Here is a 54,733-nt window from a genome sequence, read left to right on the forward strand (position 1 = left end):
CGTTGGCGATGTCCACGCCAGTACCGTCGCTCTTGACGCGAACCTTGACGTTGTAGTCCACCACGCGTTTGACGGGGACGATGACCTTCATGGGGCAGTCCTCCGTGTTCAGGCCAGGGCCAGGTACAGCGCCACCAGCGCGGCGGTGGCGACCACGCCCCACAGCCAGGGGCGGCGGGCGGCGGGCGTTTCGGTGGGCGCGGCGGAGGCCACCGCGACTTCGCTGGCGGCGGGCACGGGCGTTTCTACGGCGGCTTCGAAAGCCTTGAAGAAGTCCTCGGCCATCTTGGCGGCGGTGGCGTCCACGAGGCGCGAGCCCACCTGGGCGATCTTGCCGCCGACCTTGGCGTTGGCGGTGTAGTTCAGGCGCGTCTGGGACGCGCCTTCGGCGGTGAGCGTCACAGCCGCCGTGCCCTTGCCGAAGCCGGCCATGCCGCCCTGGCCCTCGAAACTCAGCGTGTAGCTGTGCGGCGGGTTCAGGTCGCTCAGGCGCACCAGCCCTTTGAATTTGGCATTGACGGGGCCGATCTTCAGCGCCAGCGCGGCGGTGAAGGTGTCATCGGCCGTGCGTTCCAGCGATTCGCAGCCAGGGATGCATTGCTTGAGCACTGCGGGGTCATTCAGTGCTTTCCAGGTGGTGTCCACCGACGCCTGAATGGTGCGTTCGCCGTTGAGTTCCATGTGATTCTCGAAATGTGAAAGGGGTGTCGTGCAGGGTGGCGCTCAGCCCAGGACCACCTGGCGTTTGATCAGGTCGGCGATCTGCGCGTCGTCGTAGCCGGTTTCGCGCAGCACGTCCTGGCTGTGCTCGCCCAGCGTGGGCGCCAGCGAGCGCACCGATGCGGGTGTGGCCGAGAACTTGGTCGTCGGCCGCACCGTGACGATCTTGCCCTCCGTGGCATGTTCCGTGGGTTGAAACAGGCCGATGGCGGCGAGTTGCGGGTGCTGCGGCAGGTCGTCGAGCCGGTAGATTTTCGTCGCCGGGATGTCCAGCCGCGCGCACAGGTCGAGCCAGTATGCCGTGGTCTGGTGGCGGGTGAACCGGGACAGCTCGTCGTACATGCCCAGGGTGCCGTTGCTCTTGGCACCGTATTTCTCGGCCAGCTCGGGAACGCCGAGCGCCTCGAACAAGGCACGGCGATGCGACACGGTGTAGGCAAGGATGGCGATGTGGCCGTCCGAGGTGGCCACCGGGGTGCGCGAGCCGCTGCCCAGCAGGCGGGCGTAGCCGGCGGCACCGGCCGGCGGATCGAAGGCGAGGCCGCCCAGGTGCTCGGCGAGCATGAAGGACACCAGCGTTTCGAACATCGGCACCTCGACATACTGTCCCTGGCCCGTCCTGGCCTGGCAGTACAGCGCGGCCAGGACGGCGTTGGCCAGGGCCAGGCCGGCGGTCTTGTCGGCGATCAGGGTGCGCACATAGCTCGGCGTTTCGCCTTCGCCCGCCGTGAGGCCCACCAGGCCGCAGGCGGCCTGGATGGTGTCGTCGAACGCGGGCTTGTCGCGGTCGGGGCCGTCCTGGTCGAAACCGGTGGCCACGCAGTAGACCAGGCGCGGGTTGATCTTCGACAGCGCTTCGTAGCCGAGGCCCAGGCGCTCGATCGCCTTGACGCGCATGTTGTGCACCACGACGTCGACGTCCTTGACCAGGCGGCGCACCACCTCCACGCCCTCAGGGGTCTTGAGGTCGACCACCAGCGAGCGCTTGTTGCGGTTGATGTTCAGGAAGATCGAGCTCATGCCGCCGTTGCGCGTGCCGTTGCCGCGCATGACATCGCCTTCGCGGGATTCGATCTTGATCACGTCCGCGCCGTAGTCGCCCAGCACCTGCGTGCAGATCGGGCCGAGCACCACGGCGGTGAGGTCGAGGACGCGGACGCCTTGCAGGGGTCCGGAGGGAGCGGGAGTCTTCGGTGCGGTCATTCAGTCTGCCTTGATGTTTCCACGGCGCGCGGCTTCGGTGTATTTCGCCAGGTCGCGCTTGACCAGCGCGGCGGTCTGCTGTGCGGTGATGCCGGAAGGGCTGATGCCCATCTTTTCCATCTTCTGCTGGATCTCGTCGCTCGCCACGATGGCGGCGATCTCGCGCTGCAGGCGGTCCACGATCGGCTTGGGCGTGCCTTTGCGGGCGAACAGACCCACGAACACGTCCACATCGAAGCCGGGCAGGCCGGATTCGGCCAGGGTGGGCACGTCCGGCAGGTTCTTCGAGCGCTGGGCGGAGGTGATGGCGATCGGGCGGATGCGTCTGGATTCGATCAGCGGGAGCGTGGGTGCGATGTCGGCGATGAGCATGTCGATCTCGCCGCCCAGGATCGCGGTGACCGCCGGTGCGGTGCCCCGGTAGGCGACGTAGGTGGTGGAGATGCCGGCCTGCTGGTTGAGCAGCTCGCCGGTGAGCTGGAACAGCACGCCCGCGCCGCCGCTGTTGAGGCCGCCGGGTGTGGCCTTGGCCCGCTCGATCAGTTCCCGCGTGTTGGTCACGGGCAGGTCCGGCTTGGTGCTGAACACGATCGGGTAGGTGCCCAGCACCGTGATCGGGTCGTAGTCGTTGATCGGGTGGTAGGGCAGTTCCGATTGCACCGCGGGGTTGATCGTCATGGCGCCGCTGGCGCCGATGAGCAGCGTGTAGCCGTCGGCCGGGGCGTTCTTCACCGCCATGTTGGCGATCGTGCCGCTGGCGCCGGGCTTGTTGTCCACCGTCACGGGCTGGCCCAGGCGCTGCGACAGCGGCGCGGCGATCATGCGCGCCAGGATGTCGGTGCCGCCGCCGGGCGCGAAGCCCACGACGAACTTGATGGGCTGCTTCGGGTAGTCGGCCTGGGCTTGAGCGGGCGCAGCGGCAGCGAACATGGCGAGGCCGGCCAGGAGGAGGGGGCTGAACGTCTTCATGAGGAGGGCTTCGGAGTTGGGGTTACTGAGGGGAAGCGACACGCACGTCGGGATGGACCACGTCGCCGCGGTCGACGATCTGCACGCCGTCGAGCCACAGGCTGCACTGGCGCATCGGCAGGTCCATGTGGCAGGCGGTGTCGTTGGTGCCGCCGAGTTCGAGGTTGGGGCCGGTGGAGAACAGCACGTTGCCGTAGAAGGACAGGGCGTTCATCACGTGCTCGTCGGGCAGGTGGCGCGTGGTGGAGAACTGGTACCAGCGGGCGCGCTCGTTCAGGCCCCAGCCGATGTGCGAGATCGCGTAGGCGCGCGGGTCGTTGAAGCTCTCCATGTAGCTGCGGATGAGCTGCGCGTCCAGGCCGTCGCCCGCGATGTCGACGATCATGCCCTTCTCGACCTGGAGGACCACGCGCGACTGCACGTACTGCTTGAACGCGCAGAGGATGTCGCCGGGTTGCAGCACCACGGTGCCGTCGATCTCGCCGTCGTTGCCCTGCGTGAAGGCAAAGCCGGAGGGCAGGTGGTCCCAGCGGCCGGGCTCGTCGGTGTAGCCGTACTCGGACATCACGGGGTATTGCCCCAGCTTGTAGCGGATGTCGGTGCCGGCGTCGGAGGTGAAGCGCAGCTCCCTGGCCTGTTCCAGCATGGCCTTGGCGCGCTCGACGCGGCGGCGCAGGTCCTCGGTGGGGAACATGGCCTTGATGACATGCAGCGGCTCCATCACGCGCAGGATGCGAACGCCCGCCGCCTGGATCTCGTTCTGCTCCCTGGAGAACAGCAGGCCCAGCATGTCGATCACCATGTCGGCGGATTTGAGGGTGCGCATCGCCAGCTCGTTGCCGACGATGGGGTGGCGGCCCTGCACGCCCACGGCGTTGGCCTGGTCGCGGGCGACGTTGAGGTTGAAGGTGGTGGCACCCAGGCGCCTGGCCGCGACCATGAACGCGTGCGCGCACTCGGCGCGCTCGTCGCCGGCGCTCAGCACCACCATCGTCTGGCCCGGCCCCACCTTGCAGAGTTTGAGCTCCTCGGTGAGCACGTTCAGCATGTCGGCGTCGATCTTCATGGGTTCTTTCCTTGCTTGCTCTTACGGTTGTGCCGGCGGGTTCAATGCCCGTGCCAGGCATTCGCGAAAACCGGCGAAGTCATCCACCTGCAGCTGGTGGCCGGCCGACATCAGCCGATCCACCTGCAGGCCGGGCAGGCGCTTGCGCATGTCCTGCACGTCCTGCTTGGAGACCACATTGCCCTGGCCCGCGCAGATCAGGTGGGTGGGAACGGTCATGCAGGCCAGGTCGGCCAGCATGTCCTGCTGGTGAAAGTCGTCGTAGGTGACGTAGACCGCGCGCTCGTCGCAGGTGGCCAGCCACTGTGCGCGCAGCACCAGCAGTTCTTCGGGCCAGGCCGCCTGGCCCGGGCGGCGCAGCAGCGCTTCGGCCTCGCCCCGGTGTGCGGCGCGCACCATGGCCAGCGTGCGGTCCATCGGAATGGGGTAGGGGCGGCGGCCCGGGCCGCTGGTGGGCGGGTCCAGCAGCACGGCGCGCTGCGCCGCATGGCCGGGCGCGCGCAGCGCGCGCAGTGCAATGCGCGCGCCCATCGAATGACCGACCAGCGTGTAAGGACCGAGGCCGAGGGCCTGTGCGAAGGCCAGCACGTCCTGCGCGCAGGCGTCGACGCCGTAGTCCAGGTGGGCGCCCGATTCGGACAGGCCGCGGCCGCGCACGTCCAGGATGTGGCAGTCGTGCGTCTCGCCGAGCCAGCGGCCGACGTGGTCCCACAAGGCCGCAGGGCTGACGATGCCCGGCACGATCACCACCACCGGCCCCCGTCCCCCGTAGCGCAGGTAGTGCTGGCGGATGCCGTTGGCCCGGACGTGCTGGCCGTGCAGGTAGGTCACGCCGACGCTCCCTCGGCGTTGCGCGCTTCGCGCATCGTGGCGGCCAGGCGGTCGAGCGACATCGGCAGTCGCGTGACCGAGACCGACAGGCCCGAGAGCGCGTTGCTGACCGCGTTGGACAGCGCGGCGCCGGTGCCGATGATGCCGCCTTCGCCCGCGCCTTTGACCCCCAGCGGGTTGGAGGGCGAGGGGCTCAGTTCCAGCGTGAGCGCGTCGACATGCTCGAAGTCGGTGGCCACGGGCAGCAGGTAGTCGGCGAAGGTGCCCGTGATCAGCTGGCCGTCTTCGTCGTAGATGAACTCGTCCAGGAAGGTGCCGCCCAGGCCTTGCACGGCGGCGCCCACGGTCTGGCCATGCACGATCAGCGGGTTGAGCATGCGGCCGACGTCCTCGACGCAGAGGAACTTTTCGACCTTCACCTGGGCGGTCTTGGGGTCCACGCTCACGTGCGCCAGCTGCAGGCCGAACGTGAAGGTGAGCTTGTCGTTCTCGAACGAGGTTTCCACGCTGACCGGGCCGCGCTCGTGCGGGCCGCACACCGGCAGGCCGGCGGCCAGGGCCACCGGCGTGGCGATCACGGCGCCGTCGATCTCCCGCACCACCCGGCCTTCGCGCCAGGCCAGGCCTTGCGGACCCGCCAGGCCGTTGAGCGAAGCGGCGCGCTCCAGCAGCACCCGTTGCATCGCCTGGCCGACCTTGAGCACCGCGCTGCCGCCCATCACCGCCGAACGCGAGTGGTAGGCGCCGAAGCCCTGCTTGAGGTAGGTGGTGCTGCCGTGGTGCACGCGGATGCTGTCGTAGGGCACGCCCAGCGCGTCGGCCAGCACCTGCGCCATCACGGTTTCATGACCCTGCCCTGCGCTGGAGGAGCCGACGAAGAGGTCGAAGCTGCCGTCCGCACGCAGTTCCAGGCGGGCGTGTTCGCCCGGGCCGCCGCCGGTGGATTCGGTGAAACACGCCAGGCCCACGCCGTGCAGTCGGCCGTCGATGAGCTGGCCGTTGCGGGCCTGGAGGGCGTCATAGCCGAAGTGCGCCAGACCGCGCTCGAACACCGTCGGGTAGTCGCCGCTGTCGTAGACCGTGGTGGGCTGGCCGGGCACGAGCGGGCCGGCGTCGTAAGGCATCTGCGCGGCGGTGATGAGGTTCCTGCGCCGGAACTCCACCGGGTCGATGCCCATCTCCTTGGCCGCGATGTCGATCAGGCGCTCGCGGAAGAAGCAGGATTCGTAGCGACCCGGCCCCCGGTAGGTGCCGGCGGGTGTCTTGTTGGTGATGACCGCGCGCACGTCGAAACCCAGGTTCGGGATCGCGTAGGCGCCTTGCAGGAACTGGGTGCCCTTGCCGGCCATCACGCCCGAGTTGGTGCGCACGTAGGCGCCGAGGTCGCTCAGCACCTGGCCGCGCAGGCCCTGGATGAGACCGTCGCGGTCCACCGCGATCTCCAGCTCGCAATGCATTTCGCGCGAGTGGTTCATGGCCATCAGGTTCTCGCGCCGGTCCTCGATCCACTTCACCGGCCGGCACAGCAGCCTGGCGGCGAACGGCACCAGGAAGTCTTCGGGGTAGAAGTCGCCGCGCACGCCGAAGCTGCCGCCGACATCGACCTCGATCATGTCGATCGCGGACGGCGGCAGGTCCAGCATGCCGGCCAGGATGCCGCGGTTGGCGAAGGGCACCTTGCCGGCGCCCCACACGTTCAGGTGCCCGGCGGCGGCGTCCCATTCGGCCACCAGCCCGCGCGTCTCCAGCGGCACGGCGCTGTGGCGGTGCACGTAGAAGCGCTCCTTGCGGGTGTAGTGCGCGCCGCGGAAGGCGGCGTCCACATCGCCGCGGCCCACGTGGTAGGCGCTGGCGATGTTGCTGCCCTGCGCGGCGTGGATCAGCACCGCGTTCTGCGCGGCGGCGTGGGCATCGACCGCCGCTTCCAGGCCGTCGTAGTCCACATGGATCAGCTCGGCCGCGTCTTCGGCGATGTAGCGGCTTTCCGCGATCACCATCGCCACCGGCTCGCCGACATAGCGCACGATGTCCTCGGCCAGGGGGCGCTGCAGGAAGTTCTCCATGCCGGGCAGCGGGCAGGTGCGCTGCGGAATGGGCCTGGCCCACGGCGCGATGTCGGCGAAGGTGATCACTTCTACGACGCCGGGCAGTTCCAGCGCGGCGCTGGCGTCGATGCCGAGCACCCGGGCATGGCCCATCGGGCTGCGCACCACCACGGCGTGCAGCATGCCCGGGCGCTTGATGTCGTCGACAAAGCGGCCCTGCCCGGTCAGCAGGCGCAGGTCTTCGTTGCGCTCCTGGGCGCGTCCGATCATGGCGTCGCTCACGGCCGGCCTCCGGCTTTCTGCGCCTGGCGCGCTTCGGCGGTGGCGACGATGGCGTCGACGATGGGGATGTAGCCGGTGCAGCGGCAGATGTTGCCGGAGATCGCCTCGCACGCCTCCTCGCGCGTGGGGCAGGGTGTGCGCTCCAGGAAGGCGTGCGCGGTGGTCAGCATGCCCGGGGTGCAGAAGCCGCACTGCAGCGCGTGGTGGCGCCGGAAGCTGGCTTGCAGATCGGTGAGTTCACCGGGCCGGGACAGGCCCTCGACGGTGCCGACGTCGCGGCCGTCGGCCTGCACGGCAAACATCAGGCAGGCGCGCACCGGTTCCTGGTCGAGCAGCACCGTGCAGGCGCCGCAGACCCCGTGCTCGCAGCCCAGGTGGGTGCCGGTGAGGTCGAGTTCGTCGCGCAGAAAGTCGGCCAGCGTCAGGCGGGGCTCGACGTCGCGTTCGACCGCCTGGCCGTTGACGCGCAATTGGATTCGGATGGCTTCGGTCATGGGGATGTTCTCCGTGTCGGCGTTCAGGACGCCAGCGCCTGGCGCAGGACGCGCGCCATGAGCGTCTGCACCAGTTCGAGCCGGTACTCGGCCGACGCGTGGTGATCGCTCATGGGGTCCACCGCGGCGCGCGCGGCATCGGCCACCGCCTCGATGGCGGCGTCGGTGACGACGCGGCCTGCGAGCAAGCCGGGCGCGGCTTCGATGACCAGGGGTCGGGATGTGGCGGCGAACACCACGCATCGCGCCTGGGTACAGCGGCTGCCCGCGTCGAGATCGAGTGTGCAGAGCGCGCCGGTGATCGCGAAGTCGCCCCGGCGGCGCGAGACTTCTTCAAAGCCCCAGCGGCGTTGCGAGGGCCAGGCGGGAAACTCCACCGCTTCGATCAGTTCGCCCGGTTGCAGGTCGGTGGTGTAGACGTCCTGCGTGAAGTCCACCGCCTTGACGCGGCGGCACCCCTGCGTGCTGGCGATGACGATGGTGGCGTCCAGCGCGATGCAGACCGCCTGCCATTCGGCCGCCGGGTCGGCGTGCGCGAGGCTGCCGCCGATGGTGCCCCGATTGCGGATCTGCGCGTGCGCGACAAAGCGCATCACCTCGGGAATGAGCGGCATGCGGCGCTGGAGCAGTTCGCTGCGCTCGAACGCCGCGTGCGGCGTCATGGCGCCGGCCTGGATGCCGCCGCCCGGCAGCTCGCGGATCCCGCGCAGGCTCTCGATGCGGCCCAGGTCGATCAGCACCTCGGGCGTGGCCAGGCGCATGTTCATGGCCGGCACCAGGCTCTGACCACCGGCGATGACCTTGGCACCGTCCCCCAGATCGGCCAGTCGGCGCAGGGCCTCGTCCAGTGTCGAGGGGGCTTCGTATTGGAATCTTGGGGGCTTCATGGATCTCTCGGACGTGGGAGGGTCGTCGGCCTAGAGCGGCACGTTGACGGCGTCGTAGGTGAACAACCACTCGTAGCGCTCGCGGATGCGGGCGGGGTCCCATTCGATGGAGGTGTAGTTGTCCGCCTGCACGGGGTCCAGCAACTGTTCGTTGTGGAAGCGCTTGAGGTTTTCGGACGACTTGTTGACGATTTGCGTGGTGCGTTCGATGCGGGCGTGATCGTAGCGCAGCAGGGCTGCCGCAGGATCGTCGGCGCCGGCCTGCAGGGCGCGGGCCAGCACCATGCCGTCTTCGATCGCCATGTTGGCGCCTTGCGCCAGGTAGGGCAGGGTCGAGTGGCAGGCATCGCCCAGCAGCGTGACGCGGCCGTGGCTCCAGCGCGTCAGGGTGGGGTGCAGGAACAGCGCCCATTTGAAATGGTGCTCGATGTTCTCGACCATCAGTTGCACGTCCGGGTGCCAGCCGACGTAGTCGGCCTTGCATTCTTCGAGCGTGCCGGCTTCGGTCCAGGACTCGACCTGCCAGCCGTCGCGTTCGACGTGGCCGACGAAGTTCAGCAACTGGCCGCCGCGCACCGGGTAGGTGATGGTGTGGCCGTGGGGGCCGATCCAGTTGACGCCGACCGGGCGGCGCAGGTGTTCGGGCAGGCGATCCATCGGGATCAGGCCGCGCCAGGCCATGCCGCCGGTGAACTGGGGCTTGTGCTCGCCCACGAGCTGGCGGCGCACGCGCGAGTGCAGGCCGTCGGCACCCACCAGCACGTCGCCGCGCACGGTCTGTCCGTTCTTGAGCTGGAGTTCCACTTCGTCACCCACTTCGCGGAAGCCCACGCCTTGCGAGTCCACGTGCACGGCGTCGGGCTTGAGGGCTCGCACGGCATCCAGCAGCATCTGGTGCAGGTCGGCGCGGTGCATCAGGTAGTAGGGCGCGCCGTAGCGTTCGATCGATTCGGCCCCCAGGTTCAGCAGCGGGATCGTCTTGCCGCTGGACCAGATGCGCACTTCCTTGGACGAGGACTCCACGCCCCACTTCACCAGTGCTTCGTTCAGGCCCAGCGCCTGGAGCACGCGCACGCCGTTCGGGCCGAGCTGCACGCCCGCGCCGATCTCCATGAGTTCCTGCGCCTGCTCGAACACCTCGACGTCCATGCCCCGCTGCAGCAGGGCCAGGGCCGCCGTCAGGCCGCCGATGCCGCCGCCGGACACCACCACTTTCAATTTCTTGCTCACGTTCAAGTTCCTTGGGAAGCCTTGGGATCGGCGTCGGCCTGGCGAAGCAGCTCAAGGGCTTCGCTCACGGGCATGACGTCGGCGTATTTGCTGTTCATGTCGAACAGGTTGACGGCGTGGGAGGTCTGGGAGCGGTCGAACACCGCTTCCATCGGGACCACCACGCGGAAACCCAGCGACGTGGCGTCCACCACCGTGGCGCGCACGCAGCCGCTGGTGGTGGTGCCGGTGACGAACACCGTGGAGATGCCGTTGTCCACCAGGTAGCTCACCAGCGGCGTGCCGAAAAACGCGCTCGGGTGCTGCTTGGGCAAGAGGATGTCGCCTTCGACCGGCGCCACTTCTTCCACGAAGTCGTAGCCGCGCAGTGGAATGGTCATGACCGCCGGGGCCTTGTCGGCCCAGCGGCCGCCGTCGTAGGCCTTCTTGGGAGCGACGTGCGGAAACATCACCGGCAGACCGGCGGCGCGAAACGCCTCGATCAGGGCGCGGATGTGCGGCACCGCGTTCCAGCCGTGTTCTCCGCAGCTGGTCGGGTACTCCTTGATGGCTTCCTGGATCGGCAGCGGCTGGCTGCTGACCGAGCGGTACTGCACGTCGATCACCAGCAGGGCGGCCTTGCCCGGCTTCTGCGACTGGCTCCCGAACCCGATCGAGTTGTAGAGCGCCAGCTCGTCGGCGGGGATCACGCTGTGCCAGGGAGGCGTGGGTGCCTCAGGCGCTTTGGAAAAGGTCATGGAAAGATCGGCATTGTTTCTGTTTGAAGGAATATAGTTCTATCAAACAGAATTTACAAGTCAAAAAAGCCTTTTATGTTGCTTTATAGATACATATATTGACTTTAAAGTTCTGTTTGTTAGCATCAAGTTCTGTTCAACGAAATCCGTCGAAAGTTGGCAACGTTCCCGGACCTTGCGACTTTGGCGTTTTGCAATGCCTGAATTCAGTTTTGAGCCCGTGGAGTTGCCGCCAACGGCGCCGGCCTTGAGGGAGCGTGTCAGGCGGTTCCTCGCGTTGGAGCGCTCGCGCAACACCTTTGATCCCGTCCGCAACACCTGGACCTCGTTCAATGCGGCATTCAGCCGCCGTTGCGGTGAAGAGGGTTTGATCGGGCTGGTGTTTCCCCGTGAGTACGGCGGCCAGGGCATGTCGAACCTGGAGCGCTATGTCGTGATGGAGGAGCTGATCGCGGGCGGGGCGCCGGTGGGGGCCCACTGGATCGCGGACCGCCAGAGCGGGATGCAAATTCTGCGCCACGGCACCGAGCACGCGCGCCGCACGATCATCCCGCGCATCGTGACCGGGCAGTGCTACTTCGCCATCGGCATGAGCGAGCCCGATTCCGGTTCCGATCTGGCGGCGGTGCGGACCCGCGCCGTGCGGGTGGAGGGTGGCTGGCGCATCACCGGCACCAAGGTCTGGACGAGCAACGCCCACCGCGCGCACTACCTGATCGCACTGGTGCGCACCGCGCCCAAGACGGAAGCGCGCCATGAGGGCATGACGCAGTTCATCGTGGACATGTCCCAGCCGGGCGTGACCACGCGGCCGATCTACAACCTGTACGGCGGACACGACTTCAACGAGGTGGTGTTCGACGATCACTTCGTGCCCGACGAAATGGTGCTCGGCGAACCGGGCCAGGGCTGGCAGCTGGTCACCGGTGAGCTGGCCTACGAGCGCTCCGCGCCGGACCGTTTCATGAGCGTGTATGCGGTGCTGCTGGAGACCATGCGCAAGCTGGGGCCGCAGCCCGAGGCGCACGCCGCCGTCGAAATGGGCCGTTTCGTGGCGCACCTGGCGGCGCTGCGCTTCATGTCCAACTCGATCGCGGGCAAGTTGCAGCGCGGCGAGCAGCCCATCGTGGAAGCCGCGCTGGTCAAGGACATCGGAACGACCTTCGAGCGCGAGATCCCCGAGGTGGCGCGCCGGCTGATCCCCGTCGAGTCCTCCATGGGGCGCGGCAACAGCTTCGAGGACATGCTGGGCGGCGCGATCCTGCGCGCGCCGGCCGCGACGATCCGCGGCGGCACACGAGAAATTCTGCGCGGGATGATCGCCCGCGGACTGGGTCTGCGATGAACGAGTTGCGTCAGGAACTGGGCAAGGGCCTCGCCCGTTTGAGCGAAGAGGCCTGCACGAACGAGGTGCTGGAAGCGGCCGAGCAGGGCGTGTGGCCCGAGGCGGTCTGGAGCGGTCTGGAAAACATCGGCCTGGTGGTGGCGGCGTTGCCCGAGGAGGCCGGCGGTGTCGGCCTGGAGCTCGCGGACCTGCTCTACATCGTCGCGCGCAGCGCATACCACGCCATGCCGGTGCCCCTGGTCGAGACCTTTCTCGCCGGGCGCGGCCTGGTGAGCGCCGGCATCGAGGTGCCGGAAGGCGCGCTGACGGTGGCGCCCGTGATGGACGACCGCCTCTCGCTGAGCCTGCAGGACGGCACCTGGACCGTGCGGGGCACCGCGCGCCGCGTGCCCTGGGGCCAGGTGTGCGGCCATGCCATGGTGGTGGCCGAACACGACGGCGCCGACCATGTGGCGCTGGTGTGCCTCACCCCGGACATGGTGACGGCCGACGACCGCAACGTCGCCGGCGAGCCCCGCGCGACGCTGACCTTCGACGGCGCCACCGTGGTGGACGCGCGGGCGGTCGCCGGGGCGCGCGAGCAACTGGAACTCGACGGGGCGCTGTTCCGTTCGGTGCAGATGACCGGGGCGTTGGAGCGTGCACTGGAACTGTCTCTCCAGTACGCCGGCGAGCGCGTGCAGTTCGGGCGTCCGATCGGCAAGTTCCAGGCGGTGCAGCAGATGCTCGCGGTCATGGCCGGGCATGTGGCGGCGGCGAAGGCCGCGGCGGACTTCGCGGTGTTCGGCTGTGCCCAGGGGCTGAGCCTGTTCCCCGTGGCCATCGCCAAGGCCCGCACCGGTGAAGCGGCCGGCCTGAGCGCCGAGGTGGCGCACCAGGTGCACGGCGCCATGGGCATCACGCGCGAACACCGCCTGCACTTCTCGACCCGCCGGCTCTGGGCCTGGCGCGATGAATTCGGTGCGGAAGTGCTGTGGCAGCGCCGCCTGGGATCGCTGGTTGCGCAACAGGGACCCGATGCGCTGTGGCCCATGTTGACCGCCTTCGGCGAGTGACGATTTCTTTCAACCCCCTCCAACCACTTTGAGGACATTTCCATGAAAAACTGGTTCGCGCTCGCCTGCACGGCGGCCATGGTGATGGCGGCTCCGCACGCCGCCGCTCAGGCCACCGACTACCCCGGCACCAAGCCGGTCCGCATCGTCGTCCCCTCGGCCCCCGGCAGCGGTGGCGACAGCGCGGCCCGCTTCTTCGGCGAGCAGCTCGGCAAGCAGCTGGGCGGCAGTTTCGTGGTCGAGAACCGCTCCGGCGCGGGCGGCGTGATCGCCGCGAACACCACCAAGTCCGCACCCGCGGATGGCTACACCATCTTCATCGGCAGCAACACGCCGCTGGTGGTGACCCCGCTGGTGATGAAGAACGTGAGCTTCGACCCGATCAAGGACTTCACGCCCCTGTCGGGCACGACGCGCGGCGCGACCATGATCTCGGTGCAGCCGACCTCGTCCATCAAGACGCTGCAGGAACTCGTGGCCAAGGCGAAAGCCTCGCCCCAGCCGCTCAACGCCGGCGCGTTCACCTCCGGCTACCAGCTGGCGCTGGAGTGGTTCGCCCACATGGCCGGCATCAAGATCAACGTGGTGCCTTACCGCGACTCCGCGCAGATGTACACCGACGTCGCCGGCGGCCGCATCGATTTCGTGATCTCCGACGTGGTGGGCGGTTCCGCCGCCGTCCGCGGCAACCTGATCCGTCCGCTGGCGATGTCCGCCGAGAAGCGCCATCCCGACTACCCCAACGTGCCCACGGCGCGTGAGTCCGGCTACCCCGACTTCGTGAACTACGTGTGGTCGTCGTTCGTGGTGCGCGCCGAGACGCCCGCGCCGATCCGCAAGAAGCTGGCCGACGCGCTCGCCCGCATCATGGACACCGACCTGGCGCGCCAGTACGCGAAGAACAACAACACGGAACTGCTGGACCTCGGCCCGGAGGAGATGCGCAAGTTCCAGCTGGAAGAGTTCGAGCGCTTCAGCAAGGTGGCCAAGGCCGCGGGCATCACGCCGCAGTAAGGCGGCACCCCGGGAAGACCGTCTGCGAATGACCGCCACGTTCCCCGGCGCGCGCGCTCCCGACCGCACGCGCGCGCTCCAAGCCCAAGGCCTGCGCCTCCAGGTGTGCGAATGGGGGGCGCCCGACGCGCCACCCGTGCTGCTGGCGCATGGCATCGGTGACTTCGCGCGCAGCTTCGATCTGCTCGCGCCCGCCCTGGCCGACGCGGGCTGGCGCGCGGTGGCCTGGGACCAGCGCGGTCACGGCGACTCGGATCACGCCGACCTCTACAGCTGGCAGGCCGACGTGCGCGACCTGCTGGCCGTGGCCGACGATTGCGGCAGCGCGCCGTTGCCCGCCATCGGCCACAGCAAGGGGGGCTCCTTGCTGGCCTGGGCGGTGCAGGCGCTGCCGTGGCGCTTTTCCCAACTGGTGCTGCTCGACGGTCTGTCGTTCAACTCGCCCGGCGTGGCCGCGCAGGACCTGTGGCGCGGCCTGCTCACCGCCGAGGGTCTGCAACGCTGGATCGCGCGCCAGACCGAGCACCCGCCTCGCTATCAGGCCACGCGGGAGGCCCTTGTCGAGCAGCGCGCGAAGGCCAACCCCCGCCTGCCCGCGGCCTGGATCGACCGCCTGGTGGACCTCGGTGCCCGCCACACCCCAGAGGGCTGGCGCTGGAAGCACGACCCCCGCGCGGTCGCACCCCTGATCGGCCCGCATCCTTCCCAATGGATGCTGCGCCGCCTGGCCGGCATGTCGCCGGCGCTGCTGGCCATCGTCGGCGGCGTGCGCGAAAGCATGAGCTGGAAGGTCGATCTGTCCGAGATCGAACCCCATCTGCCACCCGGCGCGCAGGTGGAGAGATGGCCCGAGGCGGGCCATTTCGTGCACATCGAGGCGCCGCAGGCCACGGCGCAGCGCGTGCTTTCCTTTCTGAGGTCCGCATGATCCGTTGGCTCACCGTCGGCCGGTTGCGCCTGGCCCTGCACACCTTGCGCCTTGCTGCCGAGGCCGATGCGGCGGCACCGCTGCTGCTGTTGCACGGCCTGGGCGAACGCTCGCCCTCGCAGGTGCCGGCCGAGTACCGGGCCTGGCCGGGCGCGGTGCTGGCGCTGGACTTCACCGGGCACGGTGGCTCATCGATTCCCGTGGGTGGGGGCTACACCTGCGAGGCCCTGATGGTCGATGCGGTCACGGCGGTGAAGGCGGTGGGGCCCTGCACCCTGGTGGGCCGGGGCTTGGGCGCCTATGTCGCGCTCATGGCCACCGCCGTGTGCGCCGATCTCGTGCGAGGGACGGTGCTGCGCGACGGCCCGGGGCTCGCCGGGGGCGGCGACGGCAGCCTGAGCCCCTGGCTGCCCTCCGTGGCGGCGCCCTCGCGGTCCTCCCCGGACCCCCAGGCCCTGGCCGACCTCGCCACCGATGTGCGGCACCCCGCCGCCGCCGCGCGCTGGGCGCAGCTCGTGCGCGAAGCCTCGCCGCTGAATGCGCCGGTGCACTTCTGCCTGTCGGAGCGCCCGCTGTGGGCGCTCGTGGCGGCCGACGCGCTGGCACAGACCTTCACCCAGGTGCCGACCGCGCTCGCCGAGTGCGCGTCGGCCGCCGTTCCTGCCTGATGCACAAGGATCCTGACCGCCATGAGTTCGATGCCTTCACCCCTCCCCGCCGCGCCTGCAGCCGATGCCCGATCGGCGGCCTTGCAGCCCATTCTGGACATGGCGCGCCCGGTCGTGGCTCTGCTGCCCATCGACGCCGCTCCCGACGCGTTCCTTCTCGAACTCCAACGCCAGGCCGCCCCATGACGCTCACACAGATGTCCCTGGAAGAGGCCTGCGCCGCGCTGGCGGCGGGGCGCACCAGCTCCGTGGAGCTGCTCGACGCACTGCTGGCCGAGGCGCGCCGCCTGGACCCCGTGATCCATGCCGTCGCCGAATGGGACGAGGATGCGGCCCGCGCACAGGCCGCGCAGCGCGATCAGGAGCGCCAGCGCGGCCAGGTGCGCGGGCCGCTGCACGGCGTGCCGCTGGCGCACAAGGACCTGTTCTTCCGCCCCGGGCGCGCGCCGCTGTGCGGCTCGCGGGTGCCGGTGCCGGCCCAGGCCCGGCTCGCGGGCGTGCTGGCGCGCCTGGAGGGCGCGGGGGCCGTCGACCTGGGCAGCGTGCAGCTGTCCGAGTTCGCCTACAACCCCACGGGCCACAACTGGGCGCACGGGCATGTGCGCAACCCCTGGCATCTTGAGCACGTCACCGGTGGTTCTTCCAGCGGCTCGGCGGCGTCGGTGGCGGCCTGCTTCAACTTCGCTTCCATCGGCTCCGACACCGCCGCTTCGATCCGCGTGCCCGCCGCCTGCTGCGGTGTCACCGGACTCAAGCCCACCCATGGGCTGGTGGATGCGAGCGGCTGTGTTCCGCTGTCCTACTCGCTCGACACGCTGGGGCCGATCGCCCGCAGCGCCCGCGACTGCGGCCTGATGCTGGACGCCCTCGCCGGCACACAGACCCTGCGCGCCGCGAACGACCTGCCCGCCGGGCTTCGCGTGGGCGTGGCCACGCGCTACTTCGTCGACGACATCGACGCGGAGGTGGCCCGGGGGCTGGACGACGCGCTCGCGACCTTGCGCGAGCTGGGCGCGCGGGTCGTCCCGGTCGCACCGGCCGGCCTGCCGCAGGCCAACGCGAACGCCAGCGTGATCATCATGTCCGAGGCCACCTCCGCGCACCGGCCCCTGATGGCGCCGCACGCCGACCGCTACTCGCCCACCGTGCTGGAGCGCCTGGAGCAGGGTGCGCGGTTCAGCGCCGAGGACTACGTGGGCGCGCAGCGCTACCGCGCGCTCGCGCTGGCCGAGTTCAGCGACTCGGTGTTCGCGCAGGCCGATGTGCTGGTGGCCCCGGTCATGGCGATGCCGGTGCCGCGTCTGGACGACGTCGGCGCCGAGAGCGACCCGGCCATGAACCGCATCGCGCGCGACATGACGCGCCTGACGCGACCCATCAACTACCTCGGCCTGCCCGCCCTGTCCCTGCCGGTGGGGCGGGACCGCCGCGGCCTGCCCCTGGCCGTTCAGCTGATCGGCCGTCCCCACAGCGAAGCCTTGTTGATCCAGCTCGGTGCCGCCCTGCAGCGCATCACCGACTGGCACCTGCAACGCCCCCCCATCACCCTCAATGGCGCCACTCCTGGCGCAGGAAACCACCCCGCATGAACTTCGTCCGATACGAGCAGGTGCAGCAAGTCGCTGTGCTGAGCCTGAACAACCCGCCCGTCAATGCCCTGGCGCATGAACTGCGCCGCGACCTGGCCGCCGCTCTCGACCGCGCCCTGGTGGACGGCGCCGTGCAGGCCGTCGTGCTCACCGGCACCGACAAGGCCTTCTGCGCCGGCGCCGACCTTCCCGAGCTGGGCACGCCCAAGGCCGCGCAGGACCCCGACATCTTCACGCTCATCCGCGAGATCGAAGCCGCCCGCAAGCCGGTGGTGGCCGCCATCGCCGGCATCTGCATGGGGGGTGGCCTGGAAATCGCGCTCGCCTGCCACTACCGCGTGGCGCTGAGCGATGCGCAGATCTCGTTCCCCGAAATCAAGCTCGGCCTCATGCCGGGCGCGGGCGGCACGCAGCGGCTGCCGCGCCTGACCGGGCTGACCTGGGCGCTCAACCTCATGCTGTCCGGTGAGACCGTGCGCGCCGAGCGGCTCATGGAGACCGCGCTGTTCGACCGCGTGGTCGCCCGCGACCTGATCCGGCAAGCCTGCGAAGTCGCCATGGAAATCGTGGACGCGGGCGAAGCGCCCCGCCGCACCGCCGATCTGAGCGTGGACGAGCCCTACGCACAAAGCCTGCTGCAATTCGCGCGCAACACCGTGCGCCCGCGCCTCAAGGGCGGCAACGCGGCACCGCTGCGCGTGATCGACGCCCTGGCCGCGTCGGTGGACAAACCCTTGCAGGAGGGGTTGCGCCTGGAGCGCGAGGCCTTCGCCGCGCTGGAGCAGGCGCCGTACTCGCGCGCCATGCGCCACATCTTCCGCGCCGAGCGCCTGGCCGCCAAGGTGGCCGGCATCCCGGGCGACACGCGGGCGCGGGCGATCGAGCGCGTGGCCGTCATCGGTGCCGGCACCATGGGCGGCGGTATTGCCATGGCCTTCCTCAATGCGGACATTCCCGTGGTCCTGCTGGACCGCAGCGACGAGGACGTGGAGCGCGGCCTGGCCAACGTGCGCCGCAACTACGAAACCACCGTCCAGCGCGGTCGCCTGAGCGAAGACGCGATGGCGCAGCGCATGGCCCGGCTCAGCGGGGCAACGGCGTACGGCGCCATCGCCGACGCCGACCTGGTGATCGAAGCCGTGTTCGAGAACATGGCGGTAAAGGAAGACGTGTTCCGCAAGCTCGACGCGGTGATGAAGCCCGGTGCGATCCTGGCCACCAACACCTCGCGCCTGGACGTGGACCGCATCGCCGCCTTCACCCAGCGACCGGCCGACGTGCTGGGCATGCATTTCTTCAGCCCGGCCAACGTGATGAAGCTGCTGGAAGTGGTGCGCGGTGCCGCCACCGCCCCGGACGTGCTGCACACCGTGATGCAGCTGGCGCGGCGCATCGGCAAGGTGGCCGTGGTGTCGGGCGTGTGCGACGGCTTCATCGGCAACCGCATGATCACCTTCTACCTGGAGCAGAGCATGGTGCTGCTGGAGGAGGGCGCCTCGCCGCAGCAGATCGACCGGGCGCTGGAGACCTGGGGCATGGCCATGGGGCCGTTCCGCATGAGCGATCTCGCCGGGCTCGACATCGGCTACACCATCCGCCAGCGGCAGTACGCCGAAGACCCGGGCGCGCGCCGCAGCCCGATCGCGGACAAGGTGTTCGAGGCTGGCCGCCTGGGCCAGAAGAACGGCAAGGGTTGGTACAAGTACGTGCCGGGTCAGCGCTCCGCGCAGCCCGATCCTGAGGTCCAGGCGCTGATTGCGGCGCACTTCGCCGCCACGAACCGCACGCCGCGCGCGTTCAGCGACGAGGAGATCGTCGAGCGCTGCATCTATGCGCTGGTCAACGAAGGGGCTTACATCCTGCAGGAAGGCATTGCCGCGCGCGCCTCCGACATCGATCTGGTCTACCTGCACGGCTACGGATTCCCGCGCTGGCGCGGCGGCCCGATGATGGCCGCGCAGACGGTGGGCCTGCCCAGTGTGGTGCGCGCCATCCGGCGCATCCGCAGCCGGCCGGACTCGGCGTTCAAGGCGCCTGCGCCCCTGCTGCTGCAGCTGGCCGAACAGAACAAAGGCTTCGAGTGACGCGCTGCACGCACTCCCGGTCGACCCATTGATGCAAACGCGAAGGAATGAAGATGAATGAAGCGGTGATTGTTTCCACTGCACGCACCGGGCTGGCGAAGTCCTGGAAGGGGGCGTTCAACATGACCCACGGCGCCACCCTGGGAGGCCACGTGGTGCAGGCGGCGGTGCAGCGGGCGGGCATCGACCCCGGCGAGGTCGAGGACGTGTACTTCGGCTGCTCGCTGGGCGAAGGCACCACGGGCAGCAACGTGGCGCGCCAGATCGCGCTGCGCGCCGGCCTGCCGGTGACCGCCGCCGGCACCACCGTGACGCGATTCTGCGCCTCGGGCCTGGAAGCCGTGGCCAACGCGGCTCGGCGCGTGATCGTCGACCGCGTGCCGGTGATGGTGGCCGGCGGCATCGAGTCGATCTCCTGCGTGCAGAACGAACTCAACCAGCACATGCGCCTGGACCCCTGGCTGCTCAAGCACCGGCCCGATACGTACGTGAACATGCTGCAGACCGCCGAGAACGTGGCCAGGCGCTACAAGATCGACCGCGAGGTGCAGGACGCCTACGGCGCGCGCAGCCAGCAGCGCGCCGCCGCCGCCCAGGCCGCCGGGCTGTTCCGCGACGAGATCGTGCCGATGTCCGTGACCATGGGCGTGGAGAACAAGGCCAGCGGCCACATCGAGCGCCGGGACGTGACCATCGACCGCGACGAAGGCATTCGCGGCGACACCACGGCCGACAGCATCGCCAGGCTGCGCTCGGTGTTGCCCAACGGGGTGATCACCGCCGGCAACGCCAGCCAGTACTCCGACGGTGCGGCCGCCTGCGTCGTGATGGATGCCCGCCTTGCCGAGCAGCGCGGCATTCGCCCGCTGGGCATCTTCCGGGGCTACGCCGTGGCCGGTTGCGAGCCCGATGAAATGGGCATCGGTCCGGTGTTCGCGGTGCCTCGCCTGCTGGAGCGCACGGGTGTTCGCATGGAAGACATCGGCCTGTGGGAACTCAACGAGGCCTTTGCCGTCCAGGTGCTGTACTGCCGCGACAAGCTGGGCATTCCTGACGACCGCCTCAATGTCAATGGGGGCGCGATCGCCGTCGGGCATCCCTACGGCGTCACCGGCGTGCGCCTGGTCGGCCACGCGCTGATCGAAGGCCGCCGCCGCGGCGTGAAGTACGTCGTGGTGACGATGTGTGTGGGCGGCGGCCAGGGCGCCGCCGCGTTGTTCGAGGTGTGCTGACCATGGTGACCTCCACAGAAGACCTGGGCATCGAACGCGACGGCGCGGTGGCCGTGATCGAAATGCGGCGCCCTCCGCACAACTTTTTCGACCTCGACCTCATCACCCGCATGGCCGACGCCTTCGAAGCCTTCGATGCCGACCCCGAGGTGCGCGCCGTGGTGCTGCGGGCGCAAGGCAAGTCCTTCAGTGCTGGCGCCAACCTGGGTGGCCAGAGCGCTCCCGGCGCGGCACCGGTGCATCCGTCGCGCCACACCTACCGCGAGGCGCTGCGCATTTTCAGGACCGGCAAACCCATCGTCGCGGCCGTGCACGGCGCGGCGATCGGCGGCGGGCTCGGCCTGGCGCTGGTGGCGGATTTCCGCATCGCCTGCGTGGAGACGCGCCTCAGCGCCAACTTCACGCGGCTGGGCTTTCACCCGGGCTTCGGCCTGACGGCCACCTTGCCCTGGCTGATCGGCCGGCAGAACGCCGCGCTGATGTTCTATACCAGCCGCACGCTGAACGGCCCGGCTGCGCTCGGCATGGGGCTGGTCGACCAGATCGTGCCTCAGGCCGAGGTGCACGAGGCCGCGATGAAGCTGGCGCAGGAGCTGGCCGGCGTGGGGCCGCTGGCCTTGCGTGCCACGCGCGCCACCCACCGCAGAGACCTGATCCAGGCCGTGGAGCTGGCGCTGGAGCGCGAGATGACCGAGCAGGCCTGGCTTGGCAAGACCGCCGACTTCCAGGAAGGCCTGGCCGCCGTGCGCGATCGAAGGGAACCGCGCTTCACCGGGCACTGAAGGGCGGGCCGGCGCGCTGCGCCCGCCCCCCCTAGAATGGCTCCCGCCGAGACATCCTGGCGGACGGCCGCCGTGCGCCAACTACACCCACCTACCAACATGACTGAGAACAAGGACGGCGTGGCCGCCGTGGAGCGGGCTCTGACGATCATGAATGCGTTTCGCATCGAGGATCAGGCCCTGACCCTGCACGAGCTGGCCGCCCGGACCGGCTTCTACAAGAGCACCATCCTTCGCCTGCTCGCGTCCCTGATCCGGTTCGGTTGTGTGCAGCAACTGCCCGATGCCAGCTACAAGCTGGGCTACGCGGTGATGAAGTGGGGGAGCGTCTATCGCCAGTCCTTGCGCATGGAAGACCACGTCGCGCCGGTGCTCAACCGCCTGGTCGACCTCACGGGCGAGGGGGCTTCCTATTTCCGGCGCGAGGGCGACGTGCGCCTGTGCCTGTTCCGGGTCGATCCGCGCCACTCGGTGCGCGACCACATCTACGCCGGGCAGGTGTTGCCGCTCGGCCAGGGCGCGGCGGGGCGCGCGCTGGTGGAGTTCGACGGTCCGCCCGCCAGCTGGCCTGCCACCCGCGTGATCTTCACCGTGGGCGAGCGCGAGCCCGACATCGCGGCGCTGGCCGCGCCCGTGTTCGGGCCGGGTGACCAGGTCGTGGGCTCGGTCGCCATCTCCGGCCCGTCCCACCGCTTCGCCGAGGCGGTGCTGCCCTCGCACACGGCGGCGGTGCGCGAGGCCGCCATCAAGCTGACGCAGCACGCCGGCGGCGATGCCGACTGGCTGCTGGGCGTGCGCAAGGTGTGACGGGCCTGTGGCGGGCCCGCAATGACGAATTCACGTTTTTGAGGGCTTTCTGCGCGCCCCGATCCCGCCGGCCCGTCCGGCGGGAGAAGGTTCTGCAGAATCGAGGCAGTTGAACTCCGTTTCCGGCCCATGCCCGTCATTCCGTTTCCGTTGACCCACTCGCGGCACAGCACCGCCCCCACCGCCGACCCCGTGGTGGCCCGCCTGGCCATCGACGAGCTGGAGGCCCTGACCCAGATCGACTTCTATGCCTGCACCGGCATCCATGCGGAGAACGGCACCTTGCTCATCGAGCCCGATGACGAAGCCCGCCTGGTGCAGTACCTGGAGTTCCACGGCCTGCGCCTGCCGCGCGCCGTCGATGCCCGGCAGGTGCTGGAGCTGTGCAACGACCTGCGCTGGTCGTACGGCGAGGCTGTGCGCTGCGCGGCGCGCAGCGACGCCGACATCGCCGTGCGGTTCCCGCGCCTGAACGCCGGGAAGCTCGACTACGTGCGCGCGGTGGCCGGCCAGGAACGCGAGGCGGCGAGGGACTGCGCGAGAAAACTCTTCGTCAGCCGGGGTGGCGAGGTGTTCCTGTACTGAGGCAGGTCATTCGCTGGCCTTGATCTTCAGCGTCTTGATGACGTGACCCCAATGGTCTTGCTGCTGCTTCATCTCCTGCGCGAAAGCCTCGGGCGGTAGCGGCCGGGGCTCGGCACCGATGGCGCGCAGCTGCTGCACCACCTCCGGCAGGGCCAGCACCTTCTGCAGCGCCGCCGCCGTCCTGTTCACCACCTCTTTGGAGGTCTGCGCCGGCGCGAACAGGCCCCACCAGCCGCGCATCTCCATTTCCGCAAAGCCCGCCTCGCGCGCGGTGGGCACGTCGGGCAGCAGGGGGTTGCGCTCCGCGCCGGTGGTGATCAGCGGGCGCAGCTTGCCGGCCTTGATCAGCGCCAGGTAGGACGAGGTGTCGGCGATCGACATGTCGATGTGGCGCGCCAGCGTGTCCTGCATCACCTGGGCACCGCCCTTGTACGGCACGCGCGTCATCTGGAGCTGCCGCGTGTGCACCAGCTGTTCGCCAGCGATCTGCACCATCAGGATGGCCGTGCCGTACGACACCTGGCCCGGCCGCTCCTTCACGTAGGCCACGAACTCGCCCAGCGTCCTGGCCGGCACGGCGGGGTGCACCACCACCACGGCGGTGCTCTCGCTGATCTTGCCGATGGGGCTGAAGTCCTTCACCGGGTCGTAGCTGATGTTGCTGTAGGCGAAGGGGTTCATCACCATGGTCGACATGTGCGCCATCAGCAAGGTGTTGCCGTCGGCCGGCGCCTTGGCCGCCTGGCTGGCGCCGATCATCATGTCGCCGCCCGGGCGGTTCTCCACCACGATGGGGTGGCCCAGCAGATCGCGCAAGGGCGTGGCGAGGATGCGCGCGATGTTGTCGCCGCCCGAGCCCGGCGGCAGCGGCACCAGCAGCCGGATGGGGCGGCCCGCGTCCTGCGCGAACGCCAGGCCAGTGCTGGTGGTGAGTGAGGTCGCGGCCATCGCCGCGACAAGGCTTCTTCTGCTCAGGCGCATGGGTCTGTCTCCTGTGTTTGTGTTGGGCTGTCCGCATGCTAGGCCGGCTGCTCGCGCGCTTCAAACGAAGATTGGTGATGCGGCCCATCCGTTTTGAAAATGTCCGGCCGACATTTCGCAAACGCATGCGCCGCATCACGAGCTTTCATTGGTTTTCCGGAAGTCGAATACCTAGCATCCCGCTGCCCGTATTCAACAACCAGGAGACCTCTTTTGAACATCCCGAAAAGCGGCATCGCCGTCGCAGCGGCACTGGCCCTCACCGCCCTGCAGGCCACGGCACAGAGCAACACCGGCCCCACGCTGTACGGCACCGTCGATGGCGGCTTCTACGCCCGGCAGCTCGCGGGCGAGACCCGCGTCTCGCGCATGGACGGCGGCATGATGACCACCTCGCGCTGGGGCATCCGCGGCTCGGAAGACCTGGGCGGCGGGCTCACCGCGCTGTTCGACCTCGGTGGCCATTTCCGCCTGGACACCGGCGAGGTCGGCCGCCACCCGGGCGACAACGCCGCCGGCCGCTTCTTCTCGCGCTACAGCTTCGTCGGTGTGCGCGGCGCCTTCGGGCAGTTCCGCGCGGGCCGCATTCCCACCGGCAGCTTCGTCAACACGCTGAGCTTCACGCCCTTTGGCGACTCCACCACGCTGGGCCCGTTCATGCTGCACACCTTCGTCGGCTCGCAGCCCATGCTGGCCTCGCACGGCATCAGCGACGGCAGCTGGAACAACTCCCTGGTCTACAACACGCCCACGCTGGGCAACTTCTCGGGCTCGCTGCAGGTCGCACCGGGCGAAGCCGCGCCCGAAGGGCGCCGCTTCGATGGCACGGCGAACTACCGCTCGGGCCCCTTCGCGGCGGCGCTGAGCGTCAGCAGGATCCGGGCGGCGGCCTACAACGTGCCACGGTCGCGCACCGACCCGGCGGGCGCGCCCTACGTGATCGAAGCCGAGTCGAGCACGCTCGGCAGCGTGTCCTACGACTTCCAGGTGGTCAAGCTGTTCGGCCAGTGGGCCAAGGCCACGCTGCGCCCGCGCGGCCAGGCCGAGATCGACCTGGACACGGTCGGTGTGCACGCGGCCGTGCCTTTCGGCGCGGGGCGTTTCATCGCCTCGTGGGCGCGCACCGAACGTACGCAGGCCGGCACCGCCGAGCGCGATCGCACCACGCTGGCCGCGGGCTACCTGCACAGCTTGTCCAAGCGCACCGATGTGTATGCCGTGGTGATGAACGACCGGGCCACCGGCCTGCGTTCCGGCACCGGTTACGCCCTCGGCATGCGCCACCACTTCTGAGATCCCCATGAAACTCGTGACCATCGATTCGGTGCGCGGCGGCGAGCCCGGCGCCCTGTTGCCTTCGGGCGAGGTGCTGGCGCTGCGGCGCGCGGCCCAGGCCGACAGCCTGGAGGCCTGGCTGCCCGAGAGCCTGCGCGAGCTGCTGGCCGGCGGGCCTGCGGCGCTGGGCCTGGTGCGCGGCCTGGTGGACCGCGTGCAGGCCGACACCGGCCTGCAGGACCGCCTGCGCCAGCGCGGGGCGCTGATGCCACCGGGCACCCGCCTGCTCGCGCCCGTGCCCAACCCCGGCCTGGTGGTGGCCGCGGGCCTGGCCTACAAGTTGCACCTGGCCGAAATGGCCGGCACGCCCGCGCCCCGGCAGCCCACCGGCTTTCTCAAGGTGGCGGCCTCCGTCGTCGGACCGGAACACGCGGTGGCGCTGCCCGCCGACGCGCCCGCGCACGTGGACTACGAGGGCGAGCTCGCGGTCGTGTTCGGCCGGCGCTGCCACCGCGTGAGCGCGGAGCAGGCGATGGCCTGCGTCGCTGGCTACACCGTGGCCAACGACATCTCCGCGCGCGACTGGGTGCGCGACGTCTGGGGCGCGACGCAGCCCTGGGAGGCGCGCCAGACCTGGGAGGTCAACATCATGGGCAAGCAGTTCGAAGGCTTCACGCCGCTCGGGCCGGTGCTGCTCACGGCGGACGAAGTGCCCGACGTGGGGCGGCTGCACATCACCACCCACCTCAACAGCGCGCTCATGCAGTCCTCGCCCGTGAGTGACCTGATCTTCAGCCTGCCCGAAACCATCGCGCACTTCTCGCGCTGGTACTGCTTCAACGCCGGCGACGTGCTGCTGACGGGCACGCCGGCCGGTGTGGGGGCCGGGCGCACGCCGCCGGTGTTCATGAAGGCGGGCGACGTGATCGAGGTCGCCATCTCCGGCATCGGCACGCTGCGCAACACCCTGGTGGCGGCGCGCTAGCGAAGGTGCTTCAGCCGGTTTCGCCGGGCGAGGCCGCCGCCTGCGTGTCGTGCAGCGTGGCCAGCGTGAGTTCGCGCAGCCAGATGTTGCCGCCATCGGCGTGCGCGCGGTCGTGCCATTGCTGGCGCACCGAAAACGGCGGCACCTCGAACGGCAGTTGCGCCGAGCGCAGGTTGTCGCGCGAGGCCATCATGGCCTGGCCGAGCCGGCACGGCACCGTGAGCACCAGGCGCGATTCGCTCAGCAAGGCCGACAGGCCCAGGGAGTGCGCGGCCGTCAGCACCACCTTGCGCCGCGCCAGCAGGTCGGCCGCCATCAGCGTGGACTGCAGGGCCGCGTCGCTGGCGCCGCTGGGCCGGTAGGCCAGGTGCTCGGCGCCGAAGTACTCGTCCAAGCTCATGCGCTCGGCGCGGATGTGGTGGTCCGCGTGCATGAGCGCGAAGAAGGTCTCGTCGAACAGGTGCTGCGCATGGAAGCCCGCGCCCATGGGCGCCCAGCTGCCGATCGCGAGGTCCACACCGCCGTCCGCCATCCGGTGGCGCGTTTCCTCCGGCGAGGTGCCGATGATCTCGAACTGCACATGCGGCGCCTGCGCGCGCGCCGCCGACATCAGGCGCGGCAGCACCACCAGCTGGCCCACGTCGTTCATGGCGATGCGGAACAGGCGGTCGCTGGTGGCGGGGTCGAAACGCCGCACCTGGTCCAGCGCCTGGTTGAACTTGGCGAGGCCTTCCTCGACCAGGCCGATGAGCTGCTTGGCCATGGGCGTGGGCACCATGCCCTTGGGCGTGCGCACGAACAGCGGGTCGTCGAAGCGCTCGCGCAGGCGCTTGAGCGCGTTGCTCACGGCCGACTGCGTCATGCAGACCTTTTCACCGGCGACGGTCACGCTGCCGGTGACGTAGATGGCCTGAAAGACAAGGAACAGGTTCAGGTCGACGGTGTTGATGTTCATGGGTGGGGGCAGTGTAGGCAGGCTGGCGCTCGCGTCCATTGGGGAAAGCCACGAAGGTCATTTCGCAGCGACATGGCGCCCATCACGACTATTTGTTGGACGGCCTCGCGGTGCGCTGCCAAAGTCTCGCGCATGAGCTTCACCATCACGTTGCACCCGGCCGCCCAATCCTTTGCCTGTGGTCCCGGCACCGACATCCTGCGCGCCGGCCTGGCCAGTGGTGTGGCCATGCGCTACAGCTGCCGCTCGGGCGTGTGCCGCACCTGCCGGGGCCGCCTCGTGTCGGGACAGGTGGATTTCGGCGACGTGCACCCGCACTACCTGTCCGACGAAGAAAAGGCGCAGGGCCATGTGCACCTGTGCTGCGCGCGCCCGCTGACGGACTGCAGCTTCGAGGTCGAACCCTTCGACCCCCACCTGGTGCCGGCGCGCACGCTGCCGGTGCGGGTGCTGCGCATGGAGCGGCTCGCGCCCGACGTGATGCGCCTGCTGCTGGGCACGCCACCGAACGAGCCCCTGAACTGGCGCGCTGGCCAGTACCTCGAGATCGTGCTCGGCGACGGGCTGCGGCGCTGCTATTCCATGGCCGGCGCACCGCGCGCCGGTGGCCGGCGGCAGATCGAGCTGCACATCCGCCACATGCCCGGCGGCCGCTTCACCGACCACGTGTTCAGTCAGCTGCGCGAACGCGACCTGCTGCGCGTGGAGGCGCCCCAGGGCAGCTTCTTCCTCGATGCGGACAGCGACAAACCGGTGGTCATGCTCGCCTCGGGCACCGGCTTCGCGCCCATCCAGGCGATGGTGGAAGACAGCCTGGCCCAGGGCCTGCGCCGGCCCATCGACGTGTACTGGGGCGGCCGCCGGCGGATCGACCTCTACCTCGATGCGCAGGCGCGCCAATGGGCCGCCGAGCACCCCCACATCCGCTACGTGCCGGTGCTCAGCGAAGCGGGCGACGACCCCGCCTGGACCGGTCGCACCGGCTTCGTCCACCGCGCCGTGCTGCAGGACCACCCCGACCTGTCGGAGCACCAGGTGTATGCCTGCGGCGCACCGCCCATGGTGGACGCGGCCCGCCGCGACTTCGGCGAGGCCGGCCTGCCGGCCAACCAGTTCTTTGCCGACGCCTTCGTCTCCGAGGCCGACCGCCGGCCGGCCCCGCACTGACCTTCAACCGAGAGAGACCCATCGCCATGATCGCTGGATTCGTCCCCGACAACTGCCGCGTCGAACCGCCCGCGCGCCACTCCGTGCTCAAGCCTTTGTGCCTGAGCCATGGCACGCTGGAGTGCTTCAACCTCACGGCCTCGCGCCGCTTCTATGAAGAGTTCCTGGGGCTCGAATGCGCGCGCCACGCCAAGCCCGCGATGTCGATCCGCCTGGGCATGCGCTTCCATGTGGTGTGCGTGGAGGTGGGCGACCAGATCCACCCCTGCAACGTGCTCAACCACTGGGGACTGGATGTCGCCTCGCGCGACGAGGTGGACCACGCGCACGCGCTGGCGCTGCGGTTCAAGGACACCTACGGCATCCGCCAGGTGCTCCCCATCCAGGACATGCACGGCGTGTACTCGTTCTACTTCGAAGACCTCGACCACAACTGGTGGGAGATCCAGTACTACGAGAATGGCTTCGTGCACGACGACTACTTCGACTTCGGCGACCGCTTCGACATGACCCCCTCTGAGGAAACCCGCGCATGACCACCGTGAACGTCACCCCGTTCGAGATCCAGTTCCGCACCCGCGACGGCCTGCTGCTGCGCGCCGACGTGTACCTGCCGCCCGGTGGGCAGGGCGCGTTCCCCACGCTGCTGGCCGCCTCGCCCTACCAGAAGTCCCTGCGCCGCCTGCCCGCCATGGGCGTGTTCCCGTTCATCGAGTACGGCCCCATCCAGCTGTACCTGGACCACGGATACGCCTACGTCATCCTGGACCTGCCGGGCTCGGGCGTGTCCGAGGGCCTCTGGGACCCGTGGTCCAGGGCCGAAGGCGAGGCCACGCACGACGCGATCGAATACATCGCCACCCAGCCCTGGTCGAGCGGGCGCATCGGCATGATCGGCCAGTCCTACTACGCCATGAGCCAGTGGAACGCCGCGCGCACGCGCCCGCCGCACCTCACCACCATCGTGCCGTACGACGGCTCGTGCGACCCCTACCGCGATTTCATGTACCACGGGGGTGTGCCCATCCAGGGTTTCCTGGGCTCCTGGCTGATCGGCTCGGTGCTGCTGCAGCACACCGCCGAAGGCCACGACGTGCGCGGTGGCGCGCGCCACGAGGTGCTGCCCGACGTGCTGTCGCACACGCTGGACGACGAGTGGCACCGCCGCCGCGCCGCCTTCTGGGAACTCGGGAACATCGACATCCCGGTGTTCTCCATCGGCGTCTGGGGCAAGGCCTCGCTGCACCTGCGCGGCAACGTCAACGGCTTTGCCGGCGTGCGCGGCCCGCGCCGCCTGCTCATCACCGAGCCCGACACTTTCCACAAGGCCCAGCACTATTTCGCCGAAGAGGCCCTGCACCGCGAGGAACTGCTGCCCTGGTACGACCACCACCTCAAGGGCGTGGACAACGGTGTCATGGACCAGGCGGCGGTGCGTTACTTCGTCAATGGGCGGGGGCACTATGCCAGCACCGACGCCTGGCCACCGGCCGATGCGGCACCGCGCGCCTTCTACCTCTGCGGCGCGCGCAGCGGCGTGGTGAATTCGCTCAACGACGGCTCGCTCACCGACACCGCGCCCGCCGAGGCAGCGGCTTGCACCCCGTGGACCTATCCCGATGCGCAGTGGGTGGCCGGTGTGACCACCTTCATCAACGGCGTGCCCGACCACGTGGCCCGGGTCAACACCTTCACCACGGCGCCGTTCGAGAAAGACACCGAGTTCACCGGCCAGGGCACCCTGGTGCTGCACGCCTCGTCCGACCAGACCGACTTCGACGTGTTCGTCAAACTCAGCCTGCTGCCCGCACCGGGCCGCCCCGGGCCCGCGCGCAAGATGAGCCAGGGCTGGCTGCGCGCCTCGCACCGGCGCGAGGACCCGGCGCTGACGCAGGAGCTGCGCCCCTTCCACACCCACAACCGGGTCGAGCCCGTGGCGCCTGGGCAGGTGGTGGAGCTGCGCATCGAACTCATGCCCATGGGCTTCGTCGCGCAGCCCGGCGAGCGCCTGCGGCTGGAGATCACGAACAACGACTCCACGATGATCGACCAGCCGATGACGCACTGGTATGGGCAGAAGGTCGGCACCGACACCTATCACCACGACCGGCTGCACCCGTCTCGGCTGCTGCTGCCGCAACGCGCAGCCAGCAGCCCCTGATTCAGCCGCCGCGCGCCATCGCCAGCACCGCGCGCGCCTGCGCTGCATCCACCTCCGCCGGTGTGTCCGAGGTCCAGGCGACGAAGCTGTCGGGCCGCACCAGCACCAGGCGGGCCTCGTAGCGTGCGGCCTCGCCGGTCCGGGTGTCTTCCACCACGTTCAGCGGCAGCTTCAGGGCGGCCGCGGCATCGCGGAACGCCTGCGCCTCAGCGGCGCTGGCCCCCAGCGCGATCAGGGTGTAGCCCGGCCCGAAGGCCTCGTACACGTTGCGGCCGGAGGACAGCACCGCCGGCGCGATGTGGTGGCCGGCCCGCGCAACGAACTGGTGCGAACCCACCGAGCTCGGCCCTTGCCCGCTGCCGTTGGGCTGCACCACGGGCGAGCCTTCGTAGTTCGGCTCGAAGGCGTGCACCTCGCCCACCGCGCCTTTCGCGCGCGCCTGCCAGGCGGCGTCGAAACGCGCCTGGTCGACGGCCGGGTCGTGCGTCTCCAGGAACTCGCGGTCGGTGTCGATCGACTTGGCGATGAAGTCGCGGATCGTGGAGCCGAAGACGGGGCGGCGCTCCGCGTCGTAGGAGTCGAGCAGGTCCACGCCGCCCCAGCCCTGCAGCGTGGACGCCAGCTTCCAGCCCAGGTTGCGCGCGTCCTCCAGGCCGGAGTTCACGCCATACCCCCCGTAAGGCGGGTGGCTGTGGGCGGCGTCGCCCGCGATGAAGACGCGGCCCTGGCGGTAGGTGTCGGCCAGCATGAAGCGCAGGTCCCAGAAACCGATGTGCTCGAACTCGACCTCGAACGGCGCGCCCACGGCTTCGTGCAGGTAGGCCGCGAAGTCGAAGTTGTCCCTGGTGGTGCCCGGCGGCACCGGCGCGTGGAAGAACCAGGTGCTGCCCAGGTCCACGCGGCCGAAGAATTTCCAGTAGCCCTTCAGGCCCGGCTGCAGCACGTTGTAGTAGGACTTGCCTGGGTAGCGCTTGAGCAGCTCGTGCAGCCCTTCGGACTTGAACACCAGCAGCACCATCATGCGGTCGTGGTCGGTGCGGGTCTGGGTCATGCCGGCCTTGTCGCGGATCACCGAGCGCGCGCCGTCGCAGCCCACGGCATAGGCCGCGCGCAGCTGCCGGCGGCCGGCGCCACCGCGCTCCACCACGCTCACCGTCACGCCGTCGGCGTCCTGCTGCACGTCCTCGGCCTCCCAGCCGTACAGGGTGTGCACGCTGGGCAGCTCGGCCACGCGGCGGCGCAGCACGGCCTCCGTGGCGTACTGCGGCAGGCGCTCGTTGCCGGTGAAGTAGTAGGGCTTGACCAGGTCGCGCTGCAGCCAGTCGTAGTGCGGCCCCAGCAGCGTGCCATAAGCCGTCAGGCCGCCGATGCCGTACTCCGGCGGAATGGTGCGCGCGGCGCGCAGTTCCTTTTCGGCGCCCCAGGCGTGGAAGTGCTCCATGGTGCGCTGCGTCAGGTTCTGCCCCTTGGGGATCGGCTGTGGCTGCGGGTAGCGCTCCACCACCACGCAGCGCACGCCGCGCTGTCCCAGCTCGATCGCCAGGCCCATGCCCACCGGGCCGCCACCGACGATGACCACCTCGGTGTCGAACGTGCCGTCGGCCTTGTTGCTGTGTTGGCTCATGTGTCGCTCTTCTCTCTTACTCGGCGGTGATGCCCTGGGCCTTGATCAGGCTGGCCCAGCGCTGGGCGTCGGTGGCCATCAGCTGCTGGAACGCTTCCGGGGTGGAATGGGCGGGTGTCATGCCCTGGGTCTCGAACGCGGTCGCGATCGCGGGCTGCGCCAGGATGTCGCGCAGCTCCTTGTTCAGCTGGTCGATCAGCGCGCGCGGCGTGGCCGCGGGCGCCAGCACGCCGTACCACATGTCCACATTCAGGTTGCCGATGTTCAGGCTGCTGAGGGGTGGCACGTCGGGCAGCAGCGGGTTCGCCTGGCTCGAGCTGATGGCCAGCGCCTTGAGCTTGCCTGCCTTGATGTGCTGCAGCGCCACGTGGATCGGCAGGAACATCAGTTCGATCTGCCCGCCCAGCAGATCGGTCACGGCCGGCGCCGTGCCCCGGTAGCCGATGTGCGTGATGGAAATCTTGGCGCGGTTCTTCAGCAGCTCCATCGCCAGGTGATGCGGCGTGCCGGCACCGGGCGAGCCGTAGTTGAGCGCACCGGGCCGGGCGCGGGCGCGCTCCAGCAGGCCCTTGAGCGAATCGATCCTGGTGTTGGGGTGGGTCACCAGCAGCAGCTGGCCCCAGCTCGTGAGCGAGACGGCCGCGAGGTCCTTGACCGGGTTGAAGCCCGCGTTCGGGTACAGCGCGGCGTTCATCACCAGCGTGTTGACGCTCACCAGCAGCGTGCTGCCGTCCGGCGCGGCGCGCACGACCTCCTGGGTGCCGATGTTGCCGGAGGCGCCGGCCTTGTTCTCGACGAAGAAGGGCCGCTTCAGGCGCTCGGCCAGTTGCGGCGCGATCTGGCGCGCGATCAGGTCGATGCCAGTGCCCGGGGTGAACGGCACCACGAGCCGGACCGGCCGGCTGGCGGCGTCCTGGGCCATCACGAAAGGCGCGGCCACCGTGGCCAGGCCACCCAGCACGAGGCTTCGGCGCAGCGGGGAGGGGGGAAGAAAGGCGGATGGGGTGTTCATGGTGCTGTCTCCATTGATGAAGGACAATTACAGCAACACCTTTGACATTCATCAAACGGAAGATTTTGAACAACTCTTCAAGAAAATTGATCAATGTGGGCAGTCGGCAACTCCAGGCCTTTCTGGAGGTCGCGCGCCTGCGCAGCTTTGCCAAGGCGGCCGAGCAGGTGCACCTGTCGCCCTCGGGCATGAGCATGCTGGTCAAGGAACTCGAAGACCAGGTGGGTGCGCGCCTGTTCGACCGCACCACGCGCTCTGTCACGCTCACCGACGCCGGGCGCCGCCTGCAGCCGGTGGCCGAGCGCATCGTGGCCGAGCTGCGGGCCATCGACGACGTGATCGGTGGCACCGAGGCGGCCGTGCGCTCGCGCATCGACGTGGCGGCCACGCCCATGGTCTCGGCCAGCCTGTTGCCGGAGGTCATCAGCGCCTTCAACCAGAGCCACCCCCAGGTGCAGATCCACCTGGCCGACGTGGACGTGAGCGTGGTGCGCCAGCGCATCCTGGAAGGGGAGGCCGACATTGGCCTGGGCTTCTTCATCAAACCCGCCGTGGGCCTGCAGCGCCAGCCGCTGTGCAAGTTCCGGCTGATGCGCATCAGCCCGCCGGGCAAGGGTGCGGGCGGCCTGGGGCCCAGCCAGACCTGGAGCAGCCTGGCCGAGTTGCCACTCATCAGCCTGCCGGTCGACAACCCGATCCAGGCCGTGATCGAAAAACACCTCGCGCGCATCGGGCGCGCGCACGAGGAGCGCCCGCGCATGAACCTGATCGGCACCCTGATCGCGATGGTGCGCGCCGGCCGGGGCCACGCCATCGTGCCGTCCTTCGCGCTGGAGGACTGCCTGCGCCAGGGCCTCAAGGTGTCCATGCTCGGCAACCCCACGGTGCACATCGAGCTGCACGTGGTGTCGCTGCGCGGCACCCAGCCCAAGCTGGCGGCCACGGCCTTCGCGTCTGCCGTGAAGAAGGCGGCCTCGCGCCTGCCCGGTTAGGCCTTGCGAGGGCGCACGGTGCGCGCCGGCTGCCGCGCCACCTGGCGCAGCGCATCGAGCAGGCCGTCCACCGCTGCGAAGCCGCTCGCGTCCTTGCGCCAGTACATGGTCATGGCGCTGGCCGTCTCCAGCTTCAGCGGCAGGCGCTTGAGCATCTTCCAGCGCTCGGGCAGTTCGATGGCGCGCTCGGAGACCACGGCCACCATGTCGCTTTCGGCCACCAGCGCGATGGTGGCGAGCAGGGAGTTGGACTGCACGCTCGCGCCCGGGATCGCGCGGCCGGCGGCCGATAGCGCCGATTCGAGCAGGTCGCGCGCGGGGATGTCGCGCGTCCAGACCACCCAGCGCTGCGCCAGCAGGTGTGACCACTGCAGGGATTTTCGCCGGGCCAGCGGGTGGTCCGGGCGCACCGCGAAGTGCAGCCGCTCTTCGTACAGCACCTCCGAGGCGATGCCGGGGTCGTGGTACTTGGCCGCGGGGCGGCCCACCGCGATGTCGATCTCGCGCTGGGTGAGCTGCTGGAACAGCCGGTCCATTGGCGCCTCGACCAGTTCCACGCTCGCGTTGGGCATGGTGGCCAGCAGCGAGAGCACCGCCTGCGGCACCACGCCCGCGATGGTGGCGCCCGAGGCGCCGATCACGGCGCGGCCGCTGCCGCCGCTGCGCAGCGCGGCCATCTCTTCCCGCGCGCGGTCGAGCTCGTTGCCAATGTGCACCGCGAACTCGCGCAGGATCTGGCCGTGGGCGGTGGGGCGCAGCCCGCGCGCGTGGCGTTCGAACAGCGTGAGGCCGATGTCGGCTTCCAGCTCCTTGAGCCACTTCGAGAGCGCGGGCTGCGTCATGTGCAGCCGCTCGGCGGAGTGGCTGATGTTCTGCGTCTCGGCCAGGCTGACCAGGATCTGCAGGTGCCGCAGGCGCAGTCGATTCGTCCAGTCCATGGGCGGTCCTGCTATGTCCTGAAAGTTATGGATGAGAGCAATTTCTCATTTTACGTGGCATGGCATCGGGTCAATACTCGAAGCCTTCAAGAACAGGAGACAAGACCATGATCCGCCGACGCCTCGTGGCGGGCATCGCGCTTTGCGCCGTTGCCCTTGCCGCCCACGCCCAGGACAACTACCCGTCCAAGCCCATCAAGTTCGTCGTCGGCTATTCGCCCGGCGGGTCCAACGACATCCTGGCGCGCATCGTCGCCAAGCGGCTGGGCGACAGCCTGGGCCAGCCGGTGGTGGTGGAGAACCGCCCGAGCACCGGCGCCATCGTGGGCGCGGTGGTGACCAAGCAGGCCGCACCCGACGGCTACACGCTGATGATCGGCGCCAGCGGCCCGCTGGTGATCAACGCCGCCACCTATTCCAACCTGCCGTACTCGCCGCAGAAGGACTTCATCCCGATCTCCACGATCGCGACCTTCCCGCTGATCGTCTCGGTCAAGGCGGACTCGCCCTTCAAGAACATGCCCGACCTGGTGAAGTTCACCAAGGAGAACCCGCAGCTCTCCAACTACGCCTCCAGCGCCTCCACCTTCCAGCTCGCCACCGAGCTGCTGAAGGAGCGCACCGGCATCCAGTCGCAACACGTGCCCTACAAAGGCAGCGGCGACTCGATGAAGTCCGTGGCCGGTGGCGAGACCACCTTCAGCATGCTCGACCCCGGCCCGGCGGCCGGCGCCATCCACGGCAAGCTGGTGCGGGGCCTGGCCGTCTCGTCCGACGTGCGCAACCCGTCCTTCCCCGACATCCCCACGCTCAAGGAGCAGGGCATCGACCTGAGCATCCAGTTCTGGATCGGCCTGTTCGCGCCCGCCGGCACGCCCGCGCCCATCGTGAAGCTGCTGGAGCGCGAAGTGGCCAAGGCGGTGCAGCACCCGGAGACGCTCAAGAGCATGGCCCAGCTGGGCCTGACGCCGGCCTCCAGCACCTCGGAGGCTTTCACCCGCCAGATCGCGCAGGAGATCCCCGCGTGGACCGAGGTCGCCCGCAAGAACAACATCAAGGCGGACCAGTGAGCATGAGCGAGACGGTCTACCGCGCGCCGAGCCTCTTCATTGGTGGGCAATGGCGCGCCGGCAGCGCGGACACGCGCAGCCGCGTGATCAACCCGGCCACCGAGGCGGTGCTCGACGAGCTGACGCACGCCTCGGTGCGCGACCTCGACGACGCGCTGGCTGCCGCCGAGCAGGGCTTCCGCGTCTGGCGCGCCACGCCCGCAGCGACCCGCCAGCGGGTGCTGAGCCAAGGGGTACAGAACCTGCGCGCGCAGCGCGAGGCCATCGCGCGCCTGCTCACGCTGGAGCAGGGCAAGCCCCTGGCCCAGGCGCGCATGGAAGTCGATGTGGCGGCCGACATGGTGCAGTGGTACGCCGAGCAGGCCAAGCGCGTCTACGGCCGCATCCTGCCGGCGCCGCAGCCTGGCGCCGACTACGAGGTGCGCAAGGAGCCGGTGGGCCCCTGCCTGCTGATGTCGCCCTGGAACGTGCCCGTGATCCTCGCCGCGCGCAAGCTCGGCGGCGCGCTCGCGGCGGGCTGTTCCTGCATCCTCAAGCCGCCGGAGGAAACCCCGGCCTCGGTCGCGAAGATGGTCGAGTGCTTCATCGAAGCCGGCGCGCCCGATGGCGTCATCAACCTCGTCTTCGGCGTGCCGTCTTTCGTGTCTTCGCACCTGATCGCGTCGGACGTGATCCGCAAGGTGTCCTTCACCGGTTCGGTGGCGGTGGGGCAGGGCCTGGCTCGCCTGGCCGCGCCCGGCCTCAAGCGCCTCACGCTGGAGCTCGGCGGCCACTCGCCGGTGATCGTGTTCGACGACGCCGACGTGGACGCCGTGGCGCGCCAGCTGGTCGCGGCCAAGTTCCGCAACGCCGGCCAGCTCTGCCACGCGCCCACGCGCTTCTTCGTGCAAAAGGGCGCCTACGCACGCTTCGTCGACACCTTCGCGGCCACTGCCTCGCAGCTGCGCGTGGGCGACGGCCTGGCCGAAGGCACCGACATGGGGCCGCTGGCCAACGGCCGGCGCCTGGGCGCGATCCGCGAACTCGTGGCCCAGACCCGGTCCGAAGGCACGCTGGTGGCCGGCGGCGAGCGCGTGGGCGAGCAGGGCTACTTCCACCAGCCCACCGTGTTCGCCGACGTGAACCCCGATGCGAAAGCCATGCGCGAGGAGCCCTTCGGCCCGGTCGCGCTGATCCGCGCCTTCGACACGCCCGCGCAGGCCATCGAACTGGCCAACGCCACGCGCTACGGCCTGGGCTCCTACGTGTTCACCGACTCCGCGCGCCTGCAGCGCCAGATGATCGCCGAGCTGGAGGTGGGCAGCGTGGCCATCAACAGCACCGTCGTCACCGTGGCCGAAGCGCCGTTCGGCGGCGTGCGCGACAGCGGCTACGGCTACGAGAGCGGCGAAGAGGGCCTCGACAGCTACCTCCACACCAAGTTCGTCAACCGCAGCTATTCCGCATGAGCCCCGTTTCCCCGACCCCTTTCACCGTGCGCGACGGCGTGTACGACGTGCTGCGCCAGTTCGGCGTGGACACCATCTTCGGCAACCCGGGCTCCACCGAGCTGCCCATGTTCCGCGACTTCCCCAGCGACATCCAGTACGTGCTGGGCCTGCAGGAAGCCGTGTGCGTGGGCATGGCCGATGGGTACGCCCAGGCCACCGGCAAGGTCGGTCTCGTCAACCTGCACTCGGCCGCTGGCGTGGGGCACGGCATGGGCAACCTCTACACGGCGTTCAAGAACCGCACGCCGCTGGTGGTCATCGCGGGCCAGCAGTCGCGCTCCATCCAGCCGCTGGACGCCTACCTGGCCTCCGAGCGCGCCACCGAGCTGCCGCAGCCGTACGTGAAATGGAGCATCGAGCCCGCGCGCGCGCAGGACGTGCCCCAGGCCATCGCCACCGCCTGCCGCCGCGCGTTGCAGGCGCCCTGCGGCCCGGTGCTGGTCTCCGTGCCCTCGGACGACTGGGACCAGCCCGCCGAGCCGGTCGCGCACCGCGCCATGAGCCGGCGCACGGCGCCCGAGCCGCAGGCCATCGCCGCGCTGGCGCACGCGCTTTCGGCCTGCGAGCGGCCGGTGTTCGTGGCCGGCGCGGAAGTGGACCGTTCCGGCGCCTGGGACGGCATCGTCGCCCTGGCCGAGCGCCACGGTGCCAAGGTGTTCAACGCGCCCATGTCGGCGCGCGCGGGCTTCCCCGAAGACCATGCGCTGTTCCACGGCTTCCTGCCCGCGGTGAAGGCGCAGATCGTGCAGAAGCTCGCCGGCCACGACCTGATCCTGGTGATCGGCGCGCCGGTGTTCACCTACCACGTGGAAGGCGACGGCCCGCACCTGCCCGACGGCGCCACGCTGTGGCAGCTCACCGAGGACCCCGACGCCGCCGCGCGCACGCCGGTGGGCACCTCGGTGGTGGGCGACGTGGCCCTGGCGCTGCAGGCGCTGCAAGGCGCGCAGCCGCAGCGCCCGCGCACCGCGCCGCCGGCCTGGGTGCGCGAAGCGCGCGCCGAGCCGGGCGCGCCGATCCAGGTGGCCTACCTCCTGCAGACCATCGCCGAACTGCGCTCGCCCGACGACGTGATCGTGGAAGAGGCCCCCACCGCCCGCGTGGTGATGCACCAGCACCTGCCCATCCTGAAGCCGAGCAGCTTCTTCACCATGGCCAGCGGTGGCCTGGGCCACAGCATGCCGGCGGCCGCCGGCATCGCGCTGGCCTGGCGCGAGCGCCGCGTGATCGCCATCATCGGCGACGGCTCCAGCATGTACTCGATCCAGACGCTGTGGACCGCCGCGCAGCTCGGCCTGAACATCAGCTTCGTCGTGGTCAACAACCGCCGCTACGGCGCGATGAAGCGCTTCGGCGGCGTGCTCGGTTTCCCGGCCGGCGCCGTGCTGCCGGGCACCGACCTGCCCGGCATCGACTTCGTGGCGCTGGCGCAAGGGCATGGTGTGCCCGGCGAGCGCGTGGAGGACGCCGGCCAGTTGCACGCGGCCTTGAAAGCGTCCCTCGCCTCGAGAGGCCCCTCGCTCGTGGAAGTGCGGGTCGCCTGAACAACCACAACCAGGAGACAAGACGATGAACCCCAACCTCCGCCGACGAAGCTTCGTGGGCGCAGCCCTCGCCGCGGGCGCCGCGCCCCTGGCCTTCGCCCAGGCCGGCCCCTACCCCAACCGGCCGATCCGCATCTTCGTGGGCTACGCCGCCGGCGGCGCGGTGGACACCATGGCGCGCATCGTCGCGCAACGCCTCACCACCGCGCTGGGCCAGTCCGTCATCGTCGAAAACCGCGCCGGCTCGGCCGGGTTGCTGGCCGCCGACACCGTGGCCAAGTCACCCGCCGATGGCTACACGCTGCTGCACGGCGAAAGCGCGCTGCTGATCGCGCCGCAGCTGCAGAACCAGACCTCCTCGCTGGACCCGATCAAGGCGCTCGTGCCCGTCGCGGGCCTGTTCCAGTCGCGCCTGCTGCTGGTGGCGAACAACGACGTGAAGGCCAGCAACCCGGCCGAATTCCTTGCGCTGGTCAAGGCCAATCCGGGCCGCTTCACCTACGGCACCTCCGGCATCGGCACGGTGCACCACCTGGGCGTGGAGCTGTTCAAGTCGCGCACCAGGACGCACCTGCTGCACATTCCCTACCGGGGTGCGTCGCAGCTCGTCACCGACGTGATCAACGGCCAGCTGCAGTTCGGTGTGGTGAGCGCCGCGGCCGGCGTGCCGCAGGTGCGCAGCGGGCGCGTGAAGGCCGTCGCCATGTTCAGCTCGACCCGCCTGGCCGGCGCGGACGACATCGGCACCCTGGCCGAGGTGGTGCCGGGCTTTCACGTCGCCCCCCGCCAGATGCTGCTGGCACCGGCCGGCACGCCGCAGGCCATCATCGACCGCCTGAGCGCGGCCGTGGGCGAGCTGCTTGCCGCGCCCGAAGCGGTCAGCGCCGCCGCCGCGCAAGGCGTCACCACCGCCTACATGGCGCCGGGCCCGCTGGCGGCCGACGTGAAGCGCGAGTACGCGGAGTGGGGCCGGGTCATCAAGGCCCAGGGCATCTCGGCCGAATGAGCGCGCCGCGCCCCCGCATCGGCCTGATCGTGCCGCCGGCCCATGGGCGCGTGCCGCCCGATGCGCCCCTGCTGTACGGCGATCGCTTCGACTTCATCGCGCGCGGCCTCGGCATCGACGGCGTGTCGCCGCGCGGCTTCGCGCCGGTGGTGAACCAGATCGTGGACCACGCCCGCGCCCTGCACGCGGACGGCGCGCAGGCGATCTCGCTCATGGGCACCTCGCTCAGCTTCTACCAGGGCCCGGCCTTCACCGACCAGCTGCGCGACGCCATGCAGCAGGCCACGGGCGTGCCCTGCACCACCATGAGCCACGCCGTCGTCTCGGCCCTGCAGGCCCTGGGCGTGCAGCGCGTCGCGGTGGCCACCTCGTACATCGACGAACTCAATACGCGCCTGGTCGCTTACCTCGGCGCCCTGGGCTTCGAAGTCACCGCCATCGAAGGCCTGGGCATCGAGCCGGTCGGTGGTGCGGCCGAGGTCTCCACCGAACGCCTGGTTGCGCTGAGCCGGAAGGTGCATGCCCAGGCGCCTGGCGCGCAGGCCATCTTCATGTCCTGCGGCGGCCTGCTCACGCTCGACGCCATCGCCACGCTGGAAGAGCAGCTCGGCCTTCCCGCCATTGGCAGCTCGCCCAGCGGCTTCTGGGACGTGGTGCGCGCGGCGGGCCAAGACCCGCGCAGTCGCACCGCCGGCGGCCGCCTGTTCACCCTGGCCTGAACTCCACACTTCGACCATGAAAATCACCCGCATCACCGCCACCGCGCTCCACATCCCCTTCACGCTCGACGTGCCCGGCGGCGGCCAGCACAAGGAAGCGCTTGGCTGCTGCGTGGTCGAAGTAGAGACCGACGAAGGCCTGATCGGCCACGGCCTGACGGCGATCACGCAGGAGAAGGTGGCCGAGTCCATCATCACCCACGTGCTCGCGCCCGCCCTCATCGGCACCGACCCGCTGGCGCACGAAGCGCGCTGGGAGCAGATGTACTGGCTCACCGCCTCGCGCGGGCAGACCGGCTATGCGCAGCACGCCATCGCCGCCATCGACGTGGCGCTGTGGGACATCAAGGGCAAGGCGCTGAAGCAGCCGATCTGGCGGTTGCTCGGCGCGGCGCGCAAGGAGCTCGACATCTATGCCACCTTCGGTTTCGAGTTCCTCGACATCGACGGCCTGCGAAGCGCGGTCAAGTCGCTGTCCACCGAAGGCGTGGAGCACCTGAAGATGGTGGTGGGCTTTCGCGCGCTGCCGCGCCGCGAGAGCCGCAGCCTGATGTCCGTGATCCAGGAAGACGCCCGGCGCGTGCGCGCGGTGCGCGAGGCCGCGGGCGACGAGGTCTCGCTCTACATGGACGCCAACTGCGGCCTGGACGCGTACCACGCCGAGCGCCTGATCCGCCTGACCGCCGACTGCAACCTCGGCTTCTTCGAAGAGCCGATCACGCAGAACGACGTGCTCGCCATGGCCGACCTGCGCGCGCGCACCGGCATGCCGCTGACCTGCGGCCAGAACGAAGGCCTGGCCTACCGCTTCCGCGACTGGCTCATGGCGCGCAGCGTGGACTTCGTGCAACCCAACGTGGTCATCACCGGCGGCTTCACGCAGTGCGTGCGCATCGCCGCGCTGGCCAACGCCTTCAACGTCTCCATCACCAGCGGCGGCGCCTACCCGCTGCACAACATGCACCTGCAGGCCGGCGTGGGCAACGGCACCAAGGTCGAGTGGCACCTGCCGGTGGTGGCCATGATGAAGCACCTCTACCAGGGCTTCCCCGAGCCCGTGGGTGGGCGCATCACCATGTCGGAAGCGCCGGGCCTGGGCTTCGCCCTGATCCCCGGCGCCGTGCAGGCGCTGCGGGCCTGACGCCGTGATCCTGAACGTCGACGACTTCGAGGCCGCCGCGCGATCGCGCCTGCCGCGCGCGCTCTACGGCTTCGCGGCCAACGGCTCGGAGCGCGGCGCTTCGGTGCAGGCCAACGCGCGCGCGTTCGAGCGCTGGGCCTTCGTGCCGCGCACGCTGGTGGACGTGGCCTCCGTGAAGCAGGACACCACGCTGTTCGGCACCACTTACGCCTCGCCCTTCGGCATCGCGCCCATGGGCGGCTGCGCGCTGTTCGCGCACCGCGCGGACCTCGCGCTCGCGCTGGGCGCGCGCGCCGGCGGCGTGCCCTTCGTGCTCAGCGCCGCCTCCAGCGTGCCGCTGGAGCAGGTGATGGAAGCCGCGCCCGGCAGCTGGTACCAGGGCTACGTGCCCGGTGACGAGGCGCGCATCACCGCCTTGCTGACGCGGCTGCGCAGCGCCAAGGTGGACGTGCTCGTCGTTACGGTGGACGTGCCCATTGCCTCCAACCGCGACCGCGACCGGCGCCTGGGCTTCACCATCCCGCTCAAGCCGCGCCTCTCGCTCGCCGTGGACGGCGTGCTGCACCCGCGCTGGCTGTGCGGCACCTTCGCGCGCACCCTGCTGGCCGACGGCATTCCGCGCCTGCCCAACTTCGGCGGCGAGGCCACGGGCCGGCCCATCATCGCCACGCCCACGGCCGCCGCCCGCTCGGACCGCGACCGCTTCACCTGGGCCCACGTGGCCTTCATCCGCCGCCAGTGGGGCGGGGCGCTGCTCATCAAGGGCGTGCTCAGCGCCGACGACGCGCGGCTGGCGCGCGAAGCCGGCGTGGACGGCCTCATCGTCTCCAACCATGGCGGGCGCCAGCTCGATGGCGCGGCCGCGCCGCTGGACGTGCTGCCCGAGGTGCTGGACGCGGCGGGCGAGCTGCCGGTGTGCCTGGATGGCGGCATCCGGCGCGGCACCGATGCGCTCAAGGCCCTCGCGCTCGGCGCGCGCCTGGTCTTCGTGGGCCGCCCCATGCTGTACGCCGCCACCGTCGGCGGGCAGGCCGGGGTCGAGCAGGCGATCGGCATCCTGCAGAGCGAGATCAAGACCAGCCTGGCCCTGCTGGGCTGCACCCGCATCGACGAACTTCGGCCTTCCCACCTTCGCCTGTCATGAGCACCACCACCCATTCGGCCCAGGTCCTGATCGTGGGCGGCGGCCCGGTCGGCCTCACGCTCGCCATCGACCTCGCACAACGTGGCATCGACGTGCTGCTGGTCGAGCAGCGCCCGCGCGGCGAACGGCCCGAGGCCAAGTGCAACCACGTCTCGGCGCGCTCCATGGAGATCTTTCGCCGCCTCGGCGTGGCCAAGGCCTTGCGCGACACCGGTCTGCCGGCCGACCACCCCGCCGACGTGGCCTACCGCACCACCTTCACCGGCGACGAACTCTCGCGCATCCCCATCCCCTCGCGGCGCGACCGCTACACCGCCACGCAAGGCCCCGACACCGGCTGGCCCACGCCCGAGCCGCCGCACCGCATCAACCAGATCTACCTGGAGCCGGTGCTGTTCGACCACGCGCTGGCCACGCCCGGCCTGCGCATCCTCACGCACACCCGCATTGAAGACCTCGCGCAGGACGACACGGGCGTGAGCGCCCAGGCCGTGGACATCGCCAGCGGCGGCACGGTGATGCTGCGCGCCGACTACCTCATTGGCTGCGATGGCGGTCGTTCTCTCGTGCGCAAGAAGATCGGGGCCGCGCTGCACGGGGTGGAAGTGGTGCAGCGCGTGCAGTCCACCTTCCTGCGCGCGCCCGACCTGCTGCAACGCGCCAAGCACCCACCGGCCTGGGCCACCTTCTCGTACAACCCGCGCCGCAGCGGCAACGTGTACGCCATCGACGGCATCGAGACCTTCGTGGTGCACAACTACCTGCGCCCCGGCGAGACCGACTTCGAGTCGGTGGACCGCGACGCCTGCATCCGCACCATCCTCGGCGTGGGCGCCGACTTCCGCTACGACGTGATCTCGAAGGAAGACTGGATCGGCCGCCGCCTCGTGGCCGACAAGCTGCGCGAGCGGCGCATCTTTATCTGCGGCGACGCCGCGCACCTCTGGGTGCCCATGGCCGGCTACGGCATGAACGCCGGCATCGCCGACGCCATGAACCTCTCGTGGCTGCTCGCGGGCCACCTGCAGGGCTGGGCCGGACCGCGCGCCCTCGATGCCTACGAAGCCGAGCGCCTGCCCATCACCGAACAGGTGTCGCGCTTCGCCATGAACCATGCCATTGCGCTGCAGAAGGAGCGCGAGAGCGTGCCACCCGACCTGGAAGCCGAAGGCCCGACAGGTGTGGCTCTGCGCGCCGCCGCCGGCAAGACCCTGTACGACCTCAACGTGAAGCAGTACTGCTGCGCGGGCCTGAACTTCGGCTACTTCTACGACACCTCACCCTTGATCGCGCCCGACGGTGAAAGCCCGCCCGGCTACACCATGGACACGTTCACGCCCTCCACCGTGCCGGGCTGCCGCACGCCGCATGTGTGGCTGGATGATGGGCGCTCACTCTACGACGCGATGGGTGATGGGTTTGCGCTGCTGAGCACCGACCCCCAGGCGAATGCGGGCCCTTTGCTCGACGCCGCGAAGCAGCGCGGCCTGCCGCTGCGCGTGGTGGACCTGGCTTCGGCCGACGCCGCTGGCGTCTACCGCCACCGCTGGGTGCTGTCCCGGCCGGACCAGCATGTGGCCTGGCGCGGGGATGAACTGCCGGCCGATCCCCTGGCCTTGATTGATCGGGTGCGCGGCGCTTAGCGCTGTGGATATACTGATTTCGGTTTACATTTAAGTGGGCGTTGCAGGCTCACCATCAGTGGGGAGGCCGTTCGGCGCGTTGCACTGCCTTGTTTCATAGCTGGCCGTCCCTGAAACCGACCATCATGGAGGGGCTCGTGAAACTGCGACGTGTCATCAATGGCGAGAAAACCATCAAAGACGTGGGATCGTGGAAAACAGGCGAAAAGATGCCCAGGACCGCGTTCCCCGTGCGCGGAGCGGGGTTCAAGGTGCCGGGCAAGTACACATGGCGTATCGTTCGATTCCTGTGCGAAGGCGAGTCGTTTCGCCTTCTGATGGCGTATCGGCTGGACTTGCAGCGTGCGATGTTCTACCTGGGCAAGGAGGTCGTGTCTGAGATGCTGGTTCTCTGCCGATATGAGTTCCACGCAGACGAGCCGGGGTGGCACATGCACTGCATCTGTGATGACAAGGACAAAACCTCCGGGCGGTTGACCTGCGATGACAAGCGTCTGCCTCACTGGGCTTCGTTTCATCGGGAGTTGACACTGGGCATCACACGCGCCGAGGATGCTTACAAGCGTGCGGACCGGGTGTTCCGGCTGTCCAAAACCCCGCCCTACGAGTTGGAGGGTCAACCATGGCAAGCATGATCAAAGAAGAACTGTGCCAGGCGTTCTGCGGGATGCTGTCGGTCCATGAGATACCGGCCGGTTATGCCGTAGGCACCGGTCATGAGGGCATGAATGGAGATCACATCGGCTTCTACGTGATTGGACCTGACATCGCTGGTCGATACGTGGTTCAGGACGACGGCCTCACGATGGCCACGCTGGAAGCATCTGGCGTTGACCTCACCAACAAGTCGCGCAGTGCGATGCTTTCTGAATTGCGAGAGCAATACGCGGTCCTTTTCGATCAGGAGTCCGGGGAGTTGAAGACGGACCACATCGATCAGCAGGAAGTCGGGCGCGTCGCCATGCGTTTTATCGCCTTCATGTTGCGGGTGCAGGATCTGTTGCTGACGACGCAGGAACGCACGCTCAGCACATTTCGAGAGGACGCATCGGTTCTGATTCGCCAGATCGCAGGCGATCGAGCTGAGATCATCGAGAACTACGTCGTCAGTCCACTGATCTCGGATGTTTCCGCAGAGCTTGCGATCCTCGCTCCCAACCGACCACCGGTGGCGGTCTTTTTTGGTATCGACGATTCGCATGTGATGGAAGCGTTGCTCTTGCAGTCGTATGCCGAAAACAAGAAGGTCGATTGCAAGGTGATCGCACTTCTGGAGACGGAAGGCGCTGTCAAAGGCAAGACCCGCCAGCGTGCGAACAACCACCTCACTGCGGTTCCCAACTTCCGTGGTGACGAGGAAGCCGCTTGCAAGCGCATCGTGCGAGAGGCGTTGGGCATTGACCCGACCGTTCATTGACGTCTGTGTATACTTCTTTTGTTGTACAAAATATGTGCAACCGGGATTGGCGTCCCGAACCCTGAAAATTGACGAAGTGGCTGCAACAAGTGCGTTGCAGCCACTTCCTTCTTCTTGTCTGTGTCACTTTTATGGTGGCCCGGGCGGGGAGACGCAAGTCTCGCCGGAGTTGACTTTCAGGGCCGGTACGCCAACCTGCTTGGGCCACCGCCACCTCACAAGGGTGGCGGTGACATCACCAGTCAGCAACAGGAAGGCACATGCAACACGCTCCTTTCGTGGCCACACGGCGACCCCGCCTGGCCCTGCTCATCGACGCCGAGAACTTCAGCGCCCGCAAGGCCCTGCGGCTCATGTCCCACGTCGCCGACCGGGGCGACGCCATCATCCGCCGCGCCTACGCGGACTGGACCAGTCCCCGGCAACTGACCTGGCGCAAGATCCTGCACGTGCAGGGCATCCGCCCCATCCAGCAGTTCCACTACGCCCACCACAAGAACGCCTCGGACGCCGCGCTCATCATGGACGCCATGGAACTCAAGACCCAAAGCCCCCGGCTCGACGGCATCTGCATCGCCTCGTGCGACAGCGACTTCACCGGCATCGCCGGGCGCATCCGCGAAGCCGACATCGCGGTCTACGGCTTCGGCCGGCCCGATGCGTCACCCGCTTTCGTGTCGGCTTGCAACCACTTCATCTTTCTGTAGACCGACCTGGCCGCGGTCGACCGACGACGAACCCGGTCATCAGCAAAGCCGCGAACGCGAGCATCCCGAGCGCGGCCGACAGCCACAGGGCGCCCGCGCCCCACCGGTCCAGGCAGAGCCCGAACAGCATTGCGCCATACGGGCGGGCACCATCAGCAGCCCTTGCCGGGCCCCATAGCCCTGCGGACCGAACAGGACGAGGGGCAAGGTGCCCTTGGCGATCGTCAGGATGCCGTTGCCGGCGCCGTGCAGCACGGCGAAGAGGGCGGCCACCGGGGCGCCTGCCATCAGCAGTACCGCGGCGCCCACCGGGTGCAAGAGCGCTGCCAGTCGCGCAGACAACAGTGGATGGACTCGACGCAGGAATCCGAACTCCAGGAGGCGCCCGGCAACCTGGGCTGGGCCGACGAGTGCACCGATCGCGACGGCCGCACCCAGGCTGGCACCGCTGGCTTGGAGGAGGTGTGGCAGGTGCGCTGCCATGGCTGTGCTGATGCACCACGTCGCGGCGAACACGGAGGCCAGCAGCCAGCTGGCGAATCGCGCGTTCGAGGTTGCACCGCCGCCACTTGCAGCAACGTTGGTTGGCGCATCGGGTTCGATGGGTGGGATGCCGGGTCGGGCGACTTGCGGCACGCAGGCGTTGAGTGGCGCCCCGAGCACGAGATGCAACGCCGCCCACATTAAGCACGCACCGCGCCATCCGAACTGCGCTTCGAGGAGCGTCGACAGCGGCCAGCCGACCGTGCTGGCGAAGCCCGCCAGCAACGTGATCCCGGTGATGGCGCTGCGCGAGTCTCGACCGTAGAGCCGCACCAAGGCCGAGAACGCCGCCTCGTACAGTCAGCCCCCCATCCCGATGCCGATGAGCATCCAGGCGGCAAAGAGGCCGGCGGCACCTTTCGCCGCGCCGAGCACCACCAGACCAGTGGCGAACACGAGGTTGGTGCCCATCAAGACAGGCCGGCCGCCCCACCGGTCGATGGCCCGGCCGGCATAGGGCCCGAGCAACGCGGAAACCACGAGGGCGAAGGAGAAGGCGGCGAAGACCGTCGACACCGGCACATCGAGATCCCGCGCCATCGGACCTGCCAGCATGGCGGGCAGGTAGTAGGACGACGCCCAGGCCAGCGTCTGCGCCGCGCCCAGGGCGGTGACAACGCCGGCCTGCGCGCTGACCCTCATAGGGCCTTCTGGTTGACCCGCTTCGAGAGTTCGGCCGCGCTTTCCTTGCGTTCGCTGTATCGGTCGACAAGGTACGGTACGGCATCGCGCGTCAGCAGCGTGAACTTGAACAGCTCTTCCATGACGTCGACCACCCGGTCGTAGTACGCTGAAGGCTTCATCCGTCCGGCCTCGTCGAACTCGAGGAAAGCCTTGGCGACGGATGACTGGTTCGGGATGGTCAGCATCCGCATCCATCGGCCGAGCACACGCATCTGGTTGACGGCGTTGAACGACTGCGAGCCGCCAGACACCTCCATCACCGCCAGCGTCTTGCCTTGCGTGGGCCTCACGGCGCCCACGGCCAGGGGAATCCAGTCAATCTGCGCCTTCATGATGCCGGTCATGGCACCGTGCCGTTCGGGAGAGGTCCACACCATGCCTTCAGACCACTCGGCCAGCTGGCGCAGCTCCTGAACCTTCGGGTCGATGTCCGGTGCGCCGTCGGGAAGGGGAAGCCCGGCCGGATCGAACACTTTCACTTCGCCCCCCATGGCCTCGAGAAGCCGCGCGGCTTCGAGCGTCAGGAGCCGGCTGTAGGAGCGCTCGCGCAGCGAGCCATAGAGCATCAGGAAGCGTGGCCGGTGCGGGGATGGCTCACGCGCCACGAGCCGCTCGTGCGTCGGCACCTCGACCAGGTCGGCGTTGAGCGCCGGGAAGCTGGGCGGGTTCTCAAACACGGCGCACCCCATCGTCGACCACCCGTTCCCCATCTTCCTTGGTGAAAGGCGGGAGCTTCTGGGAGGGCAGGATCTCGAGGACTGCCTCCGAAGGGCGGCACAGCCGGGTTCCCAACGCCGTGACCACGATGGGTCGATTGATGAGGATGGGATGCGCCACCATGAAGTCGAGCAGCTCATCGTCCGACCACTTGAGGTCATCGAGTTTCAGCTCGGCATAGGGCGTTCCCTTCTGGCGGATGGCGTCGCGAACCGGCACGCCCATCGCGTCGATGAGGTGCTTCAGCTGCGCCTTCGAAGGGGGCGTCTTGAGGTACTCGATGACGCGCGGCTCCACGCCGCTGTGCCGGATCAATGCCAGGGTATTGCGAGAGGTTCCGCAGTCGGGGTTGTGGTAGATGGTGATGTCAGTCATGGTTAGAGGTGGCGCCTGGCGTCAGCGCGTCGTGAATGGCAGCGCCGATGCCTGCGCCGATGAGCTGCGCGGCCACGAAGCCCGGCACGCCGGACGGGGCAATGCCCGCGAAACTGTCGCTGAACATCCGGCCAAATGCCGCAGCGGGGTTGGCAAAGGACGTCGACGCCGTGAACCAGTAGGCCGCACCGATGTAGCAGGCCACCATGGCAGCCACCCTGCCCGGCGGGGCGCGCAGAATCACCAGCATCAAGCCCGCCGTCGCGACGGCCTCGGCCAGCCACTGGCCTGCGCCGCTGCGAAGCTTCGTGGAGAACTGAAAGAGGGTGGCATCGAACATCGCATGCGCGAGCCAGGCACCCAGCATGGCACCGCCCAACTGGGCGACGACGTAAGGCGCCGCCAGCGCGCGCGGCATGGTGCCGCGGGCTGCCATGACGAGCGACACGGCCGGGTTGAAATGCGCGCCGCTCACTGGTCCGAATACCTCGATGAGGATGTACAGACCGCCGACCGTGGCCAGGGTGTTGGCGAGCAAGGCGATGGCCATGTTGCCGCCGGCCAGTCGCTCGGCCATGATGCCGGAGCCGATGACCACGGTGAGCAGAAGCGCTGTGCCGAGCGCTTCCGCCAACAACTTCCTGGAGATGTCGTTCACGTTTCTCGCCGAGGGGTCAGCAGTTGCAAGCGTCGCCGGTGGCTTCCACCACGCAGGCGGCACCCTGACAGCAGTTGTCGGTGAGGTAGCCGACCAGTGCGTTCATGTTGTCGTAGGCCGCTCTGTAGATGAGGTGGCGGCTGGCGCGCTCCTGGGTCACCAGACCCGAGTTGGCCAGCTCTTTCAGATGGAAAGAGAGCGTGGCGGGGGGGACGCCCAAGGCGTCCTGAATGACACCGGGCGTGAGCCCGCTTTGTCCAGCCACCACCAAGGCCCGGAAAACTTCCAGGCGCAACGGGTGAGCCAGCGCCGCCAGTGCTTGAACGACTTCTTTTAATTCCATATTTCAACAATAGTCGAATTGAAGGGGGCAGTCAAGAGAGGACCTTGCGCCGGAATGTCACTAATCTTGTCGATTCCTGTGCTCCTGCTTCGTCGTACAGGCATCACCCACCCCAAGGAGCCACCCATGAAGTACCTCGGTCTTGCGTATTGGAACCCCGAGAAATTCGCCGCCATGGCGCCCGAGGACGTGCAGGCCCTGGTCAGCCAATGCCCGCCGCTGGACGAGAAGATGCAGGCCACCGGCAAGATGCTCGTGTCCGCATCGCTCGCCGAGCCGAAAGACTGGGTCTCGCTGCGCCCGCGCGGCGGCAAGCCGCAGATGACCGATGGCCCCTACACCGAGGCCAAGGAGATGGTGGGCGGGATGTTCATCATCGAGGCGGACAGCCGCGACGAGGCCCTGCGCCTGGCGAGCATGCACCCCGCCGCCACCCTGGGTGAGGCGGGCGGGTGGGGCGTCGAGCTGATTCCGCTGGATTTCTTCCTGGGTTGAGGGACGCCGCGCTGGCCGCGCCCACCTCGATCAGCGAGTCCTTCACGCTGGGCTGAGCCGCAGCGGCAGGCGGGCCCCATCAGCGGGTGCCGGGCCGGGGCGGGTTTGGAGCGAGAAGGGGATGGTGTCCACGAAGTCCTGCTGGACTTTGGGCGCGAGCTCGCTGTTGCTGAGCAACACCTGGATGTACTTGACGTAGGACTCGCGCACCGTTTCTGCGTACAGGCCCGACCAGCCGCGAAAGACGATGTCCTTTTCCAGCGGGGCGAGTTCGATCGCGTCCTGCAGCGCACCTTCGAGGCAATGGGCGTAGCGCACCGCGTCGAACGCGCTGGCGGCAAGGTCGAAGTCGAGGCGCTCCTGTTGCAGGATGCGCTCCAGGGCCGCCGACTCGTCGCGTGTGTTGGCGCCGATGCGCTTGGACAGGCGGTGCACGTTGTTGGAGCGCACGGGCGATGAGAGAGGGCCTTGCAGTTCGTTGCGAAACAGGGTCACGAAGCGGCCAGCGATCTGCCCGTGGCGCATGAGCAGTCGCAGCGCCAGTGAGCGTTCGATGGGCAGGTCCTTGGTGCGCGACTCGGTGTTCGCGTGGACGAACAGCAAGACCTTCCGCAGGTATTCGCTGACCAGCAGGGGCGCATCGTGGGTCGAGAATTCGGCCAGCAGGGTGCGCATGTCGGATCGGTACAGGGCCGCTGTCTGCTGCATGGTGCTCACTCCGGTGTGGGACGGTGCCATCTTCGTACCGTGGGGGGTATGCCGATCACCACATGCTTCAAGTGCTCCGCAGGTGGCACGAAGCGGGGCGGCGGCGGAATGAGCGGTCGCAGTCGGAGTGACAATCGGCGGTGCGTCCACCCGACCGGCCGCTCCACCCCTGTTTCACCATGCCCGCTTCGTCCCGCACCCCTCGCACCCTGGCCTCTGCCGCCGCCGATGGCCCATCGCAAGCCATGCTGGGCCTGCACGAGCCCGGCCACCTGTTCCGGCGCGCCCACCAGCATTCGGTGTCGTGCTTCAACGCGGTGTTCGGGCGGGCCGTCACGCCGCTGCAGTACGCCGCGCTGCGCGTGCTGCAGGAGCACCCGGGCATCGACCAGGTCACGCTGGCCGCGGCCATCGCGCTGGACACCTCCACCACGGCCGAGATCGCGGTGCGCCTGGAGCGCGACGGCTGGATCGTGCGCGAGCTGGGCGCGCGGCGCCAGCGCCGGCTGGAGCTCACGGCCGAGGGCCAGCGGGTGCTCAACGAGATGCTCCAGTCCGAAGCCGTGCTGGCCGACCGCATCCTCGCCACACTGGACGCCGGTGAGCGCGAGGTGCTCATGGGCCTGATGCACAAGCTGCTCGGCAAAACCCCCGCCTGAACCCGGTTGACGACCGGCCCCGGCTTGGGCTACCATTTGATTCAGTGTACTGAATGAAGGAGACGACATGAGCTGGATGCGCAATGCCTGGTATGTGGGTGCCACCTCGGTGGAGGTGGGCGATGCCCCCTTGGGCCGGCGCCTGTTGGGCGCCCGCATGGCTTTTTTCCGCGACGCGGAAGGCCGCGTGCAGGCGGTGGAGGATTTCTGCCCGCACCGGGGCGCGGCGCTGTCGCTGGGCCGCGTGTGCAAGGGTGAGCTGGTGTGCGGCTACCACGGCTTGGTCATGGGCGGCGACGGCGTGACCCGCTCGATGCCCGGCCAGCGCGTGGCGGCGTTCCCGCGCATCCAGCGCTTCGCGGTGGAAGAGCGTTACGGTTTCATCTGGGTCTGGGCGGGCGAGGCCGACCAGGCCGATCCCTCGACCATTCCGGTGCTCGAATGGCACGACAACCCGGCCTGGGCCTACGGCGGCGGCCTGTTCCACATCAAGGCCGACTACCGACTGATGATCGACAACCTGATGGACCTCACGCACGAGACCTACGTGCACTCGACCAGCATCGGCCAGCAGGAGATCGACGAGACGCCTTGCACCACGCGCCGAGAGGGCACCACGGTGGTGACCAGCCGCTTCATGGAGAACATCGAGGCGCCACCGTTCTGGCTTGATGCGCTGCGCGCCATCGGCGTGGAGGGCAACCCCAGGGTGGACCGCTGGCAGGTGTGCCGCTTCTCGCCGCCCAGCCATGTGCTGATCGAGGTCGGCGTGGCCCTGGCCGGCCAGGGCGGCTACGACGCGCCCGACGACAAGAAGGTCTACAGCGTGGTCACCGACTTCATCACGCCCGAGGTCGATGGCTCCATGTGGTATTTCTGGGGCATGGCGCGCCGCTTCCGGCCGCAGGACGCGGCGCTGACCGACCGCATCCGCGCCGGGCAGCACGGCATCTTCTCGGAAGACCTCGAAGTGCTGGAGCGCCAGCAGCAGAACCTGGACGCCTTCGCGCAGCGCAAGCTGCTCAAGCTCAACATCGACGCGGGCGGCGTGCAGGCGCGGCGCGTGATCGATGAACACATCGCGAAGGAAGCGGTGCCGGCGTAGAGATCAGGGCCCGCGCGCCGCTCACCGCGGTGGGCGGCGGCCGTACGCGGTCTGCGCCATGAGCAGCGTGGCCACGAGGGTGCGGATCAGCCACAGCGCCAGCCGCTCGAGCCAGGGCCCAGTGGGGGCGGGCGGCGGCGCGGCCACCGAGGCCGCGTGCATGTCCAGCCGGTCCCAGCCCAGGGACGCCAGCGCCTGGCGCTCGGCCGGGCTCGGGTCCGGGCTGTCGGCGATCACCACCTCCAATGTGCGAACGCCCTGGGCGCGCAGCGCCGTGGCCAGCGGCACCAGGTCGGCCCGCGCAGGTGGCCAGTAGACCCGCTCGCGCGCTCGCCGCACCGTGTCGAACACGATCACGGCGTGGCCCGCCACGGGCAGCGCGGCGACCCAGTCGTCTGCTGTCACCACCGCATCGGCCAGGCGCGGTGGCATGCGCAGAAAGCGCCGCGTGGTCAGCACCGTGACCTGGTCGTAGCGGGCGTCGCCCAGCGCGGCGTGCAAGGCGGCGCCGCCGGCACCGCCGCCCGCGCCGATCACCACCACGTGCCGCTCGGGCAGGGCGGGCCGCATCAGGCAAACGGCGCTGCCAGGGCGAACCACACGCCCAGCGCCACCGAGATGATGAAGGCGCCGTCCAGCAGGCCGGCGAGCAGGAAGACCTTGGGCTGCAGGGCTTCCATCATCTCGGGCTGGCGGGCCGAGGCCTCCAGGTACTTGCTGGCCATCACGCCGATGCCGATGCAGGAACCGAGGGCGCCCAGGCCGATCATGTGGCCGACGGCGAGGGGGAGCTGGCTGAGGTCTGACATGTGAAACTCCTTTCTGTTTGGACTGGCTTCACTGTGACGGAGGGGCGACATGAAATCCATGACGCGGGAGGTCATGGCGCTGCGATCACCTGCTTCCCTTCAACCCCCGAAGCCTGACCATCATGCACCGGCTGATCCCGCCCGAGAGGCGCCGAATGGGGGTCTCGCGCTGTCGGGTCGGCTGCCCTACACTGCGCAAATGGCGCCCGGCAGACTTGGGCGCAAGCTTGCCGAGCCCAAGCGCATCACGGAGGAGGCCGTCGTGACCCACCCGGTCCTGAGTTTCTTCAGCGACATCCGCATCCTGTCCGCCATCCTGATCGCGATGCTGGGCATGACCTTTCTGGCGCACGCCAGCGCCCGCTCATGGCCGTACGTGAAATGGCTGGCGGGTTCGGCGCTGGTGTTTGGGGTCACGCAGGGGCTGCTGGTGTCGGCGGACGCGCTGGGCTGGATCTCGGGCGAGGTCGCCGGCCCGGTGGGCTCCGCGATGGGCCTGGGCGCCCTGGCCGCCCTGCTGGCGGGCCTGCAGGCCTGCTTCACCCCGGGTGGCACACCGCCCTCGCGCGTGTTCGCCGCCGTGCTGGTGGGCGCCCCGGTGCTGGTGGTGGCGATGAGCGGCCTGATGGACGGTTGGGCCTTCGCCGGGCCGGCGGCGATCGCCCTCATCTTCACGGCAACCGCCTGCTGGCTGGCCTGGCTGTGGACGCGCGACGGCTGGGGCGGGCAGCTGGTGCTGGCCGTGTTGTGCCTGGGCTACCCCGTGCTGTTCGTGGTCGCCATGCTCTCCGACATGAGCCTGCTGCAGTTCCGCCAGGTCACGCCGTTGCCGGTGAGCATCGCCTACGTGTTCGTGATGACCCTGATCCTGCAGCGCGACTCGCTGATCCTCGCGCGCGAGCTGCGCGAGCGCGTGCGGGCCGAGCAGGCCCTGCAGCAGCTCACCGATTCGCTGGAAGAGATCGTGCGCAGCCGCACGCGCCAGCTCGAAGAGATCATCCAGGGTCTGCGCTCGTTCGCGGGCATGGTCTCGCACGACCTGCGTGGCCCCTTGCGCAACACCGCCGGCCTGGCCGATCTGGCGCTGGAGGACTACCGCGCGGGCAACACCGC

General features: G+C 69.1%; 55 protein-coding genes and 2 pseudogenes (1 of these 57 cut by a window edge). 33 read left to right on the plus strand and 24 right to left on the minus strand.

What is annotated here, in order from left to right:
* The 11 genes and pseudogenes from ACODTB_RS19940 to ACODTB_RS19990 form a co-directional block, all read right to left on the minus strand.
* Positions 1-91 (minus strand): annotated as a pseudogene (locus ACODTB_RS19940) (electron transfer flavoprotein subunit beta/FixA family protein); the annotation flags it as partial.
* A gap of 17 nt (positions 92-108) precedes the next feature.
* Positions 109-681, minus strand: coding sequence for an SRPBCC family protein (locus ACODTB_RS19945; protein ID WP_291115069.1), 573 nt, complete (start codon positions 679-681; stop codon positions 109-111).
* Positions 682-723: 42 nt separating this feature from the next.
* Positions 724-1,923, minus strand: coding sequence for a CaiB/BaiF CoA transferase family protein (locus ACODTB_RS19950; protein ID WP_291115067.1), 1,200 nt, complete (start codon positions 1,921-1,923; stop codon positions 724-726).
* A complete protein-coding gene (locus tag ACODTB_RS19955; protein ID WP_291115065.1) occupies positions 1,924-2,892 on the minus strand; it encodes a Bug family tripartite tricarboxylate transporter substrate binding protein in 969 nt (322 codons plus the stop codon). It abuts the gene before it with no gap.
* Between the two features lie 22 nt (positions 2,893-2,914).
* A complete protein-coding gene (locus ACODTB_RS19960; protein ID WP_291115063.1) occupies positions 2,915-3,958 on the minus strand; it encodes a 2,5-dihydroxypyridine 5,6-dioxygenase NicX family protein in 1,044 nt (347 codons plus the stop codon).
* A gap of 21 nt (positions 3,959-3,979) precedes the next feature.
* Complete coding sequence (locus ACODTB_RS19965) at positions 3,980-4,789, minus strand: alpha/beta fold hydrolase (RefSeq protein ID WP_291115061.1); 810 nt, start codon at positions 4,787-4,789, stop codon at positions 3,980-3,982.
* A complete protein-coding gene (locus tag ACODTB_RS19970; protein ID WP_488929678.1) occupies positions 4,786-7,116 on the minus strand; it encodes a xanthine dehydrogenase family protein molybdopterin-binding subunit in 2,331 nt (776 codons plus the stop codon). The genes ACODTB_RS19965 and ACODTB_RS19970 overlap by 4 nt, the downstream gene beginning before the upstream one ends.
* Complete coding sequence (locus ACODTB_RS19975) at positions 7,113-7,610, minus strand: (2Fe-2S)-binding protein (protein ID WP_291115057.1); 498 nt, start codon at positions 7,608-7,610, stop codon at positions 7,113-7,115. The genes ACODTB_RS19970 and ACODTB_RS19975 overlap by 4 nt, the downstream gene beginning before the upstream one ends.
* A gap of 23 nt (positions 7,611-7,633) precedes the next feature.
* Entirely contained in the window at positions 7,634-8,497 is an 864-nt protein-coding gene (locus tag ACODTB_RS19980) for an FAD binding domain-containing protein (protein WP_291115055.1), read from the minus strand.
* Positions 8,498-8,527: 30 nt separating this feature from the next.
* Positions 8,528-9,727, minus strand: coding sequence for an FAD-dependent monooxygenase (locus tag ACODTB_RS19985; RefSeq protein WP_488929679.1), 1,200 nt, complete (start codon positions 9,725-9,727; stop codon positions 8,528-8,530).
* Between the two features lie 2 nt (positions 9,728-9,729).
* Positions 9,730-10,464, minus strand: coding sequence for an isochorismatase family protein (locus tag ACODTB_RS19990; protein ID WP_291115052.1), 735 nt, complete (start codon positions 10,462-10,464; stop codon positions 9,730-9,732).
* Between the two features lie 196 nt (positions 10,465-10,660).
* On the opposite strand from ACODTB_RS19990, the gene ACODTB_RS19995 reads away from it, so the two are divergent.
* The 12 genes from ACODTB_RS19995 (at position 10,661) to ACODTB_RS20050 (ending at position 22,553) form a co-directional block, all read left to right on the plus strand.
* Positions 10,661-11,809 (plus strand): acyl-CoA dehydrogenase family protein, encoded by a 1,149-nt coding sequence (locus ACODTB_RS19995; protein WP_291115050.1) that lies wholly within the window; start codon positions 10,661-10,663, stop codon positions 11,807-11,809.
* Entirely contained in the window at positions 11,806-12,864 is a 1,059-nt protein-coding gene (locus ACODTB_RS20000; protein WP_488929680.1) for an acyl-CoA dehydrogenase family protein, read from the plus strand. The genes ACODTB_RS19995 and ACODTB_RS20000 overlap by 4 nt, the downstream gene beginning before the upstream one ends.
* Positions 12,865-12,906: 42 nt before the next feature.
* Positions 12,907-13,878: a Bug family tripartite tricarboxylate transporter substrate binding protein gene (locus ACODTB_RS20005; protein ID WP_291115046.1), complete on the plus strand. Its 972-nt coding sequence runs from the start codon at positions 12,907-12,909 to the stop codon at positions 13,876-13,878.
* 28 nt (positions 13,879-13,906) lie between these two features.
* Positions 13,907-14,806 (plus strand): alpha/beta fold hydrolase, encoded by a 900-nt coding sequence (locus ACODTB_RS20010; RefSeq protein WP_488929681.1) that lies wholly within the window; start codon positions 13,907-13,909, stop codon positions 14,804-14,806.
* Positions 14,803-15,474, plus strand: a complete 672-nt coding sequence (locus tag ACODTB_RS20015; protein WP_488929682.1) for an alpha/beta fold hydrolase — start codon at positions 14,803-14,805, stop codon at positions 15,472-15,474. Before ACODTB_RS20010 ends, ACODTB_RS20015 begins: the two co-directional genes overlap by 4 nt.
* A gap of 21 nt (positions 15,475-15,495) precedes the next feature.
* Positions 15,496-15,660: a hypothetical protein gene (locus ACODTB_RS20020; RefSeq protein WP_488929683.1), complete on the plus strand. Its 165-nt coding sequence runs from the start codon at positions 15,496-15,498 to the stop codon at positions 15,658-15,660.
* A complete protein-coding gene (locus tag ACODTB_RS20025) occupies positions 15,657-17,063 on the plus strand; it encodes an amidase (protein WP_291119750.1) in 1,407 nt (468 codons plus the stop codon). The genes ACODTB_RS20020 and ACODTB_RS20025 overlap by 4 nt, the downstream gene beginning before the upstream one ends.
* Positions 17,060-19,147: a 3-hydroxyacyl-CoA dehydrogenase NAD-binding domain-containing protein gene (locus ACODTB_RS20030; RefSeq protein ID WP_291119747.1), complete on the plus strand. Its 2,088-nt coding sequence runs from the start codon at positions 17,060-17,062 to the stop codon at positions 19,145-19,147. The genes ACODTB_RS20025 and ACODTB_RS20030 overlap by 4 nt, the downstream gene beginning before the upstream one ends.
* 53 nt (positions 19,148-19,200) lie before the next feature.
* Positions 19,201-20,379 (plus strand): acetyl-CoA C-acyltransferase, encoded by a 1,179-nt coding sequence (locus tag ACODTB_RS20035; RefSeq protein ID WP_291119744.1) that lies wholly within the window; start codon positions 19,201-19,203, stop codon positions 20,377-20,379.
* A gap of 2 nt (positions 20,380-20,381) precedes the next feature.
* Positions 20,382-21,161 (plus strand): enoyl-CoA hydratase/isomerase family protein, encoded by a 780-nt coding sequence (locus ACODTB_RS20040; protein WP_291119741.1) that lies wholly within the window; start codon positions 20,382-20,384, stop codon positions 21,159-21,161.
* 99 nt (positions 21,162-21,260) lie between these two features.
* Positions 21,261-21,968 (plus strand): IclR family transcriptional regulator, encoded by a 708-nt coding sequence (locus ACODTB_RS20045; RefSeq protein ID WP_291119738.1) that lies wholly within the window; start codon positions 21,261-21,263, stop codon positions 21,966-21,968.
* 129 nt (positions 21,969-22,097) lie between these two features.
* Positions 22,098-22,553, plus strand: coding sequence for a hypothetical protein (locus ACODTB_RS20050; protein WP_291119735.1), 456 nt, complete (start codon positions 22,098-22,100; stop codon positions 22,551-22,553).
* A 6-nt stretch (positions 22,554-22,559) separates the two neighbouring features.
* Here the strand turns inward: ACODTB_RS20050 and ACODTB_RS20055 are convergent, their stop codons facing one another.
* The gene (locus tag ACODTB_RS20055) at positions 22,560-23,534 is read right to left on the minus strand and encodes a Bug family tripartite tricarboxylate transporter substrate binding protein (RefSeq protein ID WP_291119728.1); all 975 of its coding nucleotides are present in this window, start codon (positions 23,532-23,534) and stop codon (positions 22,560-22,562) included.
* Between the two features lie 213 nt (positions 23,535-23,747).
* On the opposite strand from ACODTB_RS20055, the gene ACODTB_RS20060 reads away from it, so the two are divergent.
* Both ACODTB_RS20060 and ACODTB_RS20065 read left to right on the plus strand, forming a co-directional pair.
* Positions 23,748-24,827, plus strand: coding sequence for a porin (locus ACODTB_RS20060; protein ID WP_291119725.1), 1,080 nt, complete (start codon positions 23,748-23,750; stop codon positions 24,825-24,827).
* 7 nt (positions 24,828-24,834) lie between these two features.
* Complete coding sequence (locus tag ACODTB_RS20065) at positions 24,835-25,794, plus strand: fumarylacetoacetate hydrolase family protein (protein WP_291119721.1); 960 nt, start codon at positions 24,835-24,837, stop codon at positions 25,792-25,794.
* A gap of 10 nt (positions 25,795-25,804) precedes the next feature.
* Here the strand turns inward: ACODTB_RS20065 and ACODTB_RS20070 are convergent, their stop codons facing one another.
* Positions 25,805-26,749 (minus strand): LysR family transcriptional regulator, encoded by a 945-nt coding sequence (locus tag ACODTB_RS20070; protein WP_291119718.1) that lies wholly within the window; start codon positions 26,747-26,749, stop codon positions 25,805-25,807.
* Positions 26,750-26,881: 132 nt separating this feature from the next.
* Between ACODTB_RS20070 and ACODTB_RS20075 the strand changes: the two genes are divergently transcribed.
* Genes ACODTB_RS20075 through ACODTB_RS20085 form a run of 3 tightly spaced genes read left to right on the plus strand, consistent with a single transcriptional unit; the run spans position 26,882 to position 30,077 of the window.
* Positions 26,882-27,916, plus strand: coding sequence for a CDP-6-deoxy-delta-3,4-glucoseen reductase (locus ACODTB_RS20075; protein WP_291119716.1), 1,035 nt, complete (start codon positions 26,882-26,884; stop codon positions 27,914-27,916).
* Between the two features lie 26 nt (positions 27,917-27,942).
* Positions 27,943-28,452: a VOC family protein gene (locus ACODTB_RS20080; RefSeq protein WP_291119714.1), complete on the plus strand. Its 510-nt coding sequence runs from the start codon at positions 27,943-27,945 to the stop codon at positions 28,450-28,452.
* Positions 28,449-30,077 (plus strand): CocE/NonD family hydrolase, encoded by a 1,629-nt coding sequence (locus ACODTB_RS20085; protein ID WP_291119711.1) that lies wholly within the window; start codon positions 28,449-28,451, stop codon positions 30,075-30,077. Before ACODTB_RS20080 ends, ACODTB_RS20085 begins: the two co-directional genes overlap by 4 nt.
* A 1-nt stretch (position 30,078) precedes the next feature.
* Here the strand turns inward: ACODTB_RS20085 and ACODTB_RS20090 are convergent, their stop codons facing one another.
* Together ACODTB_RS20090 and ACODTB_RS20095 are read right to left on the minus strand one after the other, a co-directional pair.
* Entirely contained in the window at positions 30,079-31,701 is a 1,623-nt protein-coding gene (locus ACODTB_RS20090) for an FAD-dependent monooxygenase (protein WP_291119708.1), read from the minus strand.
* 16 nt (positions 31,702-31,717) lie between these two features.
* Complete coding sequence (locus ACODTB_RS20095; protein ID WP_291119705.1) at positions 31,718-32,713, minus strand: tripartite tricarboxylate transporter substrate binding protein; 996 nt, start codon at positions 32,711-32,713, stop codon at positions 31,718-31,720.
* A 95-nt stretch (positions 32,714-32,808) separates the two neighbouring features.
* Between ACODTB_RS20095 and ACODTB_RS20100 the strand changes: the two genes are divergently transcribed.
* Entirely contained in the window at positions 32,809-33,705 is an 897-nt protein-coding gene (locus ACODTB_RS20100; RefSeq protein WP_291119702.1) for a LysR family transcriptional regulator, read from the plus strand.
* Here the strand turns inward: ACODTB_RS20100 and ACODTB_RS20105 are convergent.
* Positions 33,702-34,643, minus strand: a complete 942-nt coding sequence (locus ACODTB_RS20105) for a LysR family transcriptional regulator (protein ID WP_291119699.1) — start codon at positions 34,641-34,643, stop codon at positions 33,702-33,704. The genes ACODTB_RS20100 and ACODTB_RS20105 overlap by 4 nt on opposite strands.
* Positions 34,644-34,750: 107 nt before the next feature.
* Here ACODTB_RS20105 and ACODTB_RS20110 point away from each other — a divergent pair, with 107 nt between their 5' ends.
* The 11 genes from ACODTB_RS20110 (at position 34,751) to ACODTB_RS20160 (ending at position 46,524) form a co-directional block, all read left to right on the plus strand.
* Positions 34,751-35,713 (plus strand): Bug family tripartite tricarboxylate transporter substrate binding protein, encoded by a 963-nt coding sequence (locus tag ACODTB_RS20110; RefSeq protein ID WP_291119696.1) that lies wholly within the window; start codon positions 34,751-34,753, stop codon positions 35,711-35,713.
* 2 nt (positions 35,714-35,715) lie between these two features.
* On the plus strand, positions 35,716-37,161 hold the full coding sequence (locus tag ACODTB_RS20115; RefSeq protein WP_291119693.1) for an NAD-dependent succinate-semialdehyde dehydrogenase: 1,446 nt from the start codon (positions 35,716-35,718) through the stop codon (positions 37,159-37,161).
* The gene (mdlC, locus tag ACODTB_RS20120; protein ID WP_291119690.1) at positions 37,158-38,747 is read left to right on the plus strand and encodes a benzoylformate decarboxylase; all 1,590 of its coding nucleotides are present in this window, start codon (positions 37,158-37,160) and stop codon (positions 38,745-38,747) included. Before ACODTB_RS20115 ends, mdlC begins: the two co-directional genes overlap by 4 nt.
* Positions 38,748-38,772: 25 nt before the next feature.
* A complete protein-coding gene (locus ACODTB_RS20125; RefSeq protein ID WP_291119687.1) occupies positions 38,773-39,753 on the plus strand; it encodes a Bug family tripartite tricarboxylate transporter substrate binding protein in 981 nt (326 codons plus the stop codon).
* Positions 39,750-40,472: an arylmalonate decarboxylase gene (locus ACODTB_RS20130; RefSeq protein ID WP_291119684.1), complete on the plus strand. Its 723-nt coding sequence runs from the start codon at positions 39,750-39,752 to the stop codon at positions 40,470-40,472. The genes ACODTB_RS20125 and ACODTB_RS20130 overlap by 4 nt, the downstream gene beginning before the upstream one ends.
* Positions 40,473-40,488: 16 nt before the next feature.
* Complete coding sequence (locus ACODTB_RS20135) at positions 40,489-41,613, plus strand: mandelate racemase/muconate lactonizing enzyme family protein (protein ID WP_291119682.1); 1,125 nt, start codon at positions 40,489-40,491, stop codon at positions 41,611-41,613.
* Between the two features lie 4 nt (positions 41,614-41,617).
* Positions 41,618-42,757, plus strand: coding sequence for an alpha-hydroxy acid oxidase (locus ACODTB_RS20140; protein WP_291119678.1), 1,140 nt, complete (start codon positions 41,618-41,620; stop codon positions 42,755-42,757).
* Positions 42,754-44,400, plus strand: a complete 1,647-nt coding sequence (locus ACODTB_RS20145; protein WP_291119675.1) for an FAD-dependent oxidoreductase — start codon at positions 42,754-42,756, stop codon at positions 44,398-44,400. Before ACODTB_RS20140 ends, ACODTB_RS20145 begins: the two co-directional genes overlap by 4 nt.
* 137 nt (positions 44,401-44,537) lie before the next feature.
* A complete protein-coding gene (locus ACODTB_RS20150; protein WP_291119672.1) occupies positions 44,538-45,035 on the plus strand; it encodes a hypothetical protein in 498 nt (165 codons plus the stop codon).
* Positions 45,023-45,817 carry a DUF1828 domain-containing protein gene (locus ACODTB_RS20155; protein WP_291119671.1) on the plus strand — a complete coding sequence of 265 codons (795 nt, stop codon included), beginning with the start codon at positions 45,023-45,025 and terminating at the stop codon, positions 45,815-45,817. Before ACODTB_RS20150 ends, ACODTB_RS20155 begins: the two co-directional genes overlap by 13 nt.
* 260 nt (positions 45,818-46,077) lie before the next feature.
* Positions 46,078-46,524, plus strand: a complete 447-nt coding sequence (locus ACODTB_RS20160; protein ID WP_291119668.1) for an NYN domain-containing protein — start codon at positions 46,078-46,080, stop codon at positions 46,522-46,524.
* Here ACODTB_RS20160 and ACODTB_RS20165 read toward each other — a convergent pair.
* The 5 genes and pseudogenes from ACODTB_RS20165 to ACODTB_RS20185 form a co-directional block, all read right to left on the minus strand.
* Positions 46,511-47,709 (minus strand): annotated as a pseudogene (locus ACODTB_RS20165) (MFS transporter). The gene ACODTB_RS20160 and the pseudogene ACODTB_RS20165 sit on opposite strands and share 14 nt — an antisense overlap.
* A complete protein-coding gene (gene arsH / locus ACODTB_RS20170; protein ID WP_488929684.1) occupies positions 47,706-48,440 on the minus strand; it encodes an arsenical resistance protein ArsH in 735 nt (244 codons plus the stop codon). The pseudogene ACODTB_RS20165 and the gene arsH overlap by 4 nt, the downstream one beginning before the upstream one ends.
* Positions 48,421-48,843 (minus strand): arsenate reductase (glutaredoxin), encoded by a 423-nt coding sequence (gene arsC, locus ACODTB_RS20175; RefSeq protein ID WP_291119664.1) that lies wholly within the window; start codon positions 48,841-48,843, stop codon positions 48,421-48,423. Before arsC ends, arsH begins: the two co-directional genes overlap by 20 nt.
* On the minus strand, positions 48,836-49,501 hold the full coding sequence (locus ACODTB_RS20180) for an aquaporin (protein ID WP_291119662.1): 666 nt from the start codon (positions 49,499-49,501) through the stop codon (positions 48,836-48,838). Before ACODTB_RS20180 ends, arsC begins: the two co-directional genes overlap by 8 nt.
* A 16-nt stretch (positions 49,502-49,517) precedes the next feature.
* Positions 49,518-49,844: an ArsR/SmtB family transcription factor gene (locus tag ACODTB_RS20185; protein ID WP_291119660.1), complete on the minus strand. Its 327-nt coding sequence runs from the start codon at positions 49,842-49,844 to the stop codon at positions 49,518-49,520.
* Positions 49,845-49,970: 126 nt separating this feature from the next.
* On the opposite strand from ACODTB_RS20185, the gene ACODTB_RS20190 reads away from it, so the two are divergent.
* A complete protein-coding gene (locus ACODTB_RS20190) occupies positions 49,971-50,339 on the plus strand; it encodes a YciI family protein (RefSeq protein WP_291119658.1) in 369 nt (122 codons plus the stop codon).
* A 42-nt stretch (positions 50,340-50,381) separates the two neighbouring features.
* Here the strand turns inward: ACODTB_RS20190 and ACODTB_RS20195 are convergent, their stop codons facing one another.
* Positions 50,382-51,047, minus strand: a complete 666-nt coding sequence (locus ACODTB_RS20195) for a hypothetical protein (RefSeq protein ID WP_291119656.1) — start codon at positions 51,045-51,047, stop codon at positions 50,382-50,384.
* Between the two features lie 245 nt (positions 51,048-51,292).
* On the opposite strand from ACODTB_RS20195, the gene ACODTB_RS20200 reads away from it, so the two are divergent.
* Both ACODTB_RS20200 and ACODTB_RS20205 read left to right on the plus strand, forming a co-directional pair.
* Complete coding sequence (locus ACODTB_RS20200; RefSeq protein ID WP_291119784.1) at positions 51,293-51,706, plus strand: MarR family winged helix-turn-helix transcriptional regulator; 414 nt, start codon at positions 51,293-51,295, stop codon at positions 51,704-51,706.
* 67 nt (positions 51,707-51,773) lie between these two features.
* Positions 51,774-52,811 carry a Rieske 2Fe-2S domain-containing protein gene (locus tag ACODTB_RS20205; RefSeq protein ID WP_291119654.1) on the plus strand — a complete coding sequence of 346 codons (1,038 nt, stop codon included), beginning with the start codon at positions 51,774-51,776 and terminating at the stop codon, positions 52,809-52,811.
* A gap of 21 nt (positions 52,812-52,832) precedes the next feature.
* Here ACODTB_RS20205 and ACODTB_RS20210 read toward each other — a convergent pair whose 3' ends face one another.
* Both ACODTB_RS20210 and atpE read right to left on the minus strand, forming a co-directional pair.
* The gene (locus tag ACODTB_RS20210; RefSeq protein WP_291119652.1) at positions 52,833-53,381 is read right to left on the minus strand and encodes a hypothetical protein; all 549 of its coding nucleotides are present in this window, start codon (positions 53,379-53,381) and stop codon (positions 52,833-52,835) included.
* Entirely contained in the window at positions 53,381-53,620 is a 240-nt protein-coding gene (atpE, locus tag ACODTB_RS20215) for a F0F1 ATP synthase subunit C (RefSeq protein WP_291119650.1), read from the minus strand. Before atpE ends, ACODTB_RS20210 begins: the two co-directional genes overlap by 1 nt.
* Positions 53,621-53,882: 262 nt before the next feature.
* Here atpE and ACODTB_RS20220 point away from each other — a divergent pair, with 262 nt between their 5' ends.
* A protein-coding gene (locus ACODTB_RS20220; RefSeq protein ID WP_291119647.1) for a sensor histidine kinase crosses the window boundary here: on the plus strand, positions 53,883-54,733 show its 5' portion. The gene runs 568 nt beyond the window's last position; the window shows 851 of its 1,419 coding nt (coding positions 1-851); its start codon is at positions 53,883-53,885; its stop codon lies beyond the right edge, outside the window.

The organism is Hydrogenophaga sp. FG152 (assembly GCF_057809615.1).

What these genes read in the sequence shown, in the direction of transcription:
- ACODTB_RS19945 (WP_291115069.1), bottom strand. Translation starts at nt 681, where the DNA reads ATGGAACTCAACGGCGAACGCACCATTCAGGCGTCGGTGGACACCACC.
- ACODTB_RS19950 (WP_291115067.1), bottom strand. Translation starts at nt 1,923, where the DNA reads ATGACCGCACCGAAGACTCCCGCTCCCTCCGGACCCCTGCAAGGCGTC.
- ACODTB_RS19955 (WP_291115065.1), bottom strand. Translation starts at nt 2,892, where the DNA reads ATGAAGACGTTCAGCCCCCTCCTCCTGGCCGGCCTCGCCATGTTCGCT.
- ACODTB_RS19960 (WP_291115063.1), bottom strand. Translation starts at nt 3,958, where the DNA reads ATGAAGATCGACGCCGACATGCTGAACGTGCTCACCGAGGAGCTCAAA.
- ACODTB_RS19975 (WP_291115057.1), bottom strand. Translation starts at nt 7,610, where the DNA reads ATGACCGAAGCCATCCGAATCCAATTGCGCGTCAACGGCCAGGCGGTC.
- ACODTB_RS19980 (WP_291115055.1), bottom strand. Translation starts at nt 8,497, where the DNA reads ATGAAGCCCCCAAGATTCCAATACGAAGCCCCCTCGACACTGGACGAG.
- ACODTB_RS19990 (WP_291115052.1), bottom strand. Translation starts at nt 10,464, where the DNA reads ATGACCTTTTCCAAAGCGCCTGAGGCACCCACGCCTCCCTGGCACAGC.
- ACODTB_RS19995 (WP_291115050.1), top strand. Translation starts at nt 10,661, where the DNA reads ATGCCTGAATTCAGTTTTGAGCCCGTGGAGTTGCCGCCAACGGCGCCG.
- ACODTB_RS20000 (WP_488929680.1), top strand. Translation starts at nt 11,806, where the DNA reads ATGAACGAGTTGCGTCAGGAACTGGGCAAGGGCCTCGCCCGTTTGAGC.
- ACODTB_RS20005 (WP_291115046.1), top strand. Translation starts at nt 12,907, where the DNA reads ATGAAAAACTGGTTCGCGCTCGCCTGCACGGCGGCCATGGTGATGGCG.
- ACODTB_RS20010 (WP_488929681.1), top strand. Translation starts at nt 13,907, where the DNA reads ATGACCGCCACGTTCCCCGGCGCGCGCGCTCCCGACCGCACGCGCGCG.
- ACODTB_RS20015 (WP_488929682.1), top strand. Translation starts at nt 14,803, where the DNA reads ATGATCCGTTGGCTCACCGTCGGCCGGTTGCGCCTGGCCCTGCACACC.
- ACODTB_RS20020 (WP_488929683.1), top strand. Translation starts at nt 15,496, where the DNA reads ATGAGTTCGATGCCTTCACCCCTCCCCGCCGCGCCTGCAGCCGATGCC.
- ACODTB_RS20025 (WP_291119750.1), top strand. Translation starts at nt 15,657, where the DNA reads ATGACGCTCACACAGATGTCCCTGGAAGAGGCCTGCGCCGCGCTGGCG.
- ACODTB_RS20030 (WP_291119747.1), top strand. Translation starts at nt 17,060, where the DNA reads ATGAACTTCGTCCGATACGAGCAGGTGCAGCAAGTCGCTGTGCTGAGC.
- ACODTB_RS20035 (WP_291119744.1), top strand. Translation starts at nt 19,201, where the DNA reads ATGAATGAAGCGGTGATTGTTTCCACTGCACGCACCGGGCTGGCGAAG.
- ACODTB_RS20040 (WP_291119741.1), top strand. Translation starts at nt 20,382, where the DNA reads ATGGTGACCTCCACAGAAGACCTGGGCATCGAACGCGACGGCGCGGTG.
- ACODTB_RS20045 (WP_291119738.1), top strand. Translation starts at nt 21,261, where the DNA reads ATGACTGAGAACAAGGACGGCGTGGCCGCCGTGGAGCGGGCTCTGACG.
- ACODTB_RS20050 (WP_291119735.1), top strand. Translation starts at nt 22,098, where the DNA reads ATGCCCGTCATTCCGTTTCCGTTGACCCACTCGCGGCACAGCACCGCC.
- ACODTB_RS20055 (WP_291119728.1), bottom strand. Translation starts at nt 23,534, where the DNA reads ATGCGCCTGAGCAGAAGAAGCCTTGTCGCGGCGATGGCCGCGACCTCA.
- ACODTB_RS20065 (WP_291119721.1), top strand. Translation starts at nt 24,835, where the DNA reads ATGAAACTCGTGACCATCGATTCGGTGCGCGGCGGCGAGCCCGGCGCC.
- ACODTB_RS20070 (WP_291119718.1), bottom strand. Translation starts at nt 26,749, where the DNA reads ATGAACATCAACACCGTCGACCTGAACCTGTTCCTTGTCTTTCAGGCC.
- ACODTB_RS20075 (WP_291119716.1), top strand. Translation starts at nt 26,882, where the DNA reads ATGAGCTTCACCATCACGTTGCACCCGGCCGCCCAATCCTTTGCCTGT.
- ACODTB_RS20080 (WP_291119714.1), top strand. Translation starts at nt 27,943, where the DNA reads ATGATCGCTGGATTCGTCCCCGACAACTGCCGCGTCGAACCGCCCGCG.
- ACODTB_RS20085 (WP_291119711.1), top strand. Translation starts at nt 28,449, where the DNA reads ATGACCACCGTGAACGTCACCCCGTTCGAGATCCAGTTCCGCACCCGC.
- ACODTB_RS20090 (WP_291119708.1), bottom strand. Translation starts at nt 31,701, where the DNA reads ATGAGCCAACACAGCAACAAGGCCGACGGCACGTTCGACACCGAGGTG.
- ACODTB_RS20095 (WP_291119705.1), bottom strand. Translation starts at nt 32,713, where the DNA reads ATGAACACCCCATCCGCCTTTCTTCCCCCCTCCCCGCTGCGCCGAAGC.
- ACODTB_RS20105 (WP_291119699.1), bottom strand. Translation starts at nt 34,643, where the DNA reads ATGGACTGGACGAATCGACTGCGCCTGCGGCACCTGCAGATCCTGGTC.
- ACODTB_RS20110 (WP_291119696.1), top strand. Translation starts at nt 34,751, where the DNA reads ATGATCCGCCGACGCCTCGTGGCGGGCATCGCGCTTTGCGCCGTTGCC.
- ACODTB_RS20115 (WP_291119693.1), top strand. Translation starts at nt 35,716, where the DNA reads ATGAGCGAGACGGTCTACCGCGCGCCGAGCCTCTTCATTGGTGGGCAA.
- mdlC (WP_291119690.1), top strand. Translation starts at nt 37,158, where the DNA reads ATGAGCCCCGTTTCCCCGACCCCTTTCACCGTGCGCGACGGCGTGTAC.
- ACODTB_RS20125 (WP_291119687.1), top strand. Translation starts at nt 38,773, where the DNA reads ATGAACCCCAACCTCCGCCGACGAAGCTTCGTGGGCGCAGCCCTCGCC.
- ACODTB_RS20130 (WP_291119684.1), top strand. Translation starts at nt 39,750, where the DNA reads ATGAGCGCGCCGCGCCCCCGCATCGGCCTGATCGTGCCGCCGGCCCAT.
- ACODTB_RS20135 (WP_291119682.1), top strand. Translation starts at nt 40,489, where the DNA reads ATGAAAATCACCCGCATCACCGCCACCGCGCTCCACATCCCCTTCACG.
- ACODTB_RS20145 (WP_291119675.1), top strand. Translation starts at nt 42,754, where the DNA reads ATGAGCACCACCACCCATTCGGCCCAGGTCCTGATCGTGGGCGGCGGC.
- ACODTB_RS20155 (WP_291119671.1), top strand. Translation starts at nt 45,023, where the DNA reads ATGGCAAGCATGATCAAAGAAGAACTGTGCCAGGCGTTCTGCGGGATG.
- ACODTB_RS20160 (WP_291119668.1), top strand. Translation starts at nt 46,078, where the DNA reads ATGCAACACGCTCCTTTCGTGGCCACACGGCGACCCCGCCTGGCCCTG.
- arsH (WP_488929684.1), bottom strand. Translation starts at nt 48,440, where the DNA reads ATGGGGTGCGCCGTGTTTGAGAACCCGCCCAGCTTCCCGGCGCTCAAC.
- arsC (WP_291119664.1), bottom strand. Translation starts at nt 48,843, where the DNA reads ATGACTGACATCACCATCTACCACAACCCCGACTGCGGAACCTCTCGC.
- ACODTB_RS20185 (WP_291119660.1), bottom strand. Translation starts at nt 49,844, where the DNA reads ATGGAATTAAAAGAAGTCGTTCAAGCACTGGCGGCGCTGGCTCACCCG.
- ACODTB_RS20190 (WP_291119658.1), top strand. Translation starts at nt 49,971, where the DNA reads ATGAAGTACCTCGGTCTTGCGTATTGGAACCCCGAGAAATTCGCCGCC.
- ACODTB_RS20195 (WP_291119656.1), bottom strand. Translation starts at nt 51,047, where the DNA reads ATGCAGCAGACAGCGGCCCTGTACCGATCCGACATGCGCACCCTGCTG.
- ACODTB_RS20200 (WP_291119784.1), top strand. Translation starts at nt 51,293, where the DNA reads ATGCTGGGCCTGCACGAGCCCGGCCACCTGTTCCGGCGCGCCCACCAG.
- ACODTB_RS20205 (WP_291119654.1), top strand. Translation starts at nt 51,774, where the DNA reads ATGAGCTGGATGCGCAATGCCTGGTATGTGGGTGCCACCTCGGTGGAG.
- ACODTB_RS20210 (WP_291119652.1), bottom strand. Translation starts at nt 53,381, where the DNA reads ATGCGGCCCGCCCTGCCCGAGCGGCACGTGGTGGTGATCGGCGCGGGC.
- atpE (WP_291119650.1), bottom strand. Translation starts at nt 53,620, where the DNA reads ATGTCAGACCTCAGCCAGCTCCCCCTCGCCGTCGGCCACATGATCGGC.